Origin of the sequence: Microbacterium helvum, from assembly GCF_014779795.1 — a bacterium.
Lineage (GTDB): Bacteria > Actinomycetota > Actinomycetes > Actinomycetales > Microbacteriaceae > Microbacterium > Microbacterium helvum.
Genome location: NZ_JACXZS010000014.1, coordinates 55,547 through 112,155 on the forward strand (window position 1 = coordinate 55,547; position 56,609 = coordinate 112,155).

A 56,609-nucleotide genomic window follows, 5' to 3' on the forward strand; every position below is an offset into this window, starting at 1 on the left:
CGTGCCCGTGCGCCGGATGAGTTCGACGTAGTCGTCGACCACCTCGTGCTTGATGGGTGTCGGCGAATGGATCTCGGGACAGATGATGACGTCCAGCTCGGCCGCGAGCTCGAGTGAGCGCTCCACGGACTCCGTCCAGGCCGGATGCGGGACGAGATCGCTCGACACGACGCCGATCTTCGGTCGCACGAACCGGAAGCCGAGCCGGTGGGCCAGGCGCAGGTCGCGCTGCAGGATCGCGGCGCCCTCGGCCGGCGTGAGGTCGCGGGCGTTCGGACCGCTCGAATGCAGGCGCGTGTCGATCCACGACCCGTAGTTCGTCGGCTCCAGGCGGTGCTGCTCCAGCAGCGCGAACCACCGATCGATCCATGCCGTCGACGGCTCGGGGTAGCCCTCGATGTGCCCCTCTCCGAGGATCTCGATCCCTGTCGCGCCGACGTCGGCGACGTGCGCGAACGCGGACTCCAGATCGAGCACCGTCCCGAAGTCGGTCATGTAGCTGTAGAGCGACACCCCGTAGCGGAACGGACCCCCGTCACCTTCGGGCGTCAGCGTGATCCGGCGCGTCTCACGGTAGGTCGAGGGCTGGTGTTCGAGGGGGATGTACGACATGCGCAGCCGCAGTTCGATCGAGACCTCGTGGATGCCGTCGGGCAGGCCTCCCGGGAACGGCACGGTGACGACAGCGGCATCTTCCAGTGGCCACCGCACGCCGTCGCCGTCCCACAGCTGCTGCAGCGTGTGGGTCTTCCCACCCAGAGTCCACAGCGGAACCTCGGCGGGGACGGCGACGAGATCGCCGACCCGCACGGCGACGCCGTCGATGAGCGATGCCGCCATTCCGCGGTAGGAGGGCATGCGCAGCCGCAGCTGGAACCCGGTCACACTCCCCCGGTCGTCGCGGATGTTGCGGAAGCCGGTGGACTGCAGGATGTCCCGCTCGAGAAGCATGTGCTCGTTCTCCCTGATCGCGCCGCGGCGTCGCGGCCTGATCAGGCTAACGGCCTTAGGTGTCGTTTCCGCATAAGTAGTCCTGATGTGCACATAAGCGATGCCGACGGCCGGTCGGGAAGCCCTTGACGGCTCATCTGCGAAGTGGTGTAATCAACGCATTCGTTGATCAATGCAGAGGTTGGATATGGTGAGCGATCCTCTCGACCAGGCTTTCCTGGCCCTGGCGGACCCGGTGCGGCGCGCCATCATCGCCCGCTTGAGCCGAGGCTCGGCCACCGTCAACGAACTGGCCGAGCCGTTCGCGATCACCAAGCAGGCGGTGTCGCGGCACATCGCCGTGCTCGAGAGCGCCGGGCTGGTCACGCGCTCCCGCGATGCCCAGCGTCGCCCGGTCCACCTCGACCCCGCGGCGCTCGAACGCCTCACCGCATGGATCGACCGCTACCGGCTGCAGTCCGAAGCGGCCTACCGCCGGCTGGACGCCGTGCTGGCGGCATCCGCTTCCGAGAAGGAGAAGGAATCATGAACACAGGCCTCAGCGTCCAGACACAGCCGGGTCAGCCGGTGGTCGACTTCGTGCGCGAGTTCGACGCCGCCGCCGCGGCGGTCTACGCCGCGCATGCCGATCCCGACCGGTATGCCCGGTGGAGTGCCCCCGGTGACCACGAGACCCGGATCGTGAAGTGGGACCACCGCTCGGGCGGCTCGTATCGGTTCGCGCACACCGACGGCTCCGCCGAGTATCTGTTCCGCGGTGCGATCCACACCGCACGACCGAACGAACTGATCATCCAGACGTTCGAATGGGAGGGCTCGCCCGACGATGTGAGCCTCGACATCCTGCGCTTCGAGGACCTGCCGGGCGGGCGCTCGCGCATCGTCGGTCGCGGCGTGTTCTCGTCGCTGCAGAACATGCAGGCGATGTTCGAGGACGGCATGACCGGCGGCATGGAGTCCGGCTACCGCAAGCTCGACGCGCTGCTGGCGGAGGGCTGAACGATGCTGACCCAGGTCGCCGACGGCGTGTTCGTCCACGAGGCGGAGTTCGTGCAGAGCAACACGGTGGTCGTGCAGGGCGAGGACGGCGTGCTGCTCGTCGATCCGGGCATCACGCGTGACGAGCTGGCGTGCCTCGCCTCGGATCTCGAAGCCCTCGGGGCGCGCGTCGCCGCGGGCTTCTCCACTCACCCGGACTGGGATCACCTGCTGTGGGATGCGCGGTTCGGCGATGCGCCTCGGTTCGCGACCGCGCGGGGCGCCGCGAGCGCGCGCGAGCAGCTGTCGAAGCCCGGCGCGACGGATGAGATCGTGGCGCACCTGGAGGGCACCGGCATCGAGGAGGATGTGCCGATGGACCTGCTCGGTCTCGTCACCGGGCTGCCGGACGGCGCCGACGAGGTCCCGTGGCGCGGGCCGCACGCGCGGATCCTCGAGCACTCGGCGCACGCACCGGGTCACGCGGCGCTGTGGATCGAGGACCGGCGCGTGCTGATCGCGGGCGACATGCTGTCGGACGTGCTCATCCCGATGTTCGACCTCGACGGCACCGCGGACCCGCTGGGCGACTATCTCGGTGCGCTGCGGCTGATGGACGGCGTCGCCGGTGACGCCGCCGTCGTCATCCCCGGGCACGGATCGGTCGGCGGACCCGGCGAGGTCGCGGCCCGCATCGCGCAGGATCGCGCCTACGTCGAGGCGCTGCAGGACGGCGTCGAGCCCGCCGACCCGCGCATCGGACCCGCCGCCCGAGAGGGATGGGAGTGGGTCGCCGACGTGCACGCCGGGCAGGCCGAGGCCCTGCGGCGGCGGGGCGAAGAGTAGGTCCGCTTCGCCGCCGATCCATAGTGAGCGGTGGTTGGCTGGAACCTGCCGCTGCCCGCGGCCGAAGGAGAACGACATGACAGACCTCTCGAACACCCCCACGTCTGCGCGGCCCGAGGCTGCCTCGCCGTTCTTCCGCGCCGGCGGCCGCAACCGGTTCACGGCACGTCGCGGCCGCGTGATCGCGGTGGAGCAGGTGTCGCCGGTGATGCGGCGCGTGCGGGTCACGGGACCCGAGTTCGCGGACTTCACGAGCGGCGGACCGGCCGACCATGTGAAGGTGTTCTTCCCCGACCCCGAGACCGGTGAACTCGTCGCGCCGAGCCCCGTCGGTCCGGACGAGGACGGCATCGTGCGCCCCGAGGGCCCGATGCATGCACGCGACTTCACCCCGCTGCGCGTCACCGAGACCTCCGAGGGCGTCGCGGTGGACCTCGACTTCTACCTTCACCCCTCGCCCGGGCCCGCATCGCGGTGGGCCGCACAGGCGAAGCCGGGCGACGAGCTGGTGATCGTCGGCCCGCGCGGATCCCGGGGTGCACCGCAGGGGGCGGGGCGCCTCGTGCTCGTGTGCGACGAGACCGCGCTGCCGTCGGCGACGCGCTGGGCCGCCGAGGTGCCCGCCACGACGTCGGTCGAGCTCCTCGCTGTCGCCGCCGACGACGGCGCGTGGATCGCGGGCTACGTCTCGTCCACGTCCGGTCGGGTCGACATCCGGGTGAGTGTGCTCGCCGCCGGCGACGCCGACGCGCTGCTCGCGGCGCTCGAGGCTGCGGACGTGGATGCCTCGACCTTCGTGTTCGCTGCGGGCGAGGCATCCACTCTCATCCCGGTGCGCCGGCACCTCAAGGGCACGCTCGCACTGCCCTCGGAGCAGTTCGCCGTGAGCGGCTACTGGAAGCGCGGCACCGTGGGCTTCGACCACCACGCCCCGATCGACCCCGCCGACCCGGACTGACACGGGCGAACTCCGCGCGAACACGCGCCGAAATGTGGGGCGGCGCCCCTCCTGCCCGCCCCGGTGCGGCGCTACCATCACAGCACCGTCTCGAAGCGGAGTTGTGGGGGCGTTGGGCCGAGCGCTTCGGACGTGATTCGAAGGAGTGATTCGATGAGCACGAAGAACCTCGCACTGGTGGTCGGCTCGTACGACGACACCGCCGCCGCGTCCGACGACTACGAGGCGCTGCGCAGCGGCCAGGACGCTGGCGGGTATGAAGTGGTCGGCGCCGTCGTGCTGGTCCGCGGCAAGGACGGCAAGGTCCAGGTGCACGAGCACGGCGACAAGTCCGTCGGACACGGCGCCGCCTGGGGCGCCGGGGCGGGCGTGGTCGTCGGCCTGTTCGCCCCGCCGCTGCTGGCGGCGACCGCGATCGGCGCGGGCATCGGCGCCGTGCTGGGCAAGATCAAGAAGGGCCACGACGAGAAGAAGTTCGGCGTCGACGTCGACGAATACCTCGCGCCGGGCACGTCCGCGGTCGTCGCGGTGGTCGACGACAAGTGGGCCGACCGTGTCGAGAAGGCCCTGACGCGTGCCGACAAGCGCATCAGCAAGGCGATCGAGGCCGACGACTACGAGAAGCTGCAGAAGGCGCTCGAGCAGTCGGCCGACGACGTCGTGGAGCAGATCAACTCCTGACACGACGGCAGCCGGCGTCCCTGACGGGCATCGGCTCGTCAGGGACGCCGGCTGTGATCCTCGACGTCGGGTTCGGCCCGCAGCAGGTCGGCGATCTCCTCCTCCGGACGAGGGGCGATGTCCTCGTCCTCCTCCAGCTCCGGGATGCTCGGCTCACCGGCATCCGGGACGTGATCCGGGGGAAGATGTGCGCCGTGACCCGACACCGCTGCTCCTTCGCTTCCGTGCTGCTCACAGCGTAGGCGAGGACGAGACGGGTGGCGAGGGATGCCGGTCCCACGGCGCCCGTACGGGCGGTGAGCGCTGCCGCGACCTGGCGGGTGCGGCGACACGGCGCTGGCCTCGAGGACGTGCGGCGCGGCTGTCGGACGGCGATCGTCCGCGGGTCCGGCGTGGATCGCCGCGCGGCGGGGCGAGGGAGGCAGCCGGCGGCGCGGGCCAGTTCGCCGCGACGATCGCGTCGAACTCCGCCGCGAGCAGTTCCTCGTCACCGCAGACGAGTTCGAGGAACTCCTCGTCGATGCTCCGGGCGCTCGCACTCGCGCGCATGTCGACCTCGGCGTCAGGCGTCGATCGCCTGCGGGGTCCGGCTGCCCGCGATCGGGATCCGTCGCGGTTTCGCCTGCTCCGCGACGGGGATGCGCAGCGACAGGACGCCCGCGTCGTAGCTGGCGCTGATGTGCTCGGTGTCGAGGTTGTCCCCGAGCACCAGCTGCCTGCTGAAGATCCCGCGAGGACGTTCGGCGGCGATGAGCTCGGCATCGCTCGCCCGATGCGGCCGCTCCGCGCGTACGGTCACCACATTGCGTTCGACGTCCAGGTCGATCGACTCCGGATCGACGCCGGGCAGGTCGAACTCCACATGGAAGGTGTCCTCATCCCGCCAGGCATCCAGTGGCATCACCGCCGGCCGTGCCAGTGTTCCGTCCGAACGGAGCATCTGCTGAGCAAGTCGGTCCAATTCGCGGAACGGATCTGTGCGCATCAACATCGTCTCCACCTCCGTCTTCTGTCTTGAGTTGATGCTGTGACGCCGTCGATCCAAGATCTATGACGGTCGCCATAGATTTCTTGTACCACTCATGACATGCTTATGCAAGAGACCTGCTGGAAGTTCTTCACGGAGAGGTTGCCATGAGCGACGTCGAGCTCGATCCCGACCGGGGCGTGTACGGAATCTCGGTCGCGGCCGAGCTCGCGGGATCGGGGGTGCAGAACCTGCGCGCCTACGAGGCGCACGGGCTGCTGCTCCCCGACCGATCGGCAGGCGGCACCCGCCGGTACAGCGTCAACGATGTCGTGATGCTGCGCCGCATCGGCGAACTGCTCGACGCGGGGCTCAACCTCGCCGGAATCGCCATGGTGATCCCCCTCCAGGACGAGAACCGCCGGCTGCGTGCCAAGGAAGGAGCAACAGTGAACCTCGAACGCACCCACTCCCGCCACGACGGCGACGACTCGGAGCGGACGCGATGAACGAACGATTCGTCCTGCAGCAGCTCACGCCCGTCGAGTGGATCATCGTCGACGCGTCCTGCGCGGTCGACGACCCCCATCGCACCGTCACCTGCATCCGCGAGATCAGCTCCGCCGAGTACGAGGCCGTCTGGCTGCGCCACCTGGCCCTCCCGGTGATCTATGCGTCGCCCCGAGCCGTCCTCGACGACGTCATCCGGGTGGCGGCACACCCCTCGCGCGTGCCCTCGCGCAAGCCCGTGCCCATACCCCACCTGGCGCCGCCGACACGCGTGGCGCACTGATCCCGACGCACGGCGCCCGTTTCGGCTCGGCGCCACGGTCGCTTAGACTCCACCGGAGTATCCCCCACGTACGACGGCGTATGCCCCCAGATACGACGGCGTGCATCACGCAGCGGGTTCCGCCCGCCGTCCATCGGAGTGCCAGTGACCCGACTGCAGCCGAACCCAGCCACCGGCGAGACGCCGACGCGGGCGGCCGCGCGCGCCGCGCAGCGACGGCGGCGCTCGCTGATCCTGCTGGGCCTCGTCATCCTCCTCGTCGTCGCGCTCGTCGTCGTGATCGGCGTCGTCTTCGCGCGCGGCGCGGCGGACGAACCCGAGCAGAACCCTGGGGCCGTCGGCGCCTGCCTGCCTGAAAGCCTTCGCATCACCGCCGACCCGGCGGTCGCCGATGCGGTCGCCGAGCTGGCTGCCGGCCTCGGCGCGGATTGCCCCAAGGCCGCGATCACGACCGAAGACAGCGCGGCGACCGCCGAGGCGCTGGCGACCGGAGCGAACCCCGAGTTCGACATCTGGGTGCCCGACTCGGCGATGTGGCCCGCTCGGGCGACCGGGCAGGCCGAACGGACAGGCGTCGACGCGGCGGAGCTCGCCGTGGGCGGCACGCTCGCGAGCACGCCGGTCGTCTTCGCGACGACCGAGCCGACCGCCGCCGTCCTCGAAGCGGCCGATGCCGGGTTCTCAAGCTTCGCGCAGCGTTCCGTCGCCGTCGTGCTGCCGGACCCGGCGACCGTGGCGGCGAGCTCTTCCGCGCTGCTCGCGCTGCAGACAGCGCTCAACGGCGACGCCCGGACGTTCACCGCCCTCGCTCTCGCCCTCGACCCCGCGGTCGCTCCCACGACCACGGCGGCGCTCGACGCGGTCTCTGCCGCGACCACCCCGACGGTCGCCGTGACCACCGAGCAGGCGGTGCAGCAGTACGACGAGGACTCGACGACGAAGCTCGTCCCCGTCTACCCGGCCGATGTGAAGCCGGCGGTGAGCATTCCCCTCGTGACGGCCGCCGACGCGTCCGACGACACCGTCGCCGCCGCCGAGGCGCTCACCGCCGCCGCCGACGACGCCGACGACGTGCTCGTCGCTCACGGGCTGCGCAACGCCGCGGGCAACCCTCCGGCGACCGCGACCGGCGACGCCGAGACCACCATCGCCGCGCCCGAGCAGGCCGACAGCGCGAACCAGGCCGAGGTGCTGCGCACCTGGCAGGTCCTCACCGCGCCGTCGCGGATGCTCTCGCTCAACGACGTCTCGGGCTCCATGCTGCAGCAGGCGACGCCCGACATGCGGCGCGTCGACCTGTTCGAGCAGGCGGCCGTCCGTGCCATCAACTCGCTGTCGACGGACTCGTCGCTCGCGGTCTGGGTCTTCTCCAGCCGGCGGATCGGCGGGCAGGACTGGCAAGAGGTCGTCCCCTTCGGCTCGCTCGGCGATCCCGTCCACAAGCAGCTCACGATCGACACCGCCAACGGGCTCGACAGCCTCGTCGGCGGCGGGACCGGCCTCTACGACAGCGTGCTCGCCGCGGTGAAGTACATGCGCGACACGTATGTGCCCGGCCAGGTCAACCTCGTGCTGCTCAACACCGACGGCGTCAACGAGGACGACGACGGCCTCGACCTGCCCGGGCTGCTCGCCGAACTCGAGAAGCTGCGCGACCCGGCGAAGCCCGTCGCCGTCATCGCGATCGGCTACGGCCCTGACACCGACCAGTCCGCGCTGGAGCAGATCGCCGCCGCGACCGACGGCGCGGCCTATCAGGCGCTGCAGCCGACCGACATCGGCACGGTGCTCATCGACGCGGTCACGCAGCGCGGCTGCCGGCCGAGCTGCGGCTGAGCCTCGGGATGAGTGGATGCTCCCCACGCCCTCTCCACGCATCGCTTCGCGCTGCGTGGAGCCTCGGGGCGCGTGGGCCCAGGCGCTCTGTTGCAACGGCGCGCCCAGCGGGACCTCCTCAGGGCCGATGACATCGGCCCGGGTCGCCCGCGGCACCGCTGACGTCAGACCGCTGCCCGCACCCGCGCCCGCAGCACCACCGCGATCACGATCGCGACGACGGCCGCGGCGACGCCGACGATGCCGACTCCGATCGTCAGGGCTCCCGTGGCGCCGCCCAGGATGCCCATGAGGATCGGCGTGAGGAACTGGCCGAGGTAGAACGCCGCCGTCCACCAACCGGTGACGCGGCCGCGCTCTTCGAAGCTCGTCGGTGCGACGACCCACGTCAGCAGGGACGGCAGCAGTAGGCCGGAGCCGAACGACGCGATGATCGCGCCGGCGACGATGCCGGCGAGGCCGGGCGCGAACCAGATGACGACCATGCCTACGGCCTGCAGCCCGAAGGCGAGCGGCAGCAGCACGGCGTGCGACATCCTGCCGAGCCGGGTGAACGAGATGCCGCCGATGGCGGTGGCGAGCGACGCGACGGCGGCCACGGCACCGATGACGGCCGTGTCGGTGGCGGCGATCCCCGTTCCGACGACGAGATAGCTCGCCTCGATGATGAGCACGTAGAAGCTGAAACCGCCGAACAGCGTGACCAGCAGGCGCACCCAGATCCGTCGCCACGGTGTGCGCACCTTCGCGACGTTCTCGTGCCTGTCGGTCGGATCGGCGGCGCTGGGCTCCCACAGGGCGAAGATCATCGGCACCGCGACCACGATGCTGATCGCATACACCCAGAACGGCGTGTGCCAGCCCGAGACGCCGAGGGCGCCGCCGAGCACGATGAAGACGGTGGCCGCGAGCGTCGTCGTCACCGTCTGCAGCCCGAGATACCGGTTGCGGCGCTTCTCTTCGTGGAAGTAGTCGATGATCAGTGTCGTGCAGACCGTCATGATGGCCGCCTCGCACACGCCCACGAGCACGCGGCTGAAAAGGATCGCAGGCAGGGCCTCGAGCCAGGCCGGAGCGGTGCCGACCAGCGCATAGGCGATCATCGCGATGATCAGCAGCTTCTTGCGGCCGAGGCGATCGACGATCTGCCCGGCGAACGGCGCGAACAGCGCGATCATGAGCGCCGGGATCGCCACGATCATCGGCACGAGGACGTCGGCGCCGGCGATGCCGGCGAACTGCTCCGACAGCTGCGGCAGCACCGGGGTGATCAGCACGGAGCCGAGGACGGGCATGCAGCTGCCGGCGAGAAGCAGGATCCCCTGCAGCGCGCCCGCGGACCGGATCACGGGTGGCGTCGAGGAAGAGGTCGTACGGGACATGGAACTCCTTCGTTCCCTGCCATTGGACCGCGTGCCGCAGCATCGATGAAGCGCAGATCGCTTATGGCCCGCATCGCTCGTGCTGATAGCGCCGGCGCGGGTCCCTTGCGTCGGCCACGGCGTCGGATGAACAATCACCTCGAGGATCCGTCCCTGCACCACCGACCCGAGGAGCCGGCGATGACTGACGCGGAGCACGTGATCAGACCGCTCACGCCTGAGACCTTCCCGGCGTGGCTCGCCCTCGCGCAGAAGCACAACGGCGTGTGGGGTGGATGCTACTGCTCCTACTTCCACGGCGACACCGAGCACACCGTCAAGGACGAGTACGACCGCGCGACGTTCAAGAAGCGACTGGTGGACGAGGGCGTCGCGCACGCGGCGCTCGTGTTCGAGGGCGACGATGCGATCGCGTGGTGCGAGTACGGCAGCCCCGAAGAGCTCCCCGGCATCTACCACCGCAAAGAGTATGAGGCCGGAGAGCAGAGCCCGGCGCCCTGGCGGATCACCTGCTTCTTCGTCGACCGCGATCATCGTCGCGCGGGTGTCGCGCGCGAGGCGCTCGACGGCGCGCTCCAGCTGATCGCCCAGGCCGGCGGTGGCGAGGTGGTGTCGTTCCCGAACATGGTCGAACCGGGTAAGAAGACGTCGTCATCGTTCCTGCACAACGGCACGCGGACCATGTTCGAGAAGGCCGGCTTCACGTTCGAGCGACGCATCGGCAAGAACAAGACCGTGGTGCGCAAGACGGTGGCCGCTGTCGGCGGCTGAGCCGGTTCGACGCTCGGCGGCGCACGCGGACCCGTCGCCCCTCGGAGCCTCGGCGCCAGACCGCGCGGCGTGTCGTGGCCTTGTGGGAGAGTCGTGGCATGTTGCGTGACGACGACCGCGAACTGATGCGCGAGGTCTCCGAGTACCTCCGCCGGGTCAACGAACTGGCGGGTCGGGAGACCCCGTCCGTCCGGACGCCTCTGGGCGACCTGATCAGCGAGCACCTGGGCGTCGACGCCTCGCAGGTGTCCGTGGTCGTGGAGCTCATCGGCGATCACCGGCTGGTCGACGCCGACCTCGCACTGGACGCGTTGGGCGGGCTCGACGGTCGCCTCATCGGCGTCAGCGGAGGCGATCAGCGGCACCATCAGGGGCTCGCCGAGTGGATCACGAGCCCCCACACGCGCTACGCGCCCGGACCCGTCGACTACGCGGAGCGGGCGACAGGTCCGAGCTCCAGTACCCGGGTCGTGTCTCTCGGGGTGCGGCTGCTGCATTTCGACGGCGCGCCTGTCGCACTCGCACAGCGCGCGGCCGCTCCCCAGTTCGGCAGGCCGGTCGCGGCCGTCGAGGTCATGAGTCCCGACGACGCCGTCGTTCCGCGCTTCCTCGAAGCGCTCAGGCAGACGATGATCGACCGCAGCGTGCTGCGAGGCCAGGTGCTGTCGTTTCAAGCCACCGAGTACGGTCGCGACGCCGGCGCCACCTTCCTTGAGCGCCCGTCGGTCGCCGCTGACGACATCGTGCTCGGCGAGGGTGTCCTCGAAGAGATCGTCCAGCACGTGATCGGCATCGGCAGCCATCGCGAGGCGCTGAAGCGCGCGGGTCAGCATCTGAAGCGAGGGGTTCTGCTGTACGGCCCGCCCGGCACCGGCAAGACGCTCACCGTGCGGCACCTCCTCACCGCGACTCCCGACATCACCGCCGTGGTCCTCACCGGGTCGAGCATCCGCTTCATCAGCGCTGCGGCCGAGATCGCACGCACCTTTCAACCGGCGCTCGTCGTGCTCGAAGACATCGACCTGGTCGCGATGGAGCGACACAGCTCACCGCAGCCGCTGCTCTTCGAGGTGCTCGACGCACTGGACGGTCTCGACGGCGACGCCGACGTCGCATTCATCATGACGACCAACCGCGTGGAAGCGCTGGAGAGGGCCTTGGCCGAACGCCCCGGCCGGGTCGATCTCGCAGTGGAGGTGCCACTGCCGGCCCGAGCGGAACGGCGCCGTCTCTTCCGTCGATACGCGCAGCACCTCCCCTACAGCGATGACGTCCTCGAAGCAGCCGCGGCTCAGGCGGAGGGAACGACCGGTTCGTTCGCCAAGGAGCTGATGAGACGGAGCGTGCTCCGCGCGGTCCAGGACGGCCGGGAACCGCGCGACGAGGATCTCACCGCCGAGCTCGCCCGATTGATGGACTCCCGCGAACAGCTCACACGGTCAATGCTCGGAAGCGCCGGCGACACGCGGCCCGACCTTCCGCCCGGCGGGTACGACGCAGGGACCTTCGGATGGATGGGTGGCTGATCAGGAATCGCTAGGGTCGGGAGGGTGGATCAGACACCGACAGCCCCGGCGCTGAGATTGTCAGGACTCGTGAAGCGGTTCGGCGACAAGCTCGCCGTCGCCGGGCTCGACCTGCAGGTTCCGACAGGGTCGTTCTTCGGCCTCGTCGGGCCCAACGGCGCCGGCAAGACGACGACGCTCTCGATGGCGACAGGTCTTCTGCGACCCGACGCCGGCACGGCAGAGGTGCACGGCGTCGACGTGTGGCAGCATCCCGTCGAAGCCAAGCGCATGATCGGCAACCTCGCCGACGGCGTGCGCCTGTTCGATCGGCTCACCGGCGAGCAACTCATCACCTACACGGCGATGATGTTCGGCGTCCCGCGGCCCGAGATCGCCCCGCGCGTGGCCGACCTGCTGACCCTGATGGACCTGCGCGAAGCCGCCGGGACGATGGTCGCCGACTACTCGGCGGGCATGACCAAGAAGGTGGCGCTCGCGTGCGCGCTGGTCAACGCGCCCCGCCTGCTCGTGCTCGACGAGCCGTTCGAGTCCGTCGACCCGGTGTCGGCCGCCAACATCGAGGACGTCCTGCGCAGCTACACGTCGACCGGCGGCACCGTCATCGTGTCGAGCCACTCCATGGATCTCGTCCAGCGCATGTGCGATCACGTCGCGATCATCGTCCACGGCGGGGTGCGCGCCGCGGGAACGGTCGAGGACGTCCGCGCGGGCGAGACCCTGCAGTCCCGGTTCCTGACGCTCGTCGGCGGCCGTCACAGCTCGGAGGGCCCGGAGTGGTTGCGACAGTCCTGAGGCTGCGGTACCGCCTGCTCGGCAACTCCCTCGCCCGCAGTCCCTGGCAGCTGGTGGGCTTCATCCTCGGGATGCTGGCGGCCGTGTGGCTCGTCGGCCTCGTGGTGGCGGGGCTCGTGGCCGTCAGCTTCCTGCAGGGTCTCGAGGCGACGCGCACGATCGCCGTGGTCGCCGGCTCGGCCCTGCTGCTGGGCTGGGCCATCGGTCCGCTGATCGTCGCCGGGGCGGACGGAATGGTGGATGCCGACCGCCTGGCGCCGTTCCCGTTCTCACAGCGTCAGCTCATGCTCGCGCTGACGGGAACCGGGCTGACCGGCATCCCCGGCATCGCCACCACCCTCACCGCCCTCGCGTCGGTCATCCTGTGGGTGCGCTGGCCGCTCGCGGCGATCATCGCGCTCCCGATGATCGCGGTCGCCGTGCTGACGTGCGTGCTCGTCAGCCGACTCGTCACCACGATGACGACCGGGTTCTCGGGGCGGCGTCGCGGGCAGGAGGTCATCGGCACGATCGTGATCGGCCTGCTGATCATGACCGGGCCGATCCTGACCGGCATCCTCAGTGCGGTCGACGCCGCGAGCGACCTGCCGGCCCGGCTGGAGCTGGCAGGCGCGATCCTCGGCTGGACCCCGCTCGGCGCCGCGTGGGCCGTGCCCGGTGACGTCGCCGCCGGCGCCTGGCTCCCCGCGCTGTGCAAGCTCGTGATCGCCGTCGGAACGCTGGCCGCGCTCTGGTACGTGTGGGCGCGGGCGCTGCATTCCTCGGCCGGCACGCGTCCGCGCCCGACCACCCGCACCGTCAAGTCCGGAGCGCTCGGACTGTTCGGCGCGATGCCGACCGGCGGGGTCGGGGCGACGTGGGCCCGCTCGCTCAACGGATGGCTGCGGGATCCGCGCTACCTGCGTCAGCTGATCTTCATCCCGCTCTTCCCCGCCCTCTTCGCGTTCACCACCGGGGTGGACGGCGTGATGTTCACTGTGTCCGCGATCTTCGTCGCCCTGATCCTTGCCATCGCGACCTACGCCGACATCTCCTACGACGGCACGGCCTTCGCGTCCGTCCTGTCATCGGGCATCACCGGGCGCGCCGATCGCTGGGGCCGCACCCTCGGCGCAGGTTCGGTGGGCCTCCCGGCCGTCATCGTCGTCGCGATCGTCGTGGCCGCGGTCACCGGAGCCTGGCAGAACCTGGCCGCCGTGCTCGGCGGAGCCCTCGGCCTGCTCCTCGCCGGCTACGGCGTCTCCGCGGTGTCGTCGGCGCTGCTGGTCGTCCCGGTCCCGCGCGCGGGTGATAGCCCCTTCAAGACCGTGCCGGGCCAGACCTTCGCGAGCGGGATGCTGGTGTTCCTGGTGATGGGCGCCTGCCTGCTGCTCGGCGCACCGGCGCTCGTCCTGGCGATCGTCGCGATGACCACGGCGTCGGCCACCCTCGGCGCGGTGTCTCTCGTCGTCGGCGTCGCCGTCGGTGCGGGAGTCATCGTCGCCGGGGTCTTCGTCGGCGGCCGCCTCCTCGACCGTTCCGGTCCGGGGCTGCTGCAGCGGATCAAGGCGTTCCCGATCTGACGCGCGTCGGGGTCGTTGCTTTCGGCGGCCGTCTTCGCGAGGATTCGCGCATGAGCGACAAGACCGACTCCGAGCAGATCGACGACATCATCGCGCAGCTGGCGGGATGGAAGCACGAGACGGTCGCCTCGCTGCGAGCGGCGATCCGGGCGGCCGACCCCGATGTCGTCGAGGCGGTCAAGTACAAGAAGCCCTCCAAGCCGGAGGGAGTCCCCTTCTGGACCCATGACGGCGATCTCTGCTTCGTCGACGTGCTGAAGAACGCCGTGCGCCTGACCTTCTCGAAGGGCGCACGCATGCCGCAGAGCGACCTGTTCAACACGCGTCTGGACAGCAAGGTCGTCCGCGGTATCGACTTCGTCGAGGGCAGCACCGTGGATCGTTCGGCGATCGGCGAGCTCGTCGCGGACGCCGTCAGGATCAACGCCGGCTGACGACCGCTTGATCCGCACTCCTCGATATTTGTAGGCTCTTCCAACAAATGCCGAGGAGTTCAGATGCTCAACGACGACCAATGGTCCCCGTCCTTCCTGCCGCCCGGGCGGAGCACCCGGCACATCCGCCGCCTCGCGGGCGGGTTCGCCAGCCCGGTGTGGCTGTGCGAGCTCGACGGCGGCGAAGAGGTCGTCATCAAGGCGCCCGCCGAGGACCGTGCGGACCTGTTCGCGACCGAGGCCGCCGGCTTGCAGACGCTGACCTCGCTGGGCGGTCTCCGGACGCCGCGCGTGCTCGCGACGGGACCGCGCTCGATCGCGCTCGAGGCGCTCGAGCCGGACGCTCCCGGCGCGGATGCCTTCTGGCAGGAGGCCGGCCGGAGCGTCGCACGCATGCACGCGACCACGCCGCACCGCCGATTCGGCTGGGACCGCGACGGCTGGCTCGGGCTGCTCCCCCAGCGCAACGGGTGGGATGCCGACGGCCACCGCTTCTTCGCCGAGAACCGGGTGCTGCGATACCTCGCCGAGCCCCGCGTGGAGGCTGCGCTCGATGGGTCGGACCGCTCCGGGATCGAGCGTCTCTGCGGTCGGCTGCCGACCCTCATCCCCGACACGGGCGCGCGCCTCACGCACGGCGACCTGTGGCGCAACAATGTCGTCGCGGACCGCGCCGGACGACCGGCCGTCATCGACCCCGCCGTGAGCTACGGCTGGGCCGAGGTCGATATCGCGCACATGCTCTGCTCGGGCGGCGTGCCCGACTCCTTCTTCGCGGCCTACGCCGAGATCCGCCCGCTGCACGCCGACTGGCAGGAGCACGCGCACATCCTCAACCTGCGGCAGCTTCTCGCGATGCTCGCCGCGGGCATCCCGATCCCGACCATCGTCGGTTCGATCCGGGAGCTCATCAGTGCGTACGCGTAGACGCCGCTCACGAGAGCGACCGTCGCGGCGCTGAGTGCGACCTGGTGAGGATGAGTGCGACCTAGTGAGGATGAGTGGATGCCGGGCGCCCGGCTGGCCCCCCGCGCCCAGAGGCTCCAGCCGACGCGAAGCTGCGACTGCGGGGGCGTGGGGACCACTCATCCGAGGTCATTCGCGCGCGGACCAGCTCTCCGCCGCTCGCGCGAAAGCGCGATGGCCGCGCCGAGGGCACCAGCGAGGATCGCCGCGGTTACCCCGGCGATGATCCACACCTTCGTGCCGTCGTACCACGGGCGATGAACGCCAGTTGAACCGCCGCCACCGACCGCATCATCGTGACCTTCCGCATCTGCGATCGCCTGCGCATAGCGCTTCGCGACAATCGGTGCGAGCTCGGAGACAGGCATCGGGCTCGGGACCTCCACCGCTGCAACCTGATTGAGCGCCGAGACCACTCCGTCATCCAGAGACAGCCACTGCGCCGATGGCGCGTCGTTCACAAGAACGGCATCGGACGGAAGGGCAGATAAGGCGCGACCGAGTTCGACATCGTTGTTGAAGCCCGCCATCTCGGCTCGGGCCGCCGCTGAGGGCCGCCACACACGATACGTTCCGAGGACCTCGCCGTCAGCGGCGAGGACCGACGCCAGCCATTCATCGGTGGCGGTCACCGCCGGCGCCTTGGCATCTCCAGCGATCAGCTCCGCACTCCAGACAGAGATCTGGTGCGGATCGCCGAAGCGGGCGGCAGAAGAGAAGTCGGGGACGCCTGCGTCGCCCATGTTCCCGGCATCTTTCGTGCCTCCATTGCTCGCGCGAAGGTTGTCCAGGGCTTTCGTCGAGTAGGCATCCCTCACGTCGGGCGGCGTCGAGTCGTCTGCCAAAGCAGGCGCGGCATATCCGCTGAGGAGAAGTGCGAGTGCGACGGCGAACACAGCGCGTACGCCGTTACGGTCAGCACGTCTGGTCATGGTGCCCAAGCCCCCCCAGAAGGCGCGCATCCAGGTTGGTGGCCTGCCGACACCTAACATGCAGGTCACGCGAGATTTCTGCACGCTAGCGGACCCGCCGGCAGGAGCGCAAGGGAACTGCGGCTGCGCACGTGAGGGATAAGGTGCCAGCCGCTGAGTCTGAGCCGATCTACCTGATCCGAATCTACGGCGACCGCACCCACACGTCCGAGTACGGCGCCGGCGTCTACGCCGGCATCGTCGCCGACGAGCTCCGCAGACTGGACCTGCTGCCCACCTCGATCTGCCGTTGATGTCGATGGATGCCTCGGCCCCGGCCGGTCGAGGCATCCACCGTTCATCGTCGCGACGCCGCGATTCTGTCAGCTCCTGCTTTGGAAGCCCTCAACGATCCTGTCGAGCTCGGCCCAAAGGCTCCGAGGGATGTCGCGCGCGAAGGCGGTGACGTCCGCGACGGCCTCTGCGGCAGATGCGATCCCCGCGACGACCGTTGAGACGCCTGGTGATCGGGTTGCGAATTGGATCGCAGCCTCGGGCAATGTCGCACCGTGTCTTCTGCACACAAGAGCCAGTTCCCGGGCGAGGGCAACGAGTTCGTCCCCCGCGGGCGAATACTCGAACATGCTGTCGTCTGCCGGCCAGGGCCGCGCGAGGAGCCCCGAGTTGAACGGGCCAGCGACCGCGAGCCACACACCCCTGGACTGCGCATGCGCGAGCAGAGGCGCCGCAGAGCGGTCGATCAGAGTCCATCTTCCTGCGATCATCACTGCATCGAGGTTGGTTGTCGAGAGAAGCCGGTCCGCGATGCGCCAGTCCGATGTGCCCACACCGTACGCGGAGATGACCCCTTCCGCACGTAGCTCCTCGAGAGCCGGCGCGGTCTCACGTTCGACCTGGTCCACATGGCGGTCCGGGTCGTGTACGAAGACGATATCGACACGGTCGCAACGCAGGCGCTCAAGACTCTCTTCCAATGATCGAAAGACCCCGGCTCTCGAATAGTCCCTGGTCCATTGACGCGCGGTCGCGATCGCCCATTGCCCGTCGACGAGTCCATCGACGCGCGGTGACGTCTCGTTCAGGAGCCGCTTGCCCACCTTCGTCGACAACAGGAATTCGGCACGTGGTCGCGCCGACAGCGACGCACCTAACCTGGACTCCGATAACCCCAAGCCGTAGTACGGAGCGGTATCGAAGTAGCGGATTCCGGCGTCCCACGCCGCGTCCACCGCACCATGTGCGGCCTCATCCGTGACCGGGGCGAAGAGGTTGCCCAGCGGCGCTGCCCCAAAGCCGAGCGCGGGCGTTCCACTTGAGAAGCGCGACTCGATCACAGCAGCCCGTACCACCGACTCGCGCTTCCTCCGAAGATCTCTGCCTGCGCCCTTGCCGGAAGATCGTCGAACCACTCCTCTGCGGCAGTGACCGCAAGCGTGAAGTCACCGGAGAGCAGACACACGGGCCAGTCCGACCCGAACAGGAGACGATCAGGTCCAAACGCCGCGAGCGCATGACGAACGACGCCTCGCAGTGACCGCGCGGTCCATCCCTGCCCAGCGAGATTGCCGAGACCGGATACCTTGGCAGCGACGTTCGGGAGCCCACCGAGCGTCACTATCGCGTGCTCCCAGCCGTCGTCTGGCCTTCCTCCGTGTGGGTTCCCGAGGTGGTCGAGGATCCAGTTAAGGCCTGAGATCTCGCGCGCTGCCCGTACGGCCGACGCACGCTGATCCGGCCTGATCACAGCATCGAAAGCGAGACCGTGTGCGCCGACTCGCTCGAGTCCGCGTCGGATCGCGGGGCGATCCAACCAGTCGGAGTCCTCCTCGAACTGCACCTGATGACGCACTGCCACCAATCTGTCGCCGCCGTCACAGGAACGCAGCCTGGCGATGGCCGCATCGACGTCAGCGCTGAGATCGATCCAGCCGACTACTCCGACAATCCACGGGTTGGCCGAAGCGAGCGCGAGCATGTCGACCGTCTCCGCCTCGTCGCACAGGTTCTGGATGAGCACCGAGCCGTCGAAGCCACCCCGGCGCATCTGCGCCTGGTATTCCTCGACCGCGAAGGTGCGGTTCAGCAGATCTTCCCTGATCCACGGTTGAGGATTTCTGTCGAGATCCCACACGTGGTGATGCGCGTCGATGCGCACTGGAGCGCCCCCTTTCATGCCCCGACGAATTGCGCGAGCTCCGCGGGGTATTCGAGATCCGCCGGCAGACCGATACCGACGGACTCGGGAGCATGAACGAAGCCCTCTGCATCGACGTGGCGCTCTCGCTCGACCGCTGCATTCGTGACGAGCGACTCGTAGTAGGTGGTGTTCGGTATCGCCATGCACAGGTGACGGTTCGGCGCGTCCGATCCATGCACCTCCACGCGCAGCCGGAACGCATCCGCGAGGTGCGCGATGCGCATTGATCCGGTGATACCGCCCTTGAGGACGGTATCGGTGCGCACCCCGAACGTCGCGGTGCCCGCCGCAATGAAGTCGGCTGTGTTCATGTGGGCTCCATCTGAGGTCTCGGCAACCAGGAGCGGTACATCGACAACTCGCTGCAACTGTCTGTAGGCATGGATGCTGAACTCGCGCATGGGTTCCTCGAACCACAAGTAGCCGTTCGCGGACATCACCCGTCCGATATGGATGGCGTCAGGCAGGTCGAATCCGGCTGAACCGTCATACATAAGGGGCACGTCATCCCCGACATGTGAACGCAGCGCTTCGCACAGCCTCGCGTCGCGCCGAGCATCTCCCCACGCGTGCAGCTTTAGCGCCGTGTAGCCGAGCTCGAGGCACTGGTCGGCGACGTCGAGATACTCCTCGATGCTGGCGAAGGTGGTCGTAGATGCGTAGGCAGGGATCTTCCTTCGCGCTCCTCCCAACAACCGCCAGACCGGAAGGTTCGCGGAGCGAGCCGCAAGATCCCACAGCGCGACATCGACGATCCCGAGCAACGGCAGACTCAGCTCGTGGATGCGGTCGATCTCCCAGACACGATGCCAGAGATGCTCGCGATCGAGCGGATCCTGCCCGACGAGCTCGTCGCGGAACAGCCGGTCGACGGCATGCTCGAGCTGCGGGGCGCTTCCCGGACGCTTGAGCAGCGCAACGCCCTCCACGCCGTGATCGGTGCGCAGGTGTAGAACGGCGCCCTCGTCATCGCCCGGACTTCCCTCGAGCCCCGCGCGCCATGCGAACGCCGGTGATGGCGCAGGAATGCGGACTCGGTGTGTTTCGACATGCGTAATTCTCATGTGTGCCAATCTCGTGATGCCTCGGCCGACGTCAGAACACCGCGCGGATGGTCGGCGGCCGGCCTATCGGAACGTGCCCTGCGCGACTGAGCCTTGGAGCTTGCGCTGGAAGATGACGTAGATGAGGAGGACCGGGATGATTGTCATCACCACTGCGGCGAACAGCGCGCCGAAGTCAATCGAGTACCCCGCGCTGGCCGCGAAAGTCGCCATCCCCTGAGAGATGACATATTTATCCCGGTCTGTGTTGAGCACAACCGGCAACAAGAACTGGTTCCACAGACCCAGGAAGTTCAGAATCGCGACGGACGCGATCCCCGGTGTCGCCATCGGGAGCATGATGGAGAAGAACGTTCGCCAGTCTCCTGCACCGTCGATCAGCGCCGCCTCGTAGACATCGTGCGGGAGCTGCTTGAAGAAAGAGTACAGGAAGAACATCGTGAATGGCAGGGCGAACGCCACGTAAACGAGGATCAGTCCCGGCGTCGTGTTCAGCAATCCCATGTGCTGCAAGGTGAAGAACAGCGGCACGATCGCGAGGAAGACAGGGAATGCCATCGCCGCCAGCATGACGTTGTAGATAAGCCTGTTCCCGCGGAACCGGAACCGTGCGAGCACGTACGCGAGCATGGATCCCAAGAGCATCACGAGGAACAACGAGCTGCCCACAACGAGCAAGGTGTTGAAGAAGTAGCGCCCGATTCCCGCGTCGCTCCAGGCTTTCACGTAGTTGGCGAACGAAAGCGATGCGGGCAAGGAGAAGGGGGAACCGAGAATCTCCTTCGTTGTCTTGAAGCTCGACATCACCGTCCAGAGGAACGGCACGATGACGATGACCGTCCAGACGCCGAGCAGCGCATGAGATCCGGCTGCGACACGGATGTCGCCGTTCCGAGCCGTACGCCTGTCGGCGGTCGCGCGTGTGACGAGGGTTGCGCTGCTCATGCGTGATCACCCCCGTCCTTTCCGCGGAGCAGACGGAACACGCCGAAGACGAGAGCCGCGTAGATCAGCGTGACCAGTGCGAGCACAATGCCGATCGCCGTGGCGTAACCGAACTTCCCTTGGAAGAAGGCGACGTTGTACAAGTACTGCGTCATCGTGAGCGTCGAATAGTTCGGGCCGCCCTGATTGTTCAACGCCGCCATGTAGACGAATGAATCGACCGCGACGAGACCGACGTAGATGTACGCGGTCTGAAAACTGGAAAGAATCTGCGGCAGAGTAACGGACACCGCAATGCGGAACCTTCCCGCACCATCGAGGCGCGCCGCCTCATACGTCTCCGCTGGGATGCCTTTGATCGCAGCGATGAACAGAATCGTGTAGAAGCCGATCAGACTCCATACGATCACGAGAACGGATGCCGCCATCGCGGTCGTCTCATCGCCGAGCCACGGGAAGCTGCGGAACTGATCAAGGCCGACCGCGGTGAGAATCCCGTTCAGGAGCCCGCGAGACGGATCGTAAACCTGGGCCCAGATGATGCCGATCACGATTGCTGGCACGCAATACGGGAAGAACGACGCGACGCGGTAGAACGCCGATCCCCGGAGACCCTGGATCGTGCCGATGCTGGGCCCGCCAGTAGTCACGACGCAGGCGATTGCGAAGGCGATGCCCAACGTCAGAGTCGGCACTACGAGTGCGAGCACGACCGAGTTGCGTAGCGATTTCAGGAGCACCTCGTCGGACAACATCTGGGTGAAGTTCTGCAGACCGACCCATTCGAGATCGGCTGTGTAGCCACCCCAACTCGTGAGCGCGTAGTAGGCCGACTGGGCGAACGGCCACAGGACGAAGGCCACAAACAGGGCGAGGGGGGCGACCAGGAACACGAGCAGAAAGCTGATGCGGTCGAAGTTCGGCCGCCTTGGAGGCCTGCGGGGCCGGGGAGACGTCACGCGCTCCCCCGGCTCCGCAGCGGTGATCAGTGCAGTCATTCGCCGTAGTCGTATTCTTTCTTGGGCTTTGAGTCGTCTGCCGCGGCGGCGGCGCTGAGCTTCTCTTCCTCGTCGATCAGCTCCTGTGCTGTGATGTCTCCGGCAAGGAACGACACCCAATACGGGGCGTCTTGGATGCCGTAGTACCCGGAGTAGCTGTTGGGCACCCAGCTGAAGAGGTCATCCCCGGCGTTCTCCATGACGCCCATGGTCGAGGCGAGGGCCGTCGAACCGAAGCCGTCAGCCGGAACCGTGTCCTTGACGACTGTCGGCGCCAATGTCAGCTCGGAGAATTTCGACGCGGCCTCTTTGGAGAACAGCGCCCGCAGGAACTCCTTGCCGCCCGCAGTGCTGGCAGCCGCCTTCGGCACGCTCCAAGGAATCGCGGGCCCCGCCTGCGCCGCTTCGAACGGGAGCGCGGACTCGTCGTTCAGAAGAGGAGCCGGCCAGGCGGTCATCTCGAATCCGTCCGCCGTCGCCTCTTTCATCTCGGACTCGATCCAAGATCCGGAATAGTAGAAGAGTGCTTCCTGGTCGTTGGACCACTGCGCCTGGGCTTGCGTGAACTGGGTCCCCGCGCCGCCGGGCACGAAGCAGCCGTCACTGATGAGCGACTGCAACTCCGCCAGCACAGCCTTCACATCGGGGTTCGACCAAGCCCCCGGCTCGAGGTTCGAGATGTCATTGATGACATCGAAGCCACCCTGCTTGATTGCCGAATCCAGCACGAGCCACTGATAGTAGACAGCCGCTTCCTTGCCGAATGTGAACAGATACTTGCCATCAGCCTTTGCGGCTGTGCATAGGTCAGCCATCTCCGCCCACGTCGCAGGCGGATTCCAGCCTTTCTCTTCGAACAGAGATCGCGAGTACCACAACGAGAAGAGGGTCATGACGTAGTTCGCGTTGAGGTACGAACCGTCGTACTCTCCGACGTCCTTGACGCCCGGGAAGACCGCATCCGTGATCTTTACGCCGTCGTAGTTCTTCGTGTTCCAGAAGTCGCTCAGGTCTTCGAGCTGATCCTGAATGCTGGTGATCGGGATCGCATCCGCACCGTCATTTGTGAAAGTGTCGGGCGGGGTACCGCCGACGAAGCGCGGCTGCAGCGCCTGCGAAAGGTTGTTGGTGGGCGAGATCTCGACGGTGACGCCGTCGCCAATCTGGTCTTCGACGAGCCCAGCGGCAAACTCCGCGTATTCGGTGCCGTAGCCGCCGTCGAAGACGACGACGTCAACCTTCGTGTTCGCGGCGACTCCAAACGGATTGTCCGCGGATGCAGTCCCATCGGAGGTCTGAGCTTGATCGGGACCGGCGCAGCCGGCGAGGACGAGACCGAGCGCGACGGCTACGATGCCGGCGTTCAGTGCCGTGCGGCGTGAGGGGCGTGACATATGTGACCTTCCTTCATTGGTGTGGCACTTGCGGATGTGACTAACTCGTCGCGCGTTCGTCGAGGTGTGCGTATGGGAGGATGCGAGCGCCGAAACGGTCCTGAAGGCCGCTGTTGTGCTCGTCTCCGCCGGGAATGTTGGCCGAGATGTACATGGGAGGAAGCGCACCCGCTGACCGGAGTCGGTCGGCTGTGCCGAGCGTGAGCTGCTGGGCGATATACGCGGCGGTGATCGAGGACACGGCTCCGGCGCGAAGCCCTGCATCGATGTCGAGAGTCGCATCGCCGAAGGGGGCGAGGTTGTCGATGACGACATCGGCAACCTCGAACAGCCGTCGCCCGCTTGGATGCTTCGACTCCACCGCACGAGAGTGCGCAAGACTGGTGACCGCGATCACGAGAAGCCCTTCGGCCTGCGCTCGCAATGCGAGACCGACAGTCGACCCGTTTGCGCCGGAGTTGGAGGCGATGATGAACACGTCCTCCTCACGGATGTCGTAGAGGTCGAACAGCTCGTCCGCGACGGTGTGGTCCCGCTCGAACTCGGGCCTGCCCATCTCAGCCAGTCCCCGCGATCCCAGCAGCACCAGATCCCGCAGCGCGATCTGATGAGTCGGAATGAACCCGCCTGCACGTCCGGCGATCTCCATCGCGAACGCCTCTGAATGACCGGTGCCGAAGGCGTGGATGACTCCCCCACGCCCAAGAGACACAGTCAGGACGTCAATCGCCGGATCCAATCCACCTGAAGCGGCCGAACGATCGAGCTCGTCAAGACGGAACCGAACCTCGTCGGCGAATGCAGGGAACAGCTGGGACATCGATGAGACTCCTTCAGGGAATGAGGGGCGACGGTTCGGTCGCACGAGGAACGGATCGGATCACGCGCGCGTTCACCCGCCCGTCGGAGATCGCATTCATCACCGCCGCGGAGTTGCGATCTTTGTGCTCCTGGCGATTCCACGAGACGAGCAGGTACAGCAGGTCTGCCGCGAACGTCTGCACGTGCGACGAGGTGAGGCTGCCGAGATCGAGGTAATCGTCCGGCGGCGCGGTCTGCACGATCACATCAGCCTGCTCTGCGATCGTGGTGTGCGGATTACTAGTGATCGCGACCGTCCATGCCCCACTCGCCCTGGCCTCGGAGAGCATTTCGATCGTGTCGGTCGTCTCGCCTGAACTAGAAATCCCGATCGCAACCGCACCCTCGGGGAGGATCGCGCCACTCATGAGGCCAAGGTGAGCATCGGTCCACGCTCGGGCGTTCACGCCGACAAGGTAGAGCCGATCGACCAGCGAGTGGGCGACGGTACCGGAACCGCCAACACCGTAGACGTCGACCTGCGGCGCATCGGAGATCATCCGTGCGACGCGCCGCATGTCGGCAAGGTCTACGAGATCGGCGGAGGCGCGGAGCGCTTGCACATGACTGGCGAGGAACGTGCGCAGAAGATCCTCATCACTCATTTCCGGATGTGCGGACGCACCCGGCTCTCCGATGAGTCCGTCCTCCCCGACGGAGCGCCCGAGTTCGGCGGCGGCGCCGACGCGCAGGCCGGTATATCCGCGGTACCCGATGAACTTGCAGAATCGAGTAACGGTGGGTGCCGAGACGTCGGCGCGATCCGCAAACTCAAAGATCGACATCGAGATAGGGAGATCGGGATACTCCAGGAGGAGGTTGGCGATCCGTGCCATTGATGCAGACATGGCCGGAACAGTGGCTTGAAGTCGAGCCCGCAGGCCGAACTCTGCCGTGACCGCTGTGGTTCCTTGTGTCACTGTGATATTTCCGTTCTGCTACTGCGGATAATTGTGAAACTTAGTTTTAAGATCTACCGCATGTCAACCCCTCAGTTCCAACCGCCCCCCTGGCCGGCGAGCGAGGCACCCCGCGGGCGGAAGGATGAACCGCGTGCTGCTCGCGATTGATGCCGGAGGCACCGCCACGCGCTGCGCAGCGATCACCGAGGATGCACGCTGCGTGGGCTTCGCACGTCGCGGCCCGGCCAATCCGATCTCCTCCGGCCTCCCCGTGGCGATAGCATCCCTCGCTGAAGCGGCCGCGGAGGCCTTGGCCCAGTCGCACACGCCGCCGCAGGACGTACACTCCGTCACAATCGCGCTAGCCGGCATCAGCCCAGGCGCAGCCTTGGATGAGGGAATCGAGAAGGCGCTGCTCTCACATGGCATCCGTGCGCTGGTGCGATTCGATTCCGATGCCATGGCTGGCTTCAGCGCGGGTACGGCAGCCGAGAGCGGAAGCGTGCTCATCAGCGGCACAGGCGCAGCCGCGGTCCGGGTTCAGGCGGGACACGCCATGGCCACCGCCGACGGACTCGGCTGGCTCCTCGGCGACGTAGGATCTGGATTCTGGATCGGGCAGCATGTGGCTCGCGCAGCCCTGTCCCATCTCGACGGGCGTGGACCGGAGACGACGTTGACCGAGCTCTTGTTAGCCACGATGGCGCGATCCACTTCTCCGGACACCGCAACCGACCCCAGCCGCCCGCCGCAGATCATGAGGATCCTGACGTCGACGTACGCGGCGCGGCCGGTGGAACTCGCCCGACTGGCACCGCTCGCTTTCGATGCAGCGTCGGTCGGCGACGCCGTGGCCGGTGCGATCATCGAGGACGCAGCAGACGGACTATGCGCGACGCTGCGCGCCGTGCGCGGCGCGATGCACGACCCAGTCGTCGCCACCGGTGGGATCCTCGCAAAGCAGCCAATGCTGCGTCGAGCCATAGAAGAGCGCCTGTGCGCCGTCGGCGAGTCGGTCAATCTGATCTCGGTCGATGACGGACTCACCGGCGCCGCCGTGCTCGCCTTGCGCGCGACGGGCATTTCGGTCGATCACACGGTGCACTCGGCGCTCGGCGCGAGCATCGATGAGGCCCGTCGCTTGGCGACCACGAACTGATCCCCAGCGCGTCCTCGTGATCTGTCGGGTTGGGCGCCCACCTCACATCGCGGCCGGCGCACACGTGAGCCTTGACAGCATTCACATCGATCGCTAGTTTCACTCGAAAGGCATTGATGTGAAACTCAATTTCACACTGATGCGTTGCCGATCCGAGGGAGCGTTTCCATGGAGCATGTGTCGTCCCCGTCTACCGCATTTGCGACTCGTTTTCGCCGTGCGCCGAACCGACGCCTGTTCGCGGGCATCATCACGGTGATCATCACCGCGATCGGACTGTCGATCGCACCTCTCGGCGCGACAGCGTCCGCTGCCACAGCCCCCGAGTTCACAGACAGCTTCGACAGCGCGCGCGACGCAGATCCGACGTACGGCCTGAACGACGCCATCGCGACAAGACAGACCGGCCCAGGTAAAGGCATCACCTACACACGCGCACACGGACTGTGGACCACCCCCGCCTCAGCGCCACCTTCGTACGCCAGCCAAGTCAACCACGAGGACTTTCCCGGAAAGCTCTCATTCTGGGCGCGGACGTCCGCAGTTCGGCTGGATGCGCCGGTGATGACCGACACCATGGATTCGTACACGGTCACGGCGCGAGTCGATCCCAACGCCAACTCGCTCGGCAGCAATGCTGACTGGGTTTCGCTCATGTTCGCAACGTCGAGCGCGACGACGGGCTACGTGACGGCTGCCACGGTGGATGCGGGCCTCACGGTCAGCAGGAGCGGAAAAGTCATGCTCTATCAGCGCGGGGCGGCGCTGTGGTCATCCGAGTTGCAGTCGACGCGGTCCGCGTCCGGCTTCGACGTGAGCGTCACCGTGAGCGCAGCGTCGAGCGCGTCACCGTCATTCGCGGTGACCGTCAACGGCTCCACCCGAGCCTCTTCGCTCGCGGGCGCGCTGCCACAGCCGTACATCCTGTTCGGAGCGTACCTCAGCAACGGCTCGGCAACGACGGCCGCCGAAGTCAGCACCGTCGACGACCTCACCGTGAGCCGCGTTGCGCAGTACGTCGACAGCTTCGACGGCGCCGATGTGTATGCCGGCGACTATGGACTCAACCAGAACCTCGCCGCGCGCCAGTCGCCGCTGTCGATCTCGACGTCATACTCGCGAGTGGCGGGGCACTGGAGCAATACGGCCACACCTCCGGCAAACCGTTCTCAGGTCAACAATCCGAGCTTCGCGAACCAGCTCTCGTTCTGGGTGGCGACGTCAGCGATCAAGCTCAACGCGCCGGTCGCCGCCGACAGCACCGGTGCGTTCGAGATCCGCGCAACGGTCAAGCCAGATCCAGGAAACTTCGGTGCCGCCGGCGACTGGGTGTCGCTCATGCTCTCGTCCTCGAGAGACGCGCGAGGATACGTGACTGATGCGCAGAACCAGTTCAGTATGACCGTCTCCAGGAACGGCACCGTCGCTCTGTATCGCGGTGGAGTGCTGGCGGGCGACACCTTCACCGCCCCGAGCTCGTCCGCCGGTTACGCCGTGTCGATCCGCGCGACAGACGCAGGAGCGACGCCGGATCTGGTGGTGATCGTGAACGGCGTATCTCGCACACTCGCCCTGACCGCAGCCTTGAAGCGTTCCTACCTCTACCTCGGCGCGTACATCAGCAACGGAAGCGAGACTCAGCTTCGCGAGGTGAGCACTGTCGACGATCTGCGCATCAGCCGCGTCGATCAGTTCCCGACCCTCGCTTATTTCGGCACGTATGGCACGCGGAACGACGACAACGCGGGCAATCACGTCCCCGATATGGCCGGCATCTCCAACCTTCACTGGATTAACGTGTCGCCCACATTGAACGCGAGTCCTCTCACCTACGACACCGATGTGTTCGCGTCGTGTCCGCCAAGGTCCTGCATCGTGTACGTGGGCAGCGAGTTCTTCAAACCACAAACGCCATCGCAAGCTCTTCCGGACCTGAGCCGCTGGAACGGCTACGTGCAGATGCTGCAGCCGTACAAGGACAAGATCGCCGCCTATTACCTCCAGGATGAGGCGTACATGTACGGAGTGACGTACCAGCAACTGGACTGGTCGGCGAAGGCAGTGCAGGCGAGCATCACGGCGGGCTCGATCCCCGACCGCCCGATCATGTTCACAATGACCTATACGGATATCGCCAACTCCGTCGCCGTCCCACCCGAGGTTGACTGGTACGGAATGGACGCCTACAACATGACCGAGACAGAACTGGAATGGTCTGCAAACCGCCTCGAGCAGATGGCGAGCGACCAGGGTGACCGTATCTACCTGTTCCCGCCGAACGTGCCCGACAGCTGGAACGCCTGGACGACCGAGCAGCAGATCCTCGATCGCCAGCACGAGTATCTGCGCGTCGCGAATCGCCACCCGCGAGTGGTCGCGCTGCTCAACTTCGGACTATGGGTGAACACGGGGGCTGCGGGGAGTGCTCCGCGCCAGCAGACGTACGTGCCGCGCGTGTTTGATCTTCAGGAACGCGTCGGCGACTTGATCATGTCCCGCCCCTGAACAGTTCTTCCTGCGGTACGCGCTGCTGTCGGTGGGTGCCGCGACCCGGCCGGTCGCGGCATCCACCGTTCATGACCCGGTACCCGCGACAGCGTGCGCGCTCGAGATCGCCCACAGGGGGCGCTACGACGGGCTTGGACCCGCGCAGGAACACGGACGTGAACACGGGGCGGTCCAACTGAATGTTCGCAGCGGGTTTCCGCCCCCGTCAGGCCGCGTCGTAGCGGCGCTCGAGCGAGGTGAGGAACGGCAGCCGCGTGAATCCGTCGCGCAGACGACGCCCGGCCTCCGTCCGCGGCACCATCATGCGCAGGTTCGCGCCGATCCGCTGCCTGCGACGCACGAACGGCTCGAGCGTGGCCTGGTACCGCGCGAACGCGGCCCGGTGGTCGCCGTCGGCAGCGGCGAGTTCCGTCGCGAGGCGGTGCGCACCCGCGACGGCCAGTTCCGCACCGGCACCGGACGCCGGCGATGCGCAGTAGGCGGCATCCCCGATGAGCACCACCCGACCCGTCGACCACCGGGTGAGGCGCACCTGACTGACCGCATCGAAGTAGAGGAAGGGGTCGGCAGCAGCCGCATCGAGCAGTTCGCGGACGCGCCAGGTGCGACGGTCAGCATCAGCGGCGAAGGCGGCGCGGACGATCCGCGCCTGCTCGGCGATGTCTCGGCGGTCATATCGGAGCGGTGCCGAGCGGAACACGAAGTACGCCTTGGATTCGGCCTGTCTGCCTGCGCGGTAGATGCCCACCATGCGACCGGGCTGATTGAACGCGGTCATCCAGCGCGGTTCGCCGAGATCCGGCCCCGCGTCGGCGAACGCGAAGTAGTGGCCGCGGAAGCGAGTGGATCGTTCGTCCGGGCCGAACGCGAGACGACGGACGGCCGAGTGCACACCGTCGGCGCCGATCACGAGGTCGTAGCGCTCGCTCGCGCCACCATCGAAGGTCACGGTGACGCTGTCCGCTTCCTGCGTGAGCGCCGTCACTCCGCGCGCGAAGCGCACCTCGACGCCCGCCGTTGCAGAGGCGAGCAGCCGGACCAGGTCCCCGCGCATGATCTCCACGGCGCCGGCCATGCGAGTGTCGACCTGCGCCGTCACCCGATCGGACGCGTCGACGAACCGCATCCCGATGACATCGGTCGCGGCTGCACGTACCTGTTCGGCCAGGCCCATGCCTGCGATCACCTCTGCGGCCCGTCCGCGCAGGTCGACGCCATTACCGCCGGATCTCATGCCCGGCGACCGCTCGGCGATCGTCACGGTGAATCCGGAGCGCGCGAGCCAGTGGGCTGCCGTGAGTCCCGCGATGCTTGCGCCGACGATCAGGATGCTGCTTCTCACGGTCGCTTCCTTCACCTACGATAAGTGGAACCTGTGTTCCAGTAGATTATGTGGAAGGGTCATTCCAGATGTCAAGTGCCTCCGGCGCGCGTCGCGCTGACGCCGTCCGCAACCGCGACCTCGCCCTCGCGGCTGCGAAGAGCCTGCTCGCCGATCCTGGCGCGCCCCTCACCGTCGAGGCCATCGCGAAGCGAGCCGGGCTCGGCGTCGGAACCGTCGCCCGGGCGTTCGGCAGCAAGGATGCACTGCTCGACGCGGCCATCGCAGAACTGCTCGAGCCCCTCGTGCGACGCGCTCGAGCGGTCGCCGCAGCACCGGCCGCCACTGACGCACTGCGCACGCTTCTGGTGGAGGTCATCGATTTCGAACAGCGACATTCGGCGATCAGCGAGCAGACCGCAGGGCTCTCACTGCCGCAGACGACCGCTCGCGAACGTGAGCTGCGGGATGCGCTGCGTCAGGTCGTCGAGACCGGAAGAGAGGCGGGCGACATCCGATCCGACATCCCCGCCGAAACCACCGCTGCGCTCCTCACCGAGGCCGTGCATGCCGTGACGCAGGCGCGGACGGCGCCGCCCGGCCTCGCCGACGCGATGGTCGCCGTCGTCCTCGACGGCCTGCGGCCCTGACGACACGGATCCGCGGCCGTGTCGAGGCATCCATTCTTCGAATCTCGAGCGCGCCGTCATGAAACGTCCGCGCCACACTCCTGCAGGGTGAGCAAGTCATCACCGCTGCCGGAGGACACGGTCACTGGCGACACTCAAAACCCCGTGCCGGGGTGGTGCGGGGGCGCCACCCCGGTGCGGGGCATGTCGAGGCGGGTCAGCGGTGCGCCGGCAGTCCGCTGTGCCACCGGTGGTGCTCGCGCAGCAGCAGCACGCCGAGGATGCTCCACACGCCGAGGTCGTCCGCGAAGCCCAGCGGTCCGAGCACGAGCTCGGGGATCAGGTCGATCGGCGAGATGGCATAGACGAGGGCGGCCGTCGCGGCGATCCAGGTCGAGGGCGCGACGCGATGATCACCGCGTCTCACGGCCTTCAAGAAGCTCAACCACATGCGTCCAGTGTGCGCCGGGATCGCCGGTGTGCGGTCGGGCGGTATCAAGTCGTGATCTTCGACCGAGTTCAGCGAGCGAGGGAATCGGCGCTCCAGGCCAGGGCGTTCGCGAGGAGCCGGCGGTCGTGGAGTGTGCCGCCGCCGCGGGTCGCTCGCGTCGGGATGCTGCTGCCGGTCTATCGCGGCGGCGTCGGCGGTGGAGCGTTGCGACGCTCCCGCACGCCCACGGCGATCCCGTACACGCCGGCGCCGATTCCGAGGATCAGGAACAGCGCGATCCACCCCATCGCGATGACGCCGACGATCGAACCGGCCTGCCACTGCAGCGCGACACCCCCGACGATGAACGGCAACAGACCCGCGCAGAACACCAGGACCACCGCGGCGAGGATGATGCGCCGAAGCGGGGTCTTCGGCGGACGCCGCTTCCCGAGTTGATACATCGCCGAACCCGACACGACTCGAGTATCGCGGATCTGCTGCTCCGCATTCTCGACGGCGACATCAGAGTCGACGCGATCTGCGTTCTCTCTGGTACGGGCGTTGATATGGAGGTCGGTCGGGTCATCAAGCATCTCCGCAGCGCCGGCGCGCGCGTGGAGATGGCCGATCTCGGCATCATCCTCGACGGCGAGCTCATCGACTTCGGAGCGCGCAGGCTCAGGACGCAGGCTGAGCGAACTGCAGGAGGAGCAACTGCGGGCGGCCGGAGACCGCGCGCGTCGCCTCGGGCACGTATGCCATCAGAGACCATGGCCACGCCGGCCAGTCCCCGATCTCGGTGCTCGGCTTCGGCAGCGGCGAGTCGTCCCAGCGGAGGGCCGGCTCCTCGCACCCGCGCAACTCGAGTCCCGCGGCGAGCGCAGCCCGAAGATAGTCCCCGAGAGGATGCCGGTAGGCCGGGGCGAGGCGCCGCTCACCGTCGGGTCCGAGACTCTTGATGCCCGAGCCGATCGTGGTGAGCTCGCGATGCACGTCTGAGATGAGGAGCGCGCCGCCAGGGCGCAGCACGCGGGCGAACTCGGCGAAAACCGGGCCGAGATCACGCACGTGGACGAGCGCGAGCGCGCAGACGACCACATCGACCGATCGGTCGGCGAGAGGCAGCCGATCCACGGAGCCCAACTGGAACTCGCCCTCCGGGACACGCTCTCGGGCCAGCTCGAGCATGTCCGGTGACCAGTCGACGCCGATCACGCTGTGGCCGAGGTCGGCGAGAATCCGCGCGAACCGCCCTGTGCCGCACGCCGCATCCAGGGCGACGCCGACATCGCGGTGCGCCAGCCATTCGGTGATGACCGGCTCGTCGATCGCAAAGAGGCCACCGCCCGCATTCGCGTCGTAGTCGGGCGCCTCCTGCTCGTAGGCGACATCAGCGGCCACGCGCTCCGCGAGCACCCCGCGATTCTGGAGCTTCCCGTCGGCGAGCAATCGACGGATCTCGGCGACCCGGTCTTCGATGAAGGCCTGATCGTGGTCACCGGCCCATGCGTCAAGCAGCGCGGACCCTTCGATTCCGAGCAGATACGCAAGCGGGTCCTGGTAGATCACGATCAAGGAGCGTAGCCAGCGCCACGCGCGCAGATCAACGCACGGCTGCTCCCACGTCGTTGCGCGGGTGGTGGTGACGCGGCCAGGCCCGGAGGGCTTCGAGAACCCTCGGACTCGAAATCGGCGGTGACGGTTGGACTTGAACCCATACGCCCGACGACGGCCTCGGTCACGAAGCCCGGATTCACGCGGATTCGATCAGGTGGTCATCCCGGTTCGATCAACTCGGCCGGCATCGAGTCGGTTCAGTTGTTGCCATCGCGTTGCCAGACGTTACGGGGGTGTCGACCCTGTCGTTGCTCAGGCGATGAGCGGCTGGACCTCATGTTCCTTGCCGTCAAGCTCCCGCGCAAGGTCGTAGTTCGACTGCATCGCCAACCAGGCCCGCGCCGTGCCGACACCCGCCCGCTCGAGACGCACCGCAAGGTTCGGGCTTACACCCGCGTGGCCGTGGATGACCCGACTGAGCGTGACGCGAGACACACCGAGGCGCGCCGCGGCTTCCACAACGGAGAGCCCCAGTTCGGCGAGGACGTCCTCGCCGATGATCGCACCAGGATGTGGTGGGTACTTCATCATGTCCATCCCTCCTTCAGTGGTAGTCCTGATAGTCGACGAGTTCGACATCCTGCCCGACGAACCGGAACGTCACCCGCCAATTGCCGTTGATCCAGATCGACCAGTGACCGGCCAGGTCGCCCTTCAGCTCGTGCGCACGAAACGACGGGATCGCCACATCCGCCGGCGACTGCGCAACATCCAGCACACCGAGGATGCGGGTGAGCTTGGGCGCATGCGCCGGCTGCACTCCCTTCTTCGACCCGTCGCGATACAAAGCCTCCAACCCCTTATGCCGGAAGCTCACGATCACCTTGCCAGCGTATCGCGTAACGACTCACACTACTAGGCCAGCGGTCCGCCGTCCCGGATGCCGTCGCCGGGATGACGGCGTGTCAGATAGAGCAGCACGAGCGGGCACCCGACCGGCCGGCTCATGCGGGCACTCGAGCCCGCGAGGGTTCGTGCTCGCTCAAGTTGATGTACGGCGAGCATTCAACGACCGGCATGCGCGCGCCCCGTTGCGGAGTCTCACGTGGCCGAGCAGAGTGTCAGCCGTGCGACGTTCAGCTCCTGCGATCGTCCTTGCTCTCGCTTCAGCGGGGTTCCTCGCTGCGATCTGGCTCGGTGTAGCGGCGCTCGCCAACGGAAGAACGGGGCCAGCACTTTGAACCGTCCCCGGTTCTCCGCCGCTCCTATGCGGGTTCCAGCACCGGGTGGGCTGGTGTTTCGAGGTCAGCGTAGTAGACAGCCTCGTACTCGTCGGGCGGGACGTCGCCGAGGGTGGAGTGCAGTCGGCGTGCGTTGTACCAGTCGACCCATCCCGCGGTGATCCATTCGACGTCGTCGATGGTCCGCAGCGGTCCTAATCGGAATGGGGATCCGTCACGGACGGCCTCGTTCTTGAACAGCCCGATCGTCGATTCGGCGAGGGCGTTGTCGTACGCGTCGCCGATCGACCCGATCGATGCGGCGATGCCCTCCAGCGCGAGGGTCTCCGCGAACGACACCGACGTGAATTGGGCGGATTCAACCGGTCTGAGACCCGGCGTCGCTGTGGTGGATCAGCCCGTCCTTAACGTCGTGGCCGGCGCGGTCGCGTCGCCACAATCCCATCCGCAGCGCCGTGGTCACCAACGGTGTCGTCTTCGCCGTCGCGGCATGCCAGCCGACGATCGCCCGCGAGTAGCAGTCGATCACGAACGACACGTACACGAACCCGGCCCACGTCCGCACATACGTGAAGTCAGCCACCCAGCGGCGGTTCGGTGCCGGGGCGGTGAAGTCCCGGTCCAGCAGGTCCGGCGCCCGGGCCGCGTTGCGGTCCGGGATCGTGGTCCTGGTGCCCTTGCCGCGCACCAGCCCGTTGATGCCGAGGTCCCGCATCAGCCGGTCGACCTGCCGCTTCGACACCGCCATTCCTTGCCGGCGCAGCAGCGCGGTCAACTTCCTCCGCCCGTACATCGACTCCGGCGTCGCCTGACCGTGCTCGTCGACACGGACAGCGAGGATCGCGTCGATCACGACCGCGTCGGCGAGATCCCTCGCGGACGGCTGGGCGCGTTTCCACGCCCGATAGGTACGCTCGGCGACCTGCACGCCCTGCTCACGCAGGACCCGGCAGATCGACCCGACCGAGCGGCCCATGGCGCGCTGCTCCTCGATGAATGCGAGGATCAGCGGCGTCGGGGGTCGAGTTCCCCGGCGAAGAAAACCGCCGCGTCCCGCAGGATCGCGTTCGCCTCACGCAGCTCCCGGTTCTCCCGCTCCAGCTGCCGGATCTTCTCCGACTCGCTCGACGTGACGCCCTGCCGGTCGCCGGCGTCGACCTGCGCCTGCCGCACCCACCGGCGCAGCGACTCCGCCCCAAACCCGAGTCGCTTCGCGACGGACTCGCACGCGGTCGTCAGATTCGGGTACTCATCGAGGTGATCCATCACGAGCCTGATCCCGCGCTGCTTCGTCTCCTCCGGAATCCTCTTCGGCATGATCAACATCTTCCTTCCAGACTCGAAAGGAAACGGCATCAGACCGGGGACGGTTCACTTTCCGTCCGTCGGGATCCAGACGGGCCGTGGGCACGTCGTGGGCACGTGGGCAGCCTGAGGGAGGCGATCACTGACCCAACGCAGTCGGGCGCTTCACCGAGGAGGACTATTCGGCCGTGCGGTCTTCATCAGGCACCCGCGCTCGTCGCTCAGTCGCACCAAGGAGCGTGGGCTGAGCCGGCTTCAATCCTGGTGAGGCCACCATCGAGACGCTCACGGGCAAGTTCACCCGCGAGTGTATAGGGCGCCCCGGCGGACGGTGAGCGTTCGGCGTGTGCGACCGCCGCGTCGACGATGGACCGGACGGCGTTGAGTCTCGGGAACTGGTCGTGCACTGCGGCTGCGCGCCCGGCGGAAATCAGGGGATGGCGGCCGAGGTCGGCGAGGACGCCTGCGCGCGTCAACCGGGCAATCGGACCGCGACGCTCCGCGATGCCACCTGAGGTGTGGAGCGCGATCGCTTCCCAGACTTCGCCGGTCTGCCGCGCGTCAAACCCGTGAGCTGCCAGTCGGGAAACCGCGAGATCTGCACCTTCCACCTCGAATCGTTGCCGCCCCTCAGCGTCCGGGCCAAGTCCGAGGTCGTGCATCGCGGTGGCGGCGAACAGCAACTGCCTGTCGCACCCTCCCGGCTCGGTCTCATCTGCGATCAGCTCGGCGAACACGAAGGTCCGCAGGCTGTGGTTGCGTAGCGGCTCAGGGAGCGGTTCGAGGGCGCTGAAAACGACGTCGGCGAGGGGGCCGGTTGGCAGGATCGAAGTGGTCACGGAGGGATGTTACAGCCGTCCAGATCAGCATCTGCAAGAAGTTTCATACTCCGCAAAACATTGCTATCGTTGCCGCCGACCCTCCGTGCGGCGTCCCTGCCGCCGTACCCCGAGCGCGCTTTCGGGCGCATGAATGAAGGCAGGCGTATGCGCTGGCATGATCTCCCCCACCACGATGGCTCCGAGCTCTACTCCCCCGTTACCGCTGACGCGACTGACGTGCGGCGGCCGCGTGTCCGCGTCCCCCCCACGTTTGGCACGGTGTCGAGTGTTTGGCTACGGGTGGTCGTCGATGGCGAGCCGCAGTTCCTTCCGATGCGTTCGATTGCGGCCCCGATTGAGGGTGACCCCGCTCAGTGGTGGGAGGGCGCCCTCACTGTGGCGAACCCTGTGACCTCTTACCGGTTCCTTCTGAACGCCGGTGAGGGACGTGCGTTCTGGCTCAACGGGGAAGGCCTCGACGAGGTCGAACCGCTCGACGCGCTCGATTTCCGCGCGACGACGTTCCCTGCGCCTCCGGAATGGGCAAGCGAGCAGACGATGTACCAGATCTTCCCCGACCGCTTCGCGCGCTCCGAGGCCGCCGCGAACCGCCCCTGTCCCGCCTGGGCGATCACGGCATCGTGGGACGACGAGGTGGTGCACCGCGGCCCGGACACGCCCCGTCAGCTCTTCGGAGGCGATCTGGACGGTGTTGCTGAGCGGCTCGATCACCTCGAGACGCTGGGGGTCACGCTGATCTACCTGACCCCGTTCTTCCCTGCCCAGTCGAACCACCGGTATGACGCGAGCACGTTCGGTCGGGTCGACCCGCTACTCGGCGGCGATGAGGCGCTCATCCGGCTGGTCCAGGCGGCGCACGCGCGAGGCATCCGGGTGATCGGGGATCTCACCACGAACCACACCGGTGATGCGCACGAATGGTTCCGCGCCGCCCGCGGCAACCCGTCAGCGGCCGAGTCCGACTTCTTCTACTGGAACGATGAAGCTCAGACGGACTACGTCGCCTGGTACGGCGTACCGAGCCTGCCGAAGTTGAACTGGAACTCGCGCGAGTTGCGCCGGCGGTTCATCGAGGGGCCGGACAGCGTCGTGGCCAAGTGGCTGCTTCCTCCTTACGGTCTCGATGGCTGGCGCATCGATGTCGCAAACATGACCGGTCGACAGGGCGAGGACGACCTCAACAGGCTTGTGCAGCAGACGGTGCGCCGGACGATGGACGAGGTCGCGCCCGGCAGCGTGCTGTTCGCGGAGTCGACGAACGACTCCAGCCGCGACTTCGACGGCTCGGGGTGGCATGCGCCCATGAGCTACTCCGCGTTCACCCGTCCCCTGTGGCACTGGCTGCGAGAGCAGGAGACGAGGCCTGTGCATCACTACGGGATCCCGTACGAGCAGACGCCGGCCGCGTCCGCGGAGTCGTTCGCCCGGGCGTTCCGGCGGTTCAGCGCTCCAATGCCGTGGGCGGTGCGATCGCTCGCTATGAACGCGATCGACACCCACGACACGCCGCGATTCGCGGACCGGGCCGACACGGCAGCCCAGTTGGTCGCCGCAGGCCTGTCGTTCACCCTACCGGGCACGCCTGTCATCTTCGCGGGTGATGAATTCGCTCTGCGTGGCAGCGACGGCGAAGCCTCACGAACACCCCTCCCCTGGACCTCGGATGCGCTCCTCGCTCCAGAGTATGCGCGCCTCGCGGCAGCTCGCGCAGCGTCCCCCGCGCTTCGCACGGGCGGGCTGCGGTGGCTGCACGCGGGAGCTGACATCGTCGCATTCGTGCGGGAGCTGGAGGACTCGGCCGAGCTCGTCGTCGCGTCCCGATCCGGCACCGAGATCTCGCTTCCGACGACCTCACTCGCCGGTCGCACGGTTGACGAATTCGCGCCGCCCGCGGTGACCTTCGGCGAACTGACCCTCGATCGCGCCGCTGACCGGCTGCGGTGGCGGGCTAGCGGACCTACGTTCGGCATCTGGCCACTCCGTACGACTGCGGCCCTCTCGGCTGGCGCAGCAGCGGAAGCCGGAACCGGACGCCGAGAGGCATTCGAATCCGCGCATGCGTGACCTGCAGCGTTTCGATGAGCTCACCGAACGCCTCACGACCGGGTTCGCCCGTGTCCCCGGCGCGCATGGGCTGGTCGTGGTCGGTTCGGCGGCAGCGGCCGAGCGCCGGGATCGCTGGTCTGACCACGACTTCCTGGCGCTCATCGACGCCCAGGCGGCTGCTTCAGCGAGGGAGTCCCTCGATTGGCTGCCCGAACCGGAGCGCATCGTGCTCCTCGCCCGGGAAGGTGCACTGGGGTTCTCAGTGCTCTACGACGACGCACATCTGCTGGAGTTCGCCATCGCCTCCGTCGACGAGCTCGCAGGTACGGCGATCGGCGAGGCAGGCCTCACCTTCGGCGACGAACGTGCCCTCTCGTTCGTCGCCGAAGGGCGCGAGCGGCTGAACACCCTTACGCCGGTCGATGCCGCCAGCGAGGCGGGTCTGGTCTTCGTCAAGTTGCTCGTCGGCTACGGACGTGCGCGCCGCGGCGAACGGATCGTCGCCGGCCAGTTCGTCCGCACCTGGGCTGTCGGGCACATGATCCGGACCATCCGCGCGCGCATCGAGCCTGTCACAGGCGTGCGAGAAGACGCGCTTGAACCAGCCCGTCGCTTCGACGCCGCTTATCCCGAGATCGCTGTCCGCCTGGACGCCGTGCTTAGCCAGGCTGTCGAGGACGCGGCACGCGGCGTCGCCGCGCTCGCACGTGAGGTCCTCGAGCCCGGGTGGTCGGCGTTTCCGAGCCGTGCCGCCGATGTCGCCGAAGCGGTACTCGCGCAAGAGTGAGAGGCCGCGATCAGCTGTCGCGCGGCGCCGGGCCGGTCGACTCCCGTACGACGAGCTCGGGCTGGAAGATGTACTCGGTGCGGTAGGCCAGGATCCCGTTCATCTCGCCGACGAAGGCGTCCGCGATTGCAATGCCCATGGTCGGCACCGGCTGCCGGATCGTTGTAAGGGGCGGCCAGCAGCTGCGCGCCAGGATCGAGTCATCGAATCCGACCACTGACAGCCGACCGGGAACGGAAAGCCCCTGCCGGCGGGTTTCGGCCAGCACTCCCACCGCCATGAGGTCGCTCGCGCAAACCACCGCGGTGCATCCTTCTGCGATGAGTTCGCGGGCTGCGCTCGCGCCACCATCGTCGGAGAGCAGCCCGTGCACCACGGGTGCGACGGCGGACGGGCCGAGACCTTCCTGGATCGCGGAACGGAATCCTGCGGTGGCCCGGCGGGTGGGGACCCAGGATTCTGGTCCGCTGGCGAATCCGATGCGGCGGTGCCCCATCGCTATCAGGTGGCGGACCGCGATCGACATGGATGCCGCGTCGTCGATGGAGAAGAAAGGAGCGTCGACGCCCTCGCGGTATCCGTTCACGAAGCCCAACGGCAGTCCGAGCTCACGCAGCGCTTGGTAGCGGTCGGTCGATTCTGCCGTGTCCGCGTGCTGTCCTGCGACGAAGAGGATGCCCGACACGCCTGCTTCAACGAACATGTCGATGATCTCGTCCTCGTGCAGGCCGCCTTCGCTCTGTGTGCCGATGAGCGGGGTGAAGCCACGGCGGGCGAAGTTCGGTGCGAGAGCTTGTGCGAAGGCAGGAAAGATCGGGTTCACCAGCTCGGGCAGCAGCACTCCTACGGGGCGCGCCGTGCGGCTCCGCAGCCGCGACGGCCGCTCATATCCGAGCACATCGAGGGCCGTGAGAACTGCGCGGCGCTTCGCGGGTGCCACGCCCGGCTTGTCGTTGAGGACGCGGCTGACGGTCGCTTCGCTGACGGCGGCATGCGCTGCGATGTCAGCGAGAGTGGCACCCATGGCCGCAAGGCTAGCACCGCGTGTTCGCGCGGCTATTTCACCGCTCCGGCCGTCAGCCCGCCCACGATGTACTTCTGCAGAAGGAAGAACAAGAACACGACCGGCAGCGCTGCAAGGACCGCGCCGGCGGCGAACACCGGCCAGTTCGCGGAGGTCTCCTGAGAGACGAATTGGTACAGCCCGACGGCCAACGTCTGCTTCGCCGGGTCGGTGAGCACCACGCTGGCCACGACGAACTCGCTCGCAGTTCCGATGAAGGACAGCAGCCCGACAACGGCGAGGATGGGCGCCGCCAGCCTGAGGATGATGGTGAAGAAGATCCGGGCGTGCCCAGCTCCGTCAAGCTTCGCCGCTTCGTCGATGGACGCCGGCACGGTGTTGAAGAACCCGTACATCAGATACGTGTTCACCCCGAGCGCACCGCCCAGGTAGACCAGGATCAGTCCGAGCTGCGAGTCGAGCCCGATGGCCGGGAAGATGTCGCCGATCGAGGTCATCAGGAGGAAGATCGCGACCACTCCGAGGAGCTGCGGGAACAGCTGCACCAGCAGGATGGTGGTCAGCCCGAGACGCCGGCCACTGAACCTCATCCGGGAGAAGGCGTAGGCGGCGAGAGCTCCGAGGAACACTGTTCCGAGCGCGGCCACGAGGCCGATGATGACGGTGTTCGCGAACCACGCACCATAGGGCTGCGTCGGGTTGCTGAACAGTTCGATGTAGTTGGTGAGGTCGATTGAGCGGAACAGCCCGTTGGAGCTGACCAGGCTTCCGTTCGGGTTCAACGACGCCGACACGATGTAGAGAATCGGGAACACGGCGATCACGCTGGTGACGACCGCGACCGCGTACTTGCCGACGAGTCCCAGTCGCTCACGACGGCGGTGCGAGGGTCCGACGTGGCGGGCGCGGCGGCGCTGCGGGTTGACGACCGGTGAAAGTGCCGTGTCCAATTCGAAGGGGTCCGCGGTGATCGGCTCCATCAGTTCAGCTCCTCAAGGGCCTTGGTGCGGCGGAATCCGACGATCGAGATCGCGGCTACCAGCAGGAAGATGATGATCGAGAACGCGCTTGCGAGTCCGTAGTCGCGCCCGCTCGTCTCACCGAACGCGACCTTGTAGACAAGGGTGATCAAGATGTCTGTCGCGCCCACGTTCATGTCTGTGGAGATGTCCTGAGGGCCGCCCTCGGTGAGCATGTAGATCACGTTGAAGTTGTTGAAATTGAATGCGAACGCGGCGATCAGCAGCGGTGCCATGGTGACCATCAGCAGCGGGAGCTTCACGCGCCGGAAGATGGTCCATGCGCCGGCGCCGTCCATCCGCGCCGCCTCGACGTACTCCTCTGGAATGGACTGCAGCGCGCCGGTGGCGACCAGGAACATGTAGGCGTAGCCGAGCCAGACGTTGACCAGCAGGATGCTCACTTTCGCCAAGATCGGGTTGGTCAGCCAGGGGACGTCGGCGCCGCCAAGCAGCACCTGATTGATGAAGCCGAACTGGGAGTTCAGCATCCCGCTCCAGATGAGGGCGGAAAGGAACGCGGGGAACGCGTACGGGAGGATCACCAGTACCCGGAACGTTCGGCGGAACCGCAGTCGCGGGTCGTTGAGCACGGTGGCGAGGAACACTCCGACAGCGAAGGTTGCGGCGACGGTGAACCCGGCGAAGACGAACGTCCACACGATGACCTGCAGCAGAGGCCCGCGGATGGACTCCTCGGTGAAGGCGGCGACGAAGTTGTCGAAGCCGACGTTGATCTTCCAACCAGGCATCAGCTCGGTGCCGTCCTGGGAGACGAACGCGCCGGTTCCTTCGTCGCTGTAGACCACGCCGGTCGCCACGTCGATGAACGTGTCTGTGGCTTCGTCGTACTTCATGGACGCGGAGTACACGTAGGCCTTCGCGCCGTCCGGGGTTCGCAGCGCCCCCTCGTCCAGGTCGTCAGACAGTGGGACGCTCATCGCTGCGATCTGCGACTGCTGAGCAAGCATCTGTGAGAAGTCGAGGGTCTCGTACCCGTCGAGGCCGACGGCGCGTCCGCCTTCGAACTTTGCGTCTTCGGCGGGCTCGAGGGGTTTGCCGTCGGAGCCGACCATTGCGGTACCGTCTGTCTCGGTGACGAGGAAGGACAGTTCGCCGAACCGTTCCACGACGACCATGTCGTACGCGGGCGAATCGGGAACTCGCGAGAGCGACTTCTCGATGAGCACGGAGATGGCGTCGCCCTTGTCGCCCATGTGCCCGTCGCCGTAGTTGGTGAAGGCGATGTACCCGCTGTAGACGACGACGTAGAGCTGGAACACGACAAGGAAGACCGTTCCCGGCACCAGGTACTTGGCCGGCAGCATCCCCCGCCGCAGGTACACCCAATTGATCGCGGCGGCGGCCAACAGCACGGCCCCAGCGATCAGCCACTGCTCGTCGAGGGCGAGCACGAACGCGGCGTACAGCACGAGGGCGTCCAGCACACCGAGGGAGACGATTTTGACGAGCAGAGCTGAGGCCGACGGTAGCCGTCGTCGCGGCGCGCCCTTCGGAGACGGCGGCATCGGCGCGGGTGGCGCCTCAGTGGTGAGGGCGGTCATGGTGCTCCAGCGGCGGCGGGATGAGGTCGGGTATCGGGTGGTGCTGCGGGTCGGGGCTGAGGCGGTGCCCCGACCCGCAGCGGTCATTTCGCGATGTCGGCCGCGATGCGGTCCGCCATCGTCTGCCAGGCGGTGGCCGGGTCGCCGGCCGTGTTGTTGACCAGGGCCGCCTCCGTGGCGCCCCAGTAGTTCCACACGGCACCCATCTCGGGGATCGCGGGCATCGGCACACCGGCGAGGGCCACCTCACCGTACGCACCGACGTCCGGGTCCTCCGCCGAAGCGATCTCGAACGCCGATGTCATCGCCGGCGGACGCCCACCTGCCTTGTACAGTGCGAGCTGCACGTCCTCGGTACCGAGGTAGTTGACGACGAACTCGTTAGCCGCGAGGGCGTTGTCGCTCTTCGCGCTGACGAAGAAGCCCTGCACACCGACGAACGGCGTCCCCGCCTCGGTGCCCGCCTGCGGGATCGGCTCGATCGCGTAGTCGATGCCGCCATCCTTGAAGGCCGGGAGATTCCACGGGCCCGAGAGCATGTACGGCGACTTGCCGGCCGCGAACTCGTCACGAGCGATCTCGTTCGTGATGTTGGTGTTGAGCACACCCTCCTGGCCCCATTCCACCAGCTTCTCCGCGAACTCTTCCCCACCCGGGTTGCCGATCAGCAGATCGTCCGGGTTGTAGCTGCCGTCAGGGTTGGTGCCGAACAGCGGCGCACCGTACGAGGTCTGCAGCGGGTAAAGGTGGTACGGATCGGACTCGGGTCCCGAGGGCACGAGCACCGGGTACTGCGCGGCACCGCTGGCGACCACGGCCTGCCCGGCCGCGATGAGCTCATCCCACGTTGCCGGGGTCGAATCCGCCAGAGCGGAGTTGCGGACCAGCGCGATGTTCTCAACCGAGACCGGCAGTCCGTAGGTGGTTCCCTCGTAGCTCATCGCCCGGATCGCCACATCGGAGTACTCGTCGGCGGTGTCGCCGAGTTCGAGAGGAGCGACGACGCCGTTCTGCACGAACAGACCCAGCCAGTCGCTGCCACCGACGATCACGTCAGGGCCCTTCCCCGTGGGCGCCTGCTTGATGAAGTCTTCCTTCATCGTGTCGCCGTACTCCTTCTGGACGAGCTTCACGTTGATGCCCTTGTCAGCCTCGAACTGCGCGACGATGTCCTTCAGTTCCTCGGCGCGGTTGGGATCGACCCAGACAGTCAGCGTCTGCGAGCTGGTGTCCGATGCGGACGAGTCACCGCCCGAGCATCCCGTCAGTGCCGCGGTCGCGACGAGACCGCCGACGACCAGCGCCGTGGTGGCGCGGTACTTCACCCTCATTGGTGCTGCCTTTCCATGTGATCAACAGGCCGCAACGTTGCAAGCGCTTCCAGTATCCGTGGAATCGGGTCGCGCCGATGCGGTGAACAGCATGTTGGCAGAGGTTTGCCCCGCTTGCAAATTTTTGCAGTTGAGATCGTAAAGTCGGCTGAATCAGAGTCGCCGTTGGGCGAAGTCCACCAGGCGGGCCAGCTCCATCACTCGGCACTCGGCAGCCCCGATCCTTACACTCCGGGAACCGCCTGCATCATCGAACTTGGCGCCGATACTGGCGAAATGCTGGTCGTCAACGACCGGCTCATCCCAGTCGACCCAGGTTCGCTGCCCATTGATCAGCAGCGGCGCGCCGTTGCGCACACGCGCCCGCTCCGGACCTCCTGCCCGGGACTCAGCCAGGTGTAGCGCCGTGCACGATTCGTAGCCCACCCCGAGGAGTACGACCTTGGCCCCCATGGCGTACAGCCGAGCGAGCGGGGAACGCTCTCCGAAAGGCTCGTCCACTGGGTGCTCGTTGACGATCCCTTCAGCCTCGAGCCCTTGTGCGGCAAAGGAACGGTGGGGATGAGCGCTGCGCAGAACTCCTGGCTGGGTGCGGAACAGCTCAGCGACTCGGCCCATGGTTCGCGTCGGAGTCAAGGCCGGATCGAAGGCTGGAAGGAGCTCCCTTGTCCGTGCGCGAGCCGCGCCGTCGAGCGCGGGATCGTCCAGGTAGTCCGGGTGGCAGAGATGCCAACTCTGCGAGGGCATGACGATGGTCCCCATCGGGCCGACGACAAGACGCAACGCTTCAACGACCGCCTGCTCGCCTCCCACGACGGTGCCGAAGGATGACAGTGCGCAATGTACGAGGATGACGTCACCTGGCTCAACGCCGACGGCCCGCATCCCCCCGGCAATATCACCCACCCCGACGTAGTGAACATCAGATGCACCATCTGCAAGACTTTTCATATACCGAGTGTTGCTCATCAAGCAATTCGGTGGCAAGAATGCTTCCGAAGCAGCGATGCCCTCCCTCGAGCGGCAGCAAGCGATTCCGCGGAGCGAAGGAAGCATGGGAGATGTAAGTCCGAAATCACGCGTCATCGTCCGGGCTGCTTGGGTTAGTCGGTCGCAGGCGAATCCACGTGCGTCACCGGGAGAAGCCAATACCTTGCTGACCTGGAATCCGGACTGGCCGAACTGATCGCACCCACCGATTCGCTCGCGGCGCCGATGCCCCACCGCAGGGAGGACTACGAAAGGGGCGGCATCGCCCTCTGCTCGACGAAACCCGCGTCAAACCTGCGAATCTCGCGAGCTGACGGCGGACACCCACACGACCCCGCGCGCTCGGGGCGCGGACCGACCTGAGCAATCGACACACTGGCCGCCCCTCACATCCTGAGTGTCATGTGTCAGGACATCGGTGACGATCCTGCATCAGGACATCGGTAACGCTTTCGAGCTCCTTGGTGGTGACACTTCTCCTCTATCTGTTGGGGATGAGTCGCGTTGAGCCTGTCGATCCTCGTGTCCGTCTCGCGATCGCGCAGTGGCCGCTGGATGCGCCGCGGGGTGCGGTGACGACGTTCTGTGCGGAGCACTCGATCTCGCGCAAGACGTTCTACGCGATCCGCAAGCGCGCCCTGGTGGAGGGGCAGGCGGCGGCGCTGGAGCCTCGTTCACGTCGCCCGAAGACCAGCCCGACGACGATCGCCGCCGAGGTCAAGAAGCAGGCGGTCGCGGTGCGGGCCGCGTTGGAGTCCTCCGGTCTGGATCACGGCCCGATCAGTGTGCACGACAAGATGCGCTCCCTCGGGATGACCCCGGTGCCGTCGATCGCGGCATTGGCGCGGATCTTCCGAGAGACTGGCGTGGCTCGGGCGGAACCTCGGAAGAAGCCGCGGGCCGCGTATCGCCGGTTCGTGTATCCGGCGCCGAACGCGTGCTGGCAGCTGGACGCGACCGAGTACGTCCTCGTGGGCGGACGTAAGTGTGTGATCTTCCAGCTCATCGACGACCACTCTCGCTACGCGGTCGCCTCCCATGCCGCGACCGGGGAGACCTCCCGTGATGCGATCCGAGTCGTGCGCAAGGCGATCAAGAAGCACGGGGTGCCTCAGCGACTGCTCTCCGACAACGGCATCGCCCTGAACCCGTCCCGACGCGGCATCATCGGGCAGCTCGTCGAGTACGTCACCGGGCTCGGGGTTGAACCGATCACCGGGAAGCCCTACAAGCCGACCACGCAAGGCAAGAACGAACGGTTCCATCAGACCCTGTTCCGCTACCTCGACAAGCAGCCCATCGCCGCGAACCTGCGGGAACTGCAGGCACAGATCGACCAGTTCGACCACATCTACAACACCGACCGCCCACACCAGGCGCTCCCCGACCGGATCACCCCGCAGGCTGCGTGGGACGCGACGCCGAAGGCTGCACCACCCAGGCCCCGACCGTTGCCGCGGAAGCCGCACGACCCACTCCCGCCGGCGCCGTCGCCGAATGGCCGCCTCCGCGACGGCATCCGGGTCGCGACCGTCCACCCGAACGGGTCGATCAAAGCGCGCGGCGTCATCTTCAACGTCAGCTACCCACTGCGCGGGCAGGACGTCTACGTGATCTACGAAGCCGCCGGCATCATGATCTTCGACGACCGCGGCACCCTCCTCGCCGAGCACAACTGGCCGCCGCCCGGAATCAAGTACGTCGGCAACTGCAAACCCCGAGGCCCCCGAGGACGAGAACTGTCACCGATGTCGTGAGACACGACCTGTCACCGAAGTCCTGAGACATCACACCCCAGTAGAGCGTGATCTCAAACCCTGCGTTCGCCTGCAATCACGCGGGTATCGAGGCATCAGACACTGCATGCGACTGCAGACGATCCCGGCACTTGTTCACGCATTGTTCACGCCCTCGTTCAGGGAAGAAGAGTCGGTCGGCCCATCGGCCGCCGGCGGCACACGCGGAAGATCACGGTCTTTCAGGATCGCGACGTGAGTGCGAGCAAGCTCCGCATGATGCCGTTCAGTACGCGAACGGTTTGCGAAGGTCCTGCATCGGCTGCCCCACCTCGACCAGATATGTCAGGGGCAGCGGACCGAAGACGTCCGCGACCTCGCCGCCGAGCTGTCGCGGAAAGGCGACCACGAGTTCAATGCCTGGGCGACGCATGTTACCCATCAGGTAGTCCACACCCCTGATGCGCTTGAGGCGACCGCTCACGCGAGGTCGTGAACTGCTGTGGCTCGGAGGGCGCGCGAACGAAACACGGTGGTCGATGTCGAAGTCGTCGAGATCTCCCACGGCGCACGAGCGGGCGCGTGATGACTGTTCCATGCCTCATCGTCCCATGCGGCAGGCGCGAGTGGGGGCCGAGCGCGAGCAGCCCGAAGTGCTCGCGGAGTCGTGCGTCGGGCGCACGAGCCGACTCGAGCTGTGAGCCATCCAGGATGGGGGCGTAACGTCCGACCATGAGCGCACAGGCACAGACGAACGGCAGCGACGTGCCGGCCACCGCGACGAACCGACGAGTGCTCGAGTGAAGGTCGCGATGCTCGGTCCCATCGCCTGGCGGACGCCGCCGATCAGTTATGGACCGTGGGAGCGCGTGACGAGCCTGCTGACCGACGGGCTGGTGCGTCGCGGGGTAGACGTGACGCTGTTCGCCACCGCCGACTCGATCACCGGCGGCGACCTCGATGCCGTCGCGCCGCACGGCTACGCGGAGGACCCGACGATGGACGGCCGGGTGTGGGAGGCGCTTCACGTCGCACACGCGCTGGAACGGTCGAGCGAATACGATCTCGTGCACAACCAGCTCGACTGGCTGCCGCTCGCCTTCACCGCCCAGTGGTCCGCCCCGATGGTCACGACGATCCACGGCTTCTCCGGTCCCGCGATCCTGCCCGCGTATCTCGCCTCGGCTTCGACGTTCGTCTCCATCTCCGACGCCGACCGCTCCCCTGGCCTGGAGTACCTCGCGACGATCCACCACGGGATCGATCCCGAGGAACTCCCGTACGTACCCGAGCCGGACGACTACCTGGTGTCGTTCGGACGCATCCACCCCGACAAGGGCACCGCTACGGCGATCGAGATCGCGCGACGGGCCGGCCGCCGGCTGGTGATCTGCGGCCTCGTCCAGCATGTCGACTACTTCCGCGACGAGGTGGAGCCCCACATCGACGGGGACCGCGTCGTCTTCCTCGGCGCCGTGGCACCCGAGGAACGCGCGCGCGTCCTCGGTCACGCCGCCGCACTGCTGCACCCGATCGACTTCGACGAGCCGTTCGGGCTCTCGGTGGCCGAATCGATGATGTGCGGAACGCCGGCTCTCGCGTACCGCCGGGGATCGATGGCGGAGGTCATCGACGAGGGTGTGACGGGCAGCACCGTGGCCACGATCGACGAGGCGATCTCGGCTCTCCCGGCCGTCGCGTCGCTGGACCGCCGTCGCGTCCACGAACGCGCCATCGCGCGATTCGGCGTGGAGCGGATGGTCGACGAGTACCTGAGCGTCTACGAGACCGTGCTGGCTCGCTGACCCTGTGACGACGTCCAGGTCAGACGTGTACCGTGCAACCACAGCGTCCGGGTGCGAACCCGGAGGTGGACCGGACCGCGGCGATGAAGGCGTGGTTCCACGAGGGATGCCGCCGGCAGACGTCTCGCCATCGCCTGGGGCGACTGCCCCCGGGCATCATCAGGGAGCGTCGCCGTGACTCACTACGGATTCCTCAGCACCTTTCCGCCGACCCGCTGCGGGCTGGCCACATTCACCGAGTCGCTCTCCACCGCGCTCGTCCGGCACGACGACGAGGGCACCATCGTTCGTGCGCTCGATCAGCCCGAGGAGCGGGATCGGCACGATCCTCGCGTGCGATCGCGCGTGCGCACCGACCTGATCGCCGACGACAGCCTCAGCACGTTGCGCGCGACCATGGCCCTCAATGCGTGCGACGTCGTGATCGTGCAGCACGAATACGGGATCTACGGCGGCCGCGACGGTGATCAGGTCCTCGATGTGCTCGCCGCACTGCGGATCCCCGCCGTCGTCGTGCTCCACACCGTGCTCGTGGCACCCACGCAGCACCAGCGGGAGGTGCTCGAAGAAGTGTGCCGACTCGCGTCCGTGGTGGTCGTGATGACGACCCACGCCCGTGACAACCTCGCCGCGATCTACGCGGTCGATCTCGCCCGAGTTCGCGTCATCCCGCACGGCGTGCAGCATGTGGCTCTCCGCGAATCGAAGCCGCACAGCGGCCGCCGCGTCGTCACGTGGGGCCTCCTCTCGCCCGGCAAGGGCATCGAGTGGGGCATCCGGGCCATGGCGCAGCTCACGGACATCACGCCGACTGTCGAGTACCTCGTCGCTGGACAGACGCACCCCAAGGTGCTCGCGCATGCCGGGGAGAGCTACCGCACCATGCTCGCGGGTCTCGCGGGCGACCTCGGCATCGGGTCGTCGGTCCGCATCGACGGCCGCTACCTCGAGGCGTCCCAGCTCGCCGCGCTGATCGCGTCGGCGGATGTCGTGCTCCTCCCGTACGACTCTGTCGACCAGGCGACCTCCGGCGTCCTTGCCGAAGCCGTTGCAGCCGGCGTTCCCGTCGTCGCCACGGCATTCCCTCACGCTGTGGAGCTGTTGTCGAGCGGAGCCGGGATCGTGGTCCCGCACCAGAACCCTGACGCCACGGCGCGGGCGCTGCGCGAGATCATCACCGGCACCGCCGTCGCCGATCGCATGCGCGAAACAGCGCTCCGCGAGACGAACGAGACGACATGGTCCGCGGTCGCCGACCGCTACCGTACCGTGACAGCGAGGCTCGCCGCCGGCAGGGCAGCATGATCGTCCCCTCCCCGCCATACGATCACCTCTGCGCACTAACGGATCACAACGGCATCTTCGAGCACGCTCTCCTTGCCGCACCTCGCCGCGAACACGGATACTGCGTCGACGATGTGGCGCGCGCGCTGATCGTGGTCGCGCGCGAGCGGCAGCAGACCGTCGAGCTCCGGCGACTGGCTGCGACCTATCTGCGTTTCCTGGAGTCGGCGGTGCGCGCAGACGGTCTCGCGCACAACCGGATGAATGCTGACGGCGAGTGGTCCGACAACCCGGCCATGGGCGACTGGTGGGGACGACTGCTGTGGGCGCTCGGCACGATCGCCGCGCAGCGGGGCGACCCGTGGACCCGTGCTCGCGCCCTGCGGACGTTCCGGATCGCCGCCCGCGAGCGGTCGACGAGTCTGCGGACCCTCGCCTACGCGGCCCTCGGTGCGGCGGAGATCGTGCGCGTGCGCGCCGACGACCACATCGCCCGGACACTTCTCCGGGAGTACATCCGGGCGATGCCCGACCTGCCGGATCCATCGTGGCAGTGGCCCGAACGTCGCCTCGGCTATGGGAACGCCTCCATCGCCGAAGCGCTGATCGCCGCAGGCAGTGCTCTCGACGACCTTGCGGCCACGACCCAGGGGCTGCAGATGCTCGACTTCCTGCTCTCCGTGGAGATGTCGGACGACCGATTCTCCGTGACCGGGACGGCAGGGCGCGGACCCGGGGAGAAGGGTCCGTCGTTCGATCAGCAGCCGCTGGAGCTCGCCGCGCTCGCGGACGCGTGCGCCACGGCGCACGCTGTCACCGGCGACCCGGTGTGGCTCCCTCCGATCGCGCTCGCGTGGCGTTGGTTCACCGGTCTCAACGACAGCGGGACCATCATGTTCGATGCCGAGACCGGCGCCGGCTTCGACGGGCTAGAACCCGGCGGCAGGAACGAGAACCGAGGCGCCGAATCGACATTGGCCGCGTTGAGCACCTACCAGCAAGCTCTCCGACACGGTCTGTTGACAGCGCCATGACGACCCGCATCCACGCGACAGGGCTGACACCGCAGCCGGACCGGGTGATCGCCCAGCTGTTCCTCCCGGGCGAGGAGTGGTCCGCCGAGCACTCTCGCGCCGGCGAGATCATCGCGCGCGTCATCGCGATACCGGACGATCGCATCGATGCGCTCGCGGCCGAGCTGACACATGACTTCGGTTCGCGGCATCCCGACATCCGCGCGCTGTTCCTGGAGAACGCCGCCGTCGTGAGCTCCCGCCTGGCAGACCCGGTCGACCTCAGCGTCGCGCGTCGTCTGGTGCTCGGCGCGAGTTTCACGGCGGAGTACGCCGTCGAAGGAGCCGCTCTGTGCAACCCCAGCGCGATCGAGCATCCCGACCAGACAGGGTTGGCTCCCGGGCAGCTGCGTGTCGCGGTAGCTCTCCGCGCCATCGGGGAGGGGCACCGTTCCTCCATCGAATTCGCCGAAGCCATCATCGGTCCCGGCCGCCGCTGGACATTCCTGGATCGGATGCTGCCGCTGTGGCGGGCGCGGATCGACGAAGGAGACTGGAGCATCGCCCATTTCCGCGCCGCAGTCGAAGAGGCGGGGCTCGTCAATGAGATCTCGCACAACGTGCTGCAAGGGCTTGACGACCGGTTCACCGTGTCAGACGTCGAGGCCTCAGTGACACGCCTGCCGAAGGCGCTCTCTCGGCGTGCGGACAGCGCTCGGCACATCGAGGCGCTGCGCGAGCTGACGAACTCCGTCTACCGTGCCGTGTTCTCTGCCGAGACGTCCCTCAGCCAGCGTGTGCTCACCCCTGTCGCGGCAGAGGAACGGCACGGGATGGAAGACGCGCGATTCGTGCGATTCACCGGCCTCGCCGGGACCACCCACTACCGCGGCACCTACACCGCGTACGACGGTCGCACCATCGCCCCACGGCTGATCGTCACCTCGGATCTGCGCGAGTTCGACATCCATCGCCTGACCGGCGATGCTGCCCAGGACAAGGGGATGGCTCTGTTCCCTCGACCCGTGGCGGGCAGGTATCTCGCGCTGAGCCGCACCGACGGCGAGAACATCTCGCTGGCGGAGTCCCACGACGGCGTGATCTGGAACCAGGCCGGTACCGTCCACCCCCCGTCGGAACCTTGGGAGATCGTGCAGACCGGCAACTGCGGCCCACCACTGGAGACACCGCACGGCTGGATCGTGCTCGTTCACGGAGTGGGCCCGATGCGCAGATACTCCCTCGGAGCGCTGCTCCTCGACCTCGACGACCCGACGATCGTCCTCGGACAGACCGCCACTCCGATCGTGCAACCGATCGACGACCGTCGCGACGGCTACGTGCCCAACGTCGTGTACTCGTGTGGCGGGCTCATCGTGGACGGTGTGGTCTGGGTCCCGATCGGCATCGGAGACTCGCGTATCGGCGTGTGCTCGATCGAGGTCGACGAGCTTCTCGCGCGCATGGCTCGGTAGCCCTGCAGCGAATTCGAGGGGATCGCCTTCGTGTTTGCTGCATGCCGACACCCACACTCGGGAAGGGGCGTAATCTGAGGTCAGATGGCCTAGACCCTGTCATTCGGCGCACGCCGTGCGCTACATCTGACAGGAGCACGAAATGGCCATCAACACTGCCGGGTCGATCGCCTCCAGCGTGCGGTCCACGACCCCGAAAGCGCCGAACCTCTACACCGAGCTATCGCAGACGGTGACAGGAAGCGGCCTCATGCGGCGCCGCTACGGGTACTACTGGACCAAGCTCATCGCAGCGCCGATCGTCATCGCGAGCGTGCTCGCCGTCTTCGTGCTCCTCGGCGACACCTGGTGGCAGTTGGTCACCGGCGCCGTCCTCGCCGTCCTGCTCACCCAGGTCGCGATGCTCGGGCACGACGCCGCGCATCGCCAGATCTTCCGCTCCGGCCGGTGGAACGACTGGACCAGCCTCGTCCTGGGCAATCTCCTCGTGGGCATGAGCTACGGCTGGTGGCAGCATAAGCACACGCGGCATCATGCCAACCCCAACAAGATCGGCAGCGACCCCGACATCGAACTCCCGGTCATCGCGTTCACCCCCGAGCAGGCCGACAAGCGGCGTGCGAGTCGAAGCGGACCGCTGCGCTGGCTGATCGCCCATCAGGGGGTGCTGTTCTTCCCGATCCTGCTCCTCGAAGGGCTCTCGCTGCACGCGTCGAGCGTGCGGCGCGTGTTCGCACGTGAGCAGCTGCGACACCGTCCGATCGAGATCGCCTTCCTCACAGTGCGGATCGTCGGGTTCGTCGTGCTCGTCTTCCTCGTGCTGTCCCCAGGGATCGCCTTCGCCTTCCTCGGCGTCCAACTCGGGCTGTTCGGCGTCTACATGGGAATGGCGTTCGCGCCCAACCACAAGGGGATGCCGCTCGTCCCGGCCGACGTGAAGGTCGACTTCCTCCACCGCCAGGTGCTGATGAGCCGCAACATCCGTGGCAGTCGCCTGCTCGACACGGCCATGGGAGGACTCAACTACCAGATCGAGCATCACCTGTTCCCCTCGATGCCTCGACCGCATCTACGTCAGGCGTCGGGGATGATCCGCGCCTTCTGCGAGGAACACGGTGTGCCCTACACGGAGAAGGGCCTCTGGCAGTCCTACGGAATCGTCGTCCGCTACATCAACAGAGTCGGGCTCGGCGAGCGCGATCCGTTCGAGTGCCCGTTGCTCCAGCAGCGGCAAGCCGTCTAGCTGCTCGCCCGGCCATCGAGGAGTCAGAGCGACAGTCGCCCGTCGATGACGTCGCGCGCGACGACGCCGATGCGCGTCTGTGTGGAGCGGGCGTGGCTCCGGATCCGTGCGAACGCCTCATCCATGTCGATGTCCCGCATCTGGGCGAGGTATCCCTTGGCCTGCTCGATCACGACCCTGCTGTCGAGCGCGCGCTGCAGCTGAGCCTGTGCGAGCTCGGATTCCTCGACCAACCGCTGCTGCAGAATGCTGATGGTGGCGATATCGGCCAATGCCTGCGCGGCCGCGGCATCGGCCGCGTTCAGCGCGCCGGCCTCATCGCGGAACAGATTCAGCGATCCCAGCGTCGAGTCGCGCAGCCGCAGCGGGATCGCATGGATCGACGAGAACCCGGAAGCGCGCGCATCGGTGGCGAATGCGGGCCAACGATGGGCGATCTGATCGATGTCGTCAACCGAGACGACCTCTCCCCCCGTCGCCGCCTCGACGCAGGGCCCCGCGCCGACGCGCAACTGCATCAGCTCGACGAGTTCGCTCCGCTCGCTCGTGGAGGCGATCACTTCCAGCCGGTTGGACGGGCTGAGCAGCAGGATGCCGGCAGCCGACGCGTCGAACAGCGAGATGCAGTCGTCGACGAGCCGCTGGAGTACGTCGACGATGTCGAAGTCGTCGACGAGGGAGTCCGCCAGAGTGACGAAGGTTCCCAGCAGCTGATGCTCGCGGGTGAGCGCCGTCATGCCGTCATCCTAAGCCTTGGGATCACAGTCTCAGGTCGAGCCGGCGTGCGATGACGTCCGCCGCGACGTCGCGCACCGGACGCCCCGCCGCGAACGCGTGGCCGCGGAGGAGCAGGAGGGCGTCGTCCACGCCGATGCTGTTCCGTGCTGCGACCATTCCGGTCGCCTGGTGAACCTCACGACGGGAGTACGGTTCCTCCCGCGCACCGTCGTCCGGCGCATCGAGACGGTTCAGCGCCCTCGTCAGGAGAGTGCTCGAGACGATGGCCGCCAGGCGGCTCATCCGTTCGATGTCAGCATCGGACAACTCGCGGGCGGTCATCGAGTAGAGGGCGATCGAGCCGATGCCGAGCGTGCTGACATACAGCGGGAACGCGAAGAGCGCTCCCACATCGAGCTCTCGCAGGGCGGCCCATGTGCCGGGCCACAACGCCCCGCCATCGACCTGCAGGTCGGACGCCGTGACAGGAAGCCTCGTGCGCAGAGCTTCCCAGGACGGCCCCTCGCCGAGGTCGATCTGGATCTCGTCGATCCGTGCGCCGAGCTTCGTGCTGGCACACACCGTCTCTGAGCCCATCGGCGAGCCGAGTGTCGACACCACCGCGCCGGGCATCGAGACAGCAGCGCACAACGGCGAGCACAGATCGCCGTCGCTTGCGGCGGTGAGCGTGGCCACGGCGATCTCGAGGGCATCACCCGGCTGGTGGTCGGGACTCGTGGACATCGCTTGCGCCACCGTTCATCTCAGAATGACCAGGCGCGGGGTCTCGGTGCCCTGCTCATGAGCGTACGCGCACGGGCGGAGCTCTGTCTTCGGTCGGGCGAGGAGCGTACGGTGAGGAACATGTGGACAGTCCTTCTCATCCTGCTGGTTGCGTGGGTCGTGCTGTCGATCGTCGGTTTCGTCTTCGACGGCCTGATGTGGCTGGGCATCATCGGGATCGTGCTCTTCGTCGGCACCCTCATCTTCGGGATCCTCCGCCAGCGCGCCCGGCGCCCCAAGCCCTGATCGAGCAGGGTCACGACGCCGTCGACGGCGGGGCCACGACGCGGACGTGCAGCGCACCCGGTGCGACGCTGATGCGCGCACGGACGACGTGCCCGAAAGGGTCACCGTCCAGCTCCACCGCGTGAGGGGTTTCGAAGCGCACCTCGAACTGCCTGCCCTGGACGTAGCCGAGCGCGTGAAGGTCCGGCGACCGTGAGAGCCATCGCCGGGTGAACGGGGAGCGGCGAGCAGCGCTCTGGAGCGTCAGCCTCGTTCCGATCTGCGCCCAGCCGAACGGACCCGCCGGCCGCATGATGACGACATCCAGGAGTCCGTCGTCGATGACCGCGGCCGGGATCAGCAGCATGTTGCCCGTGAGGGTTCCGCAGTTGCCCACGATGACGGTGTGCGCGCGGGTGGATCTGCTGCGTCCGCCGTCGATGCGGTACGTCAGGTGGAAGAGCCGATTCGCGACGATCGATCGTGCGATCGGCGTGACGTACGCGAACCACCCGAGGCGCTTCTTCGCGACCGCGCTGGTCTCCTGCGCCATCTGGGCGTCGAGTCCGATGCCCGCCATCACCATGAACACGTGCGCCTGCCGGACGCCATCCTCGTCCTCGACCTCCGCGACACCGACATCGACCGTGCGATCGACCCCGGTGAAGGCCACCGAGACGCTGGCGGGAATGTCGTTGAGGGGTGTGCCGAGGTCGCGGGCGAGCCGGTTCCCCGTGCCGGAGGGGACCAGCGCAATCGGGATGCCCGTGTCGCGCAACTCCGCGGCCGCGGCGCGGACGGTGCCGTCGCCGCCGGCGACGATCACGACCGCCGGGTCGCCCGCGGCAGCCTGCGCCGCGGCAGCTCGGCCGGCATCCTCGCTCGCGGTTTCGTACCACCGTGTCGGCTTCCACGCCAGCTGACGCTCGTGCTCGGCAACCGCCGTGCGGATGCGTTCGAGCGGCGCCTTCGTCGGGTTGTAGACGACCGCCGCGTGCGGTCGCCCGTCGTCCGACTGCTCCGGCCCACTCATCCGCGATCGTGGGGGCGCGCCGGGCACGCGTGCCGTGATCAGCGGCTGTGCCCGCCCTCGGTTCGCCAACTGTCGATCTGCTCGCGATCTGTCGGGGTCTCTCGCGCCCCCGCCGACGTGGATACCTGAAATGTGACGGACTCCGCGAGCGCCGCCACGGCAGCGGCGCGGGCCTGCTCTGTCTCCGCCGCATCGTGGAACTTGACTGCTGCGGCATCCTGTCGAGCTCGAACCGCCGCGCTGATCTCTGCCAGGCGATCCGCCAGTACCTCCGCAAGCCCGTCCCGGAGTTCCTCCAGGTTCGTGTTCGCTATCTCCAGCCGGCGGTCCGAGACCGTCACCTCGACGGTCGGGTAGCCCGCCCTCGCGAGTCGATCCCGGGTCTCGGTGCCCAGGATCTCGGTCACCTCGTCGCGTTCAGGGCGACGGGTGAATACCGCCTCCACCGTGTAACGCTCCGGGGCGTGGTCTGTCAGCAGCGCAGCAGGCAACGAACCCACCAGCACTGATCCCAGGCCCAGCGCAGCGACATCGATGCCGCTCGTTCGTGTCTGTGTCTCCATGATCGAACGGTACGCCTCCTAGATGTGTAGCTCTCAGGTTCGTGAACAGTCGACTATCGGCGGAGCCCGCGACACGTCGTATCAGAGATGTGAGATGGCGGATTCAACCGGTCAGCGCAAGGGTGCTGTGAGATGAATCAGGCGCTGATCTCGGGAGGCATCGATGCAGGGCAAACATGGTCATCTCAGTCGTGAGCAGAAGCAGCTCGCGCTCCGCCTCCACTCGAAGGGGTGGC

Annotated in this window: 58 protein-coding genes and 1 pseudogene (2 of these 59 running past the window's edge); 28 read left to right on the forward strand and 31 right to left on the reverse strand. The window is 67.2% G+C overall.

Features of this window, described 5'->3' with window-relative positions; all coding sequences use genetic code 11:
* Positions 1-951 carry the 5' portion of a C-glycoside deglycosidase beta subunit domain-containing protein gene (locus tag IF188_RS17980; protein ID WP_191173186.1) on the reverse strand. 357 nt of this gene lie to the left of the window's left edge, so the window shows 951 of its 1,308 coding nt (coding positions 1-951); its start codon is at positions 949-951; the stop codon falls past the left edge of the window.
* Between the two features lie 187 nt (positions 952-1,138).
* On the opposite strand from IF188_RS17980, the gene IF188_RS17985 reads away from it, so the two are divergent.
* From IF188_RS17985 to IF188_RS18005, 5 genes are all read left to right on the forward strand, one after another.
* Positions 1,139-1,480, forward strand: coding sequence for an ArsR/SmtB family transcription factor (locus IF188_RS17985; RefSeq protein ID WP_191173187.1), 342 nt, complete (start codon positions 1,139-1,141; stop codon positions 1,478-1,480).
* Positions 1,477-1,950 carry an SRPBCC domain-containing protein gene (locus tag IF188_RS17990; RefSeq protein ID WP_191173188.1) on the forward strand — a complete coding sequence of 158 codons (474 nt, stop codon included), beginning with the start codon at positions 1,477-1,479 and terminating at the stop codon, positions 1,948-1,950. The genes IF188_RS17985 and IF188_RS17990 overlap by 4 nt, the downstream gene beginning before the upstream one ends.
* A 3-nt stretch (positions 1,951-1,953) precedes the next feature.
* Positions 1,954-2,775, forward strand: coding sequence for an MBL fold metallo-hydrolase (locus IF188_RS17995; RefSeq protein WP_191173189.1), 822 nt, complete (start codon positions 1,954-1,956; stop codon positions 2,773-2,775).
* Positions 2,776-2,851: 76 nt separating this feature from the next.
* Positions 2,852-3,733, forward strand: coding sequence for a siderophore-interacting protein (locus IF188_RS18000; protein ID WP_191173190.1), 882 nt, complete (start codon positions 2,852-2,854; stop codon positions 3,731-3,733).
* A 153-nt stretch (positions 3,734-3,886) separates the two neighbouring features.
* The gene (locus IF188_RS18005) at positions 3,887-4,414 is read left to right on the forward strand and encodes a DUF1269 domain-containing protein (RefSeq protein ID WP_191173191.1); all 528 of its coding nucleotides are present in this window, start codon (positions 3,887-3,889) and stop codon (positions 4,412-4,414) included.
* Positions 4,415-4,452: 38 nt separating this feature from the next.
* Here IF188_RS18005 and IF188_RS18010 read toward each other — a convergent pair whose 3' ends face one another.
* Both IF188_RS18010 and IF188_RS18015 read right to left on the reverse strand, forming a co-directional pair.
* The gene (locus IF188_RS18010; protein WP_191173192.1) at positions 4,453-4,620 is read right to left on the reverse strand and encodes a hypothetical protein; all 168 of its coding nucleotides are present in this window, start codon (positions 4,618-4,620) and stop codon (positions 4,453-4,455) included.
* Between the two features lie 356 nt (positions 4,621-4,976).
* Positions 4,977-5,405: an Hsp20/alpha crystallin family protein gene (locus tag IF188_RS18015; protein ID WP_191173240.1), complete on the reverse strand. Its 429-nt coding sequence runs from the start codon at positions 5,403-5,405 to the stop codon at positions 4,977-4,979.
* Between the two features lie 143 nt (positions 5,406-5,548).
* Between IF188_RS18015 and IF188_RS18020 the strand changes: the two genes are divergently transcribed.
* The 3 genes from IF188_RS18020 to IF188_RS18030 all read left to right on the forward strand — a co-directional run bounded on the left by IF188_RS18020 (position 5,549) and on the right by IF188_RS18030 (position 8,010).
* Positions 5,549-5,890, forward strand: coding sequence for a MerR family transcriptional regulator (locus IF188_RS18020; RefSeq protein WP_191173193.1), 342 nt, complete (start codon positions 5,549-5,551; stop codon positions 5,888-5,890).
* Positions 5,887-6,174, forward strand: coding sequence for a hypothetical protein (locus tag IF188_RS18025; RefSeq protein ID WP_191173194.1), 288 nt, complete (start codon positions 5,887-5,889; stop codon positions 6,172-6,174). The genes IF188_RS18020 and IF188_RS18025 overlap by 4 nt, the downstream gene beginning before the upstream one ends.
* 144 nt (positions 6,175-6,318) lie before the next feature.
* Positions 6,319-8,010: a VWA domain-containing protein gene (locus IF188_RS18030; RefSeq protein WP_191173195.1), complete on the forward strand. Its 1,692-nt coding sequence runs from the start codon at positions 6,319-6,321 to the stop codon at positions 8,008-8,010.
* Between the two features lie 164 nt (positions 8,011-8,174).
* Here the strand turns inward: IF188_RS18030 and IF188_RS18035 are convergent, their stop codons facing one another.
* Entirely contained in the window at positions 8,175-9,392 is a 1,218-nt protein-coding gene (locus tag IF188_RS18035; RefSeq protein ID WP_191173196.1) for an MFS transporter, read from the reverse strand.
* A 180-nt stretch (positions 9,393-9,572) separates the two neighbouring features.
* Between IF188_RS18035 and IF188_RS18040 the strand changes: the two genes are divergently transcribed.
* From IF188_RS18040 to IF188_RS18065, 6 genes are all read left to right on the forward strand, one after another.
* Entirely contained in the window at positions 9,573-10,163 is a 591-nt protein-coding gene (locus IF188_RS18040) for a GNAT family N-acetyltransferase (protein ID WP_191173197.1), read from the forward strand.
* A 98-nt stretch (positions 10,164-10,261) separates the two neighbouring features.
* On the forward strand, positions 10,262-11,689 hold the full coding sequence (locus IF188_RS18045) for an AAA family ATPase (protein ID WP_191173198.1): 1,428 nt from the start codon (positions 10,262-10,264) through the stop codon (positions 11,687-11,689).
* A gap of 24 nt (positions 11,690-11,713) precedes the next feature.
* Entirely contained in the window at positions 11,714-12,484 is a 771-nt protein-coding gene (locus IF188_RS18050) for an ABC transporter ATP-binding protein (protein WP_191173199.1), read from the forward strand.
* On the forward strand, positions 12,466-14,046 hold the full coding sequence (locus IF188_RS18055; RefSeq protein WP_318152934.1) for a hypothetical protein: 1,581 nt from the start codon (positions 12,466-12,468) through the stop codon (positions 14,044-14,046). Before IF188_RS18050 ends, IF188_RS18055 begins: the two co-directional genes overlap by 19 nt.
* 50 nt (positions 14,047-14,096) lie before the next feature.
* On the forward strand, positions 14,097-14,480 hold the full coding sequence (locus IF188_RS18060) for a DUF1801 domain-containing protein (protein ID WP_191173200.1): 384 nt from the start codon (positions 14,097-14,099) through the stop codon (positions 14,478-14,480).
* 63 nt (positions 14,481-14,543) lie between these two features.
* On the forward strand, positions 14,544-15,407 hold the full coding sequence (locus IF188_RS18065) for a fructosamine kinase family protein (protein WP_191173201.1): 864 nt from the start codon (positions 14,544-14,546) through the stop codon (positions 15,405-15,407).
* A 158-nt stretch (positions 15,408-15,565) separates the two neighbouring features.
* On the opposite strand, the gene IF188_RS18070 is transcribed toward IF188_RS18065, so the two are convergent.
* The gene (locus tag IF188_RS18070; RefSeq protein ID WP_191173202.1) at positions 15,566-16,378 is read right to left on the reverse strand and encodes a hypothetical protein; all 813 of its coding nucleotides are present in this window, start codon (positions 16,376-16,378) and stop codon (positions 15,566-15,568) included.
* Between the two features lie 143 nt (positions 16,379-16,521).
* Here IF188_RS18070 and IF188_RS18075 point away from each other — a divergent pair, with 143 nt between their 5' ends.
* Positions 16,522-16,671: a hypothetical protein gene (locus IF188_RS18075; RefSeq protein ID WP_191173203.1), complete on the forward strand. Its 150-nt coding sequence runs from the start codon at positions 16,522-16,524 to the stop codon at positions 16,669-16,671.
* Between the two features lie 69 nt (positions 16,672-16,740).
* On the opposite strand, the gene IF188_RS18080 is transcribed toward IF188_RS18075, so the two are convergent.
* The 8 genes from IF188_RS18080 to IF188_RS18115 form a co-directional block, all read right to left on the reverse strand.
* Positions 16,741-17,712, reverse strand: coding sequence for an aldo/keto reductase (locus tag IF188_RS18080; RefSeq protein WP_318152935.1), 972 nt, complete (start codon positions 17,710-17,712; stop codon positions 16,741-16,743).
* Positions 17,709-18,533: an amidohydrolase family protein gene (locus IF188_RS18085; RefSeq protein WP_191173204.1), complete on the reverse strand. Its 825-nt coding sequence runs from the start codon at positions 18,531-18,533 to the stop codon at positions 17,709-17,711. The genes IF188_RS18080 and IF188_RS18085 overlap by 4 nt, the downstream gene beginning before the upstream one ends.
* A 14-nt stretch (positions 18,534-18,547) precedes the next feature.
* Complete coding sequence (locus IF188_RS18090; RefSeq protein WP_191173205.1) at positions 18,548-19,639, reverse strand: enolase C-terminal domain-like protein; 1,092 nt, start codon at positions 19,637-19,639, stop codon at positions 18,548-18,550.
* A 63-nt stretch (positions 19,640-19,702) separates the two neighbouring features.
* Complete coding sequence (locus IF188_RS18095) at positions 19,703-20,584, reverse strand: carbohydrate ABC transporter permease (RefSeq protein ID WP_191173206.1); 882 nt, start codon at positions 20,582-20,584, stop codon at positions 19,703-19,705.
* Positions 20,581-21,582 (reverse strand): carbohydrate ABC transporter permease, encoded by a 1,002-nt coding sequence (locus IF188_RS18100; RefSeq protein ID WP_191173207.1) that lies wholly within the window; start codon positions 21,580-21,582, stop codon positions 20,581-20,583. The genes IF188_RS18095 and IF188_RS18100 overlap by 4 nt, the downstream gene beginning before the upstream one ends.
* Positions 21,579-22,976, reverse strand: a complete 1,398-nt coding sequence (gene ngcE, locus IF188_RS18105; protein ID WP_191173208.1) for an N-acetylglucosamine/diacetylchitobiose ABC transporter substrate-binding protein — start codon at positions 22,974-22,976, stop codon at positions 21,579-21,581. The genes IF188_RS18100 and ngcE overlap by 4 nt, the downstream gene beginning before the upstream one ends.
* 40 nt (positions 22,977-23,016) lie before the next feature.
* Positions 23,017-23,796 (reverse strand): sugar isomerase domain-containing protein, encoded by a 780-nt coding sequence (locus tag IF188_RS18110; protein WP_191173209.1) that lies wholly within the window; start codon positions 23,794-23,796, stop codon positions 23,017-23,019.
* A gap of 13 nt (positions 23,797-23,809) precedes the next feature.
* A complete protein-coding gene (locus tag IF188_RS18115) occupies positions 23,810-24,757 on the reverse strand; it encodes a MurR/RpiR family transcriptional regulator (protein WP_318152936.1) in 948 nt (315 codons plus the stop codon).
* A 133-nt stretch (positions 24,758-24,890) separates the two neighbouring features.
* Here IF188_RS18115 and IF188_RS18120 point away from each other — a divergent pair, with 133 nt between their 5' ends.
* On the forward strand, positions 24,891-25,898 hold the full coding sequence (locus IF188_RS18120; protein ID WP_191173211.1) for an N-acetylglucosamine kinase: 1,008 nt from the start codon (positions 24,891-24,893) through the stop codon (positions 25,896-25,898).
* 168 nt (positions 25,899-26,066) lie between these two features.
* Complete coding sequence (locus IF188_RS18125) at positions 26,067-28,403, forward strand: hypothetical protein (protein ID WP_191173212.1); 2,337 nt, start codon at positions 26,067-26,069, stop codon at positions 28,401-28,403.
* A gap of 208 nt (positions 28,404-28,611) precedes the next feature.
* On the opposite strand, the gene IF188_RS18130 is transcribed toward IF188_RS18125, so the two are convergent.
* On the reverse strand, positions 28,612-29,748 hold the full coding sequence (locus IF188_RS18130) for an FAD-dependent monooxygenase (protein WP_191173213.1): 1,137 nt from the start codon (positions 29,746-29,748) through the stop codon (positions 28,612-28,614).
* 68 nt (positions 29,749-29,816) lie between these two features.
* Here IF188_RS18130 and IF188_RS18135 point away from each other — a divergent pair, with 68 nt between their 5' ends.
* On the forward strand, positions 29,817-30,377 hold the full coding sequence (locus IF188_RS18135; RefSeq protein WP_191173214.1) for a TetR/AcrR family transcriptional regulator: 561 nt from the start codon (positions 29,817-29,819) through the stop codon (positions 30,375-30,377).
* A 196-nt stretch (positions 30,378-30,573) separates the two neighbouring features.
* On the opposite strand, the gene IF188_RS18140 is transcribed toward IF188_RS18135, so the two are convergent.
* The 7 genes and pseudogenes from IF188_RS18140 to IF188_RS18170 all read right to left on the reverse strand — a co-directional run bounded on the left by IF188_RS18140 (position 30,574) and on the right by IF188_RS18170 (position 35,731).
* Positions 30,574-30,807, reverse strand: a complete 234-nt coding sequence (locus tag IF188_RS18140) for a YkvA family protein (RefSeq protein ID WP_191173215.1) — start codon at positions 30,805-30,807, stop codon at positions 30,574-30,576.
* A 176-nt stretch (positions 30,808-30,983) separates the two neighbouring features.
* The gene (locus IF188_RS18145; RefSeq protein ID WP_191173216.1) at positions 30,984-31,250 is read right to left on the reverse strand and encodes a hypothetical protein; all 267 of its coding nucleotides are present in this window, start codon (positions 31,248-31,250) and stop codon (positions 30,984-30,986) included.
* Positions 31,251-31,467: 217 nt separating this feature from the next.
* The gene (locus IF188_RS18150) at positions 31,468-32,358 is read right to left on the reverse strand and encodes a class I SAM-dependent methyltransferase (RefSeq protein ID WP_191173217.1); all 891 of its coding nucleotides are present in this window, start codon (positions 32,356-32,358) and stop codon (positions 31,468-31,470) included.
* 300 nt (positions 32,359-32,658) lie between these two features.
* Positions 32,659-32,937, reverse strand: coding sequence for a HigA family addiction module antitoxin (locus tag IF188_RS18155; RefSeq protein WP_191173218.1), 279 nt, complete (start codon positions 32,935-32,937; stop codon positions 32,659-32,661).
* A 13-nt stretch (positions 32,938-32,950) separates the two neighbouring features.
* Positions 32,951-33,229, reverse strand: coding sequence for a type II toxin-antitoxin system RelE/ParE family toxin (locus tag IF188_RS18160; RefSeq protein WP_191173219.1), 279 nt, complete (start codon positions 33,227-33,229; stop codon positions 32,951-32,953).
* A 382-nt stretch (positions 33,230-33,611) separates the two neighbouring features.
* A pseudogene (locus IF188_RS18165) lies at positions 33,612-34,904 on the reverse strand (IS3 family transposase).
* Positions 34,905-35,113: 209 nt separating this feature from the next.
* The gene (locus tag IF188_RS18170; protein WP_191173220.1) at positions 35,114-35,731 is read right to left on the reverse strand and encodes an HD domain-containing protein; all 618 of its coding nucleotides are present in this window, start codon (positions 35,729-35,731) and stop codon (positions 35,114-35,116) included.
* 390 nt (positions 35,732-36,121) lie between these two features.
* On the opposite strand from IF188_RS18170, the gene IF188_RS18175 reads away from it, so the two are divergent.
* A complete protein-coding gene (locus tag IF188_RS18175) occupies positions 36,122-37,798 on the forward strand; it encodes a glycoside hydrolase family 13 protein (RefSeq protein ID WP_191173221.1) in 1,677 nt (558 codons plus the stop codon).
* On the forward strand, positions 37,791-38,567 hold the full coding sequence (locus IF188_RS18180; protein ID WP_191173222.1) for a hypothetical protein: 777 nt from the start codon (positions 37,791-37,793) through the stop codon (positions 38,565-38,567). The genes IF188_RS18175 and IF188_RS18180 overlap by 8 nt, the downstream gene beginning before the upstream one ends.
* Positions 38,568-38,577: 10 nt before the next feature.
* On the opposite strand, the gene IF188_RS18185 is transcribed toward IF188_RS18180, so the two are convergent.
* The 5 genes from IF188_RS18185 to IF188_RS18205 all read right to left on the reverse strand — a co-directional run bounded on the left by IF188_RS18185 (position 38,578) and on the right by IF188_RS18205 (position 44,475).
* A complete protein-coding gene (locus IF188_RS18185; protein ID WP_191173223.1) occupies positions 38,578-39,591 on the reverse strand; it encodes a LacI family DNA-binding transcriptional regulator in 1,014 nt (337 codons plus the stop codon).
* 32 nt (positions 39,592-39,623) lie between these two features.
* Positions 39,624-40,571 (reverse strand): sugar ABC transporter permease, encoded by a 948-nt coding sequence (locus IF188_RS18190; RefSeq protein WP_191173224.1) that lies wholly within the window; start codon positions 40,569-40,571, stop codon positions 39,624-39,626.
* Positions 40,571-42,175: an ABC transporter permease subunit gene (locus IF188_RS18195; RefSeq protein ID WP_191173225.1), complete on the reverse strand. Its 1,605-nt coding sequence runs from the start codon at positions 42,173-42,175 to the stop codon at positions 40,571-40,573. The genes IF188_RS18190 and IF188_RS18195 overlap by 1 nt, the downstream gene beginning before the upstream one ends.
* Before the next feature lie 83 nt (positions 42,176-42,258).
* Entirely contained in the window at positions 42,259-43,506 is a 1,248-nt protein-coding gene (locus IF188_RS18200; protein ID WP_191173226.1) for a sugar ABC transporter substrate-binding protein, read from the reverse strand.
* A 153-nt stretch (positions 43,507-43,659) separates the two neighbouring features.
* The gene (locus IF188_RS18205; protein WP_224752105.1) at positions 43,660-44,475 is read right to left on the reverse strand and encodes an aminoglycoside N(3)-acetyltransferase; all 816 of its coding nucleotides are present in this window, start codon (positions 44,473-44,475) and stop codon (positions 43,660-43,662) included.
* Positions 44,476-44,990: 515 nt separating this feature from the next.
* Here IF188_RS18205 and IF188_RS18210 point away from each other — a divergent pair.
* Positions 44,991-46,253 (forward strand): integrase core domain-containing protein, encoded by a 1,263-nt coding sequence (locus tag IF188_RS18210; protein WP_191173227.1) that lies wholly within the window; start codon positions 44,991-44,993, stop codon positions 46,251-46,253.
* 265 nt (positions 46,254-46,518) lie between these two features.
* Here IF188_RS18210 and IF188_RS18215 read toward each other — a convergent pair whose 3' ends face one another.
* Positions 46,519-46,674, reverse strand: coding sequence for a hypothetical protein (locus tag IF188_RS18215; RefSeq protein WP_191173228.1), 156 nt, complete (start codon positions 46,672-46,674; stop codon positions 46,519-46,521).
* Positions 46,675-47,032: 358 nt separating this feature from the next.
* Between IF188_RS18215 and IF188_RS18220 the strand changes: the two genes are divergently transcribed.
* The 5 genes from IF188_RS18220 to IF188_RS18240 all read left to right on the forward strand — a co-directional run bounded on the left by IF188_RS18220 (position 47,033) and on the right by IF188_RS18240 (position 53,052).
* Entirely contained in the window at positions 47,033-48,037 is a 1,005-nt protein-coding gene (locus tag IF188_RS18220; protein WP_191173229.1) for a glycosyltransferase family 4 protein, read from the forward strand.
* Between the two features lie 174 nt (positions 48,038-48,211).
* Positions 48,212-49,342: a glycosyltransferase gene (locus IF188_RS18225; RefSeq protein ID WP_191173230.1), complete on the forward strand. Its 1,131-nt coding sequence runs from the start codon at positions 48,212-48,214 to the stop codon at positions 49,340-49,342.
* A 113-nt stretch (positions 49,343-49,455) separates the two neighbouring features.
* A complete protein-coding gene (locus tag IF188_RS18230) occupies positions 49,456-50,355 on the forward strand; it encodes a glycosyltransferase (protein ID WP_318152938.1) in 900 nt (299 codons plus the stop codon).
* Entirely contained in the window at positions 50,352-51,809 is a 1,458-nt protein-coding gene (locus IF188_RS18235) for a glycoside hydrolase family 130 protein (RefSeq protein ID WP_191173232.1), read from the forward strand. Before IF188_RS18230 ends, IF188_RS18235 begins: the two co-directional genes overlap by 4 nt.
* 142 nt (positions 51,810-51,951) lie before the next feature.
* Positions 51,952-53,052 (forward strand): fatty acid desaturase family protein, encoded by a 1,101-nt coding sequence (locus IF188_RS18240; protein WP_191173233.1) that lies wholly within the window; start codon positions 51,952-51,954, stop codon positions 53,050-53,052.
* A 23-nt stretch (positions 53,053-53,075) separates the two neighbouring features.
* On the opposite strand, the gene IF188_RS18245 is transcribed toward IF188_RS18240, so the two are convergent.
* Both IF188_RS18245 and IF188_RS18250 read right to left on the reverse strand, forming a co-directional pair.
* Positions 53,076-53,789, reverse strand: a complete 714-nt coding sequence (locus IF188_RS18245) for a GAF and ANTAR domain-containing protein (protein WP_018170308.1) — start codon at positions 53,787-53,789, stop codon at positions 53,076-53,078.
* A gap of 22 nt (positions 53,790-53,811) precedes the next feature.
* Entirely contained in the window at positions 53,812-54,513 is a 702-nt protein-coding gene (locus IF188_RS18250; RefSeq protein ID WP_191173234.1) for a GAF and ANTAR domain-containing protein, read from the reverse strand.
* 120 nt (positions 54,514-54,633) lie between these two features.
* Here IF188_RS18250 and IF188_RS18255 point away from each other — a divergent pair, with 120 nt between their 5' ends.
* A complete protein-coding gene (locus IF188_RS18255) occupies positions 54,634-54,798 on the forward strand; it encodes a hypothetical protein (protein ID WP_191173235.1) in 165 nt (54 codons plus the stop codon).
* Between the two features lie 10 nt (positions 54,799-54,808).
* Here IF188_RS18255 and IF188_RS18260 read toward each other — a convergent pair whose 3' ends face one another.
* Both IF188_RS18260 and IF188_RS18265 read right to left on the reverse strand, forming a co-directional pair.
* Entirely contained in the window at positions 54,809-55,810 is a 1,002-nt protein-coding gene (locus tag IF188_RS18260; RefSeq protein WP_191173236.1) for a diacylglycerol/lipid kinase family protein, read from the reverse strand.
* A gap of 38 nt (positions 55,811-55,848) precedes the next feature.
* Positions 55,849-56,373 carry a hypothetical protein gene (locus tag IF188_RS18265; RefSeq protein WP_191173237.1) on the reverse strand — a complete coding sequence of 175 codons (525 nt, stop codon included), beginning with the start codon at positions 56,371-56,373 and terminating at the stop codon, positions 55,849-55,851.
* 163 nt (positions 56,374-56,536) lie between these two features.
* Here IF188_RS18265 and IF188_RS18270 point away from each other — a divergent pair, with 163 nt between their 5' ends.
* Positions 56,537-56,609 carry the 5' end (the start) of an IS30 family transposase gene (locus IF188_RS18270; RefSeq protein WP_191173238.1) on the forward strand. 1,085 nt of this gene lie beyond the right edge of the window, so 73 of the gene's 1,158 nt are visible here — the first part of the coding sequence; it begins with the start codon at positions 56,537-56,539; the stop codon falls past the right edge of the window.

Bases quoted from the DNA above. Each gene is read 5' to 3' on its own strand.
- IF188_RS18060 (WP_191173200.1), top strand. From the start codon at position 14,097: ATGAGCGACAAGACCGACTCCGAGCAGATCGACGACATCATCGCGCAG.
- IF188_RS18185 (WP_191173223.1), bottom strand. From the start codon at position 39,591: ATGGGTGCCACTCTCGCTGACATCGCAGCGCATGCCGCCGTCAGCGAA.
- IF188_RS18145 (WP_191173216.1), bottom strand. From the start codon at position 31,250: ATGTATCAACTCGGGAAGCGGCGTCCGCCGAAGACCCCGCTTCGGCGC.
- IF188_RS18100 (WP_191173207.1), bottom strand. From the start codon at position 21,582: ATGACTGCACTGATCACCGCTGCGGAGCCGGGGGAGCGCGTGACGTCT.
- IF188_RS18125 (WP_191173212.1), top strand. From the start codon at position 26,067: ATGGAGCATGTGTCGTCCCCGTCTACCGCATTTGCGACTCGTTTTCGC.
- IF188_RS18140 (WP_191173215.1), bottom strand. From the start codon at position 30,807: ATGTGGTTGAGCTTCTTGAAGGCCGTGAGACGCGGTGATCATCGCGTC.
- IF188_RS18110 (WP_191173209.1), bottom strand. From the start codon at position 23,796: ATGTCCCAGCTGTTCCCTGCATTCGCCGACGAGGTTCGGTTCCGTCTT.
- IF188_RS18090 (WP_191173205.1), bottom strand. From the start codon at position 19,639: ATGAGAATTACGCATGTCGAAACACACCGAGTCCGCATTCCTGCGCCA.
- IF188_RS17985 (WP_191173187.1), top strand. From the start codon at position 1,139: ATGGTGAGCGATCCTCTCGACCAGGCTTTCCTGGCCCTGGCGGACCCG.
- IF188_RS18260 (WP_191173236.1), bottom strand. From the start codon at position 55,810: ATGAGTGGGCCGGAGCAGTCGGACGACGGGCGACCGCACGCGGCGGTC.
- IF188_RS18040 (WP_191173197.1), top strand. From the start codon at position 9,573: ATGACTGACGCGGAGCACGTGATCAGACCGCTCACGCCTGAGACCTTC.
- IF188_RS18245 (WP_018170308.1), bottom strand. From the start codon at position 53,789: ATGACGGCGCTCACCCGCGAGCATCAGCTGCTGGGAACCTTCGTCACT.
- IF188_RS18000 (WP_191173190.1), top strand. From the start codon at position 2,852: ATGACAGACCTCTCGAACACCCCCACGTCTGCGCGGCCCGAGGCTGCC.
- IF188_RS18200 (WP_191173226.1), bottom strand. From the start codon at position 43,506: ATGAGGGTGAAGTACCGCGCCACCACGGCGCTGGTCGTCGGCGGTCTC.
- IF188_RS18035 (WP_191173196.1), bottom strand. From the start codon at position 9,392: ATGTCCCGTACGACCTCTTCCTCGACGCCACCCGTGATCCGGTCCGCG.
- IF188_RS18065 (WP_191173201.1), top strand. From the start codon at position 14,544: ATGCTCAACGACGACCAATGGTCCCCGTCCTTCCTGCCGCCCGGGCGG.
- IF188_RS18025 (WP_191173194.1), top strand. From the start codon at position 5,887: ATGAACGAACGATTCGTCCTGCAGCAGCTCACGCCCGTCGAGTGGATC.
- IF188_RS18070 (WP_191173202.1), bottom strand. From the start codon at position 16,378: ATGACCAGACGTGCTGACCGTAACGGCGTACGCGCTGTGTTCGCCGTC.
- IF188_RS18135 (WP_191173214.1), top strand. From the start codon at position 29,817: ATGTCAAGTGCCTCCGGCGCGCGTCGCGCTGACGCCGTCCGCAACCGC.
- IF188_RS18240 (WP_191173233.1), top strand. From the start codon at position 51,952: ATGGCCATCAACACTGCCGGGTCGATCGCCTCCAGCGTGCGGTCCACG.
- IF188_RS18210 (WP_191173227.1), top strand. From the start codon at position 44,991: ATGAGTCGCGTTGAGCCTGTCGATCCTCGTGTCCGTCTCGCGATCGCG.
- IF188_RS18020 (WP_191173193.1), top strand. From the start codon at position 5,549: ATGAGCGACGTCGAGCTCGATCCCGACCGGGGCGTGTACGGAATCTCG.
- IF188_RS18045 (WP_191173198.1), top strand. From the start codon at position 10,262: ATGTTGCGTGACGACGACCGCGAACTGATGCGCGAGGTCTCCGAGTAC.
- IF188_RS18265 (WP_191173237.1), bottom strand. From the start codon at position 56,373: ATGGAGACACAGACACGAACGAGCGGCATCGATGTCGCTGCGCTGGGC.
- IF188_RS18005 (WP_191173191.1), top strand. From the start codon at position 3,887: ATGAGCACGAAGAACCTCGCACTGGTGGTCGGCTCGTACGACGACACC.
- IF188_RS18180 (WP_191173222.1), top strand. From the start codon at position 37,791: ATGCGTGACCTGCAGCGTTTCGATGAGCTCACCGAACGCCTCACGACC.
- IF188_RS18250 (WP_191173234.1), bottom strand. From the start codon at position 54,513: ATGTCCACGAGTCCCGACCACCAGCCGGGTGATGCCCTCGAGATCGCC.
- IF188_RS17990 (WP_191173188.1), top strand. From the start codon at position 1,477: ATGAACACAGGCCTCAGCGTCCAGACACAGCCGGGTCAGCCGGTGGTC.
- IF188_RS18215 (WP_191173228.1), bottom strand. From the start codon at position 46,674: ATGGGTAACATGCGTCGCCCAGGCATTGAACTCGTGGTCGCCTTTCCG.
- IF188_RS18095 (WP_191173206.1), bottom strand. From the start codon at position 20,584: ATGAGCAGCGCAACCCTCGTCACACGCGCGACCGCCGACAGGCGTACG.
- IF188_RS18235 (WP_191173232.1), top strand. From the start codon at position 50,352: ATGACGACCCGCATCCACGCGACAGGGCTGACACCGCAGCCGGACCGG.
- IF188_RS18190 (WP_191173224.1), bottom strand. From the start codon at position 40,571: ATGGAGCCGATCACCGCGGACCCCTTCGAATTGGACACGGCACTTTCA.
- IF188_RS17995 (WP_191173189.1), top strand. From the start codon at position 1,954: ATGCTGACCCAGGTCGCCGACGGCGTGTTCGTCCACGAGGCGGAGTTC.
- IF188_RS18155 (WP_191173218.1), bottom strand. From the start codon at position 32,937: ATGATGAAGTACCCACCACATCCTGGTGCGATCATCGGCGAGGACGTC.
- ngcE (WP_191173208.1), bottom strand. From the start codon at position 22,976: ATGTCACGCCCCTCACGCCGCACGGCACTGAACGCCGGCATCGTAGCC.
- IF188_RS18205 (WP_224752105.1), bottom strand. From the start codon at position 44,475: ATGAGCAACACTCGGTATATGAAAAGTCTTGCAGATGGTGCATCTGAT.
- IF188_RS18255 (WP_191173235.1), top strand. From the start codon at position 54,634: ATGTGGACAGTCCTTCTCATCCTGCTGGTTGCGTGGGTCGTGCTGTCG.
- IF188_RS18015 (WP_191173240.1), bottom strand. From the start codon at position 5,405: ATGTTGATGCGCACAGATCCGTTCCGCGAATTGGACCGACTTGCTCAG.
- IF188_RS18195 (WP_191173225.1), bottom strand. From the start codon at position 42,175: ATGACCGCCCTCACCACTGAGGCGCCACCCGCGCCGATGCCGCCGTCT.